Origin of the sequence: Candidatus Avelusimicrobium sp., from assembly GCF_051874775.1 — a bacterium.
Classification (GTDB): domain Bacteria; phylum Elusimicrobiota; class Elusimicrobia; order Elusimicrobiales; family Elusimicrobiaceae; genus Avelusimicrobium.
Window position 1 is genome coordinate 1 of the sequence record NZ_JBJEGE010000017.1, and the last position, 53,965, is coordinate 53,965.

At 49.1% G+C, this 53,965-nt stretch carries 61 protein-coding genes and 2 tRNA genes (1 of these 63 cut by a window edge); 30 read left to right on the forward strand and 33 right to left on the reverse strand.

Going from position 1 to position 53,965, the window contains the following annotated elements; genetic code table 11:
* Positions 1-26 precede the first annotated feature (26 nt).
* The 11 genes from ACI351_RS03335 to ACI351_RS03385 all read left to right on the forward strand — a co-directional run bounded on the left by ACI351_RS03335 (position 27) and on the right by ACI351_RS03385 (position 10,804).
* Positions 27-578, forward strand: coding sequence for a type IV pilin protein (locus ACI351_RS03335; protein ID WP_439733842.1), 552 nt, complete (start codon positions 27-29; stop codon positions 576-578).
* Positions 579-673: 95 nt separating this feature from the next.
* On the forward strand, positions 674-1,639 hold the full coding sequence (locus ACI351_RS03340; RefSeq protein ID WP_439733843.1) for an ABC transporter ATP-binding protein: 966 nt from the start codon (positions 674-676) through the stop codon (positions 1,637-1,639).
* A complete protein-coding gene (locus ACI351_RS03345) occupies positions 1,636-2,613 on the forward strand; it encodes an oligopeptide/dipeptide ABC transporter ATP-binding protein (protein ID WP_439733844.1) in 978 nt (325 codons plus the stop codon). Before ACI351_RS03340 ends, ACI351_RS03345 begins: the two co-directional genes overlap by 4 nt.
* Entirely contained in the window at positions 2,610-3,758 is a 1,149-nt protein-coding gene (locus ACI351_RS03350) for a M20/M25/M40 family metallo-hydrolase (RefSeq protein ID WP_439733845.1), read from the forward strand. Before ACI351_RS03345 ends, ACI351_RS03350 begins: the two co-directional genes overlap by 4 nt.
* Positions 3,759-3,767: 9 nt before the next feature.
* Positions 3,768-4,793 carry an ABC transporter permease gene (locus ACI351_RS03355; RefSeq protein WP_439733846.1) on the forward strand — a complete coding sequence of 342 codons (1,026 nt, stop codon included), beginning with the start codon at positions 3,768-3,770 and terminating at the stop codon, positions 4,791-4,793.
* A gap of 3 nt (positions 4,794-4,796) precedes the next feature.
* Positions 4,797-5,672, forward strand: coding sequence for an ABC transporter permease (locus tag ACI351_RS03360; protein ID WP_439733847.1), 876 nt, complete (start codon positions 4,797-4,799; stop codon positions 5,670-5,672).
* Between the two features lie 49 nt (positions 5,673-5,721).
* On the forward strand, positions 5,722-7,344 hold the full coding sequence (locus ACI351_RS03365) for a class I adenylate-forming enzyme family protein (protein WP_439733848.1): 1,623 nt from the start codon (positions 5,722-5,724) through the stop codon (positions 7,342-7,344).
* Positions 7,337-8,875, forward strand: coding sequence for an HDIG domain-containing metalloprotein (locus tag ACI351_RS03370; protein ID WP_439733849.1), 1,539 nt, complete (start codon positions 7,337-7,339; stop codon positions 8,873-8,875). Before ACI351_RS03365 ends, ACI351_RS03370 begins: the two co-directional genes overlap by 8 nt.
* 66 nt (positions 8,876-8,941) lie before the next feature.
* Positions 8,942-9,012, forward strand: a tRNA-Gly gene (locus tag ACI351_RS03375).
* A gap of 17 nt (positions 9,013-9,029) precedes the next feature.
* Complete coding sequence (locus tag ACI351_RS03380) at positions 9,030-9,719, forward strand: hypothetical protein (RefSeq protein WP_439733850.1); 690 nt, start codon at positions 9,030-9,032, stop codon at positions 9,717-9,719.
* Between the two features lie 599 nt (positions 9,720-10,318).
* Positions 10,319-10,804 (forward strand): type IV pilin protein, encoded by a 486-nt coding sequence (locus ACI351_RS03385; RefSeq protein ID WP_439733851.1) that lies wholly within the window; start codon positions 10,319-10,321, stop codon positions 10,802-10,804.
* Positions 10,805-10,843: 39 nt separating this feature from the next.
* On the opposite strand, the gene ACI351_RS03390 is transcribed toward ACI351_RS03385, so the two are convergent.
* A complete protein-coding gene (locus ACI351_RS03390) occupies positions 10,844-11,383 on the reverse strand; it encodes a methylated-DNA--[protein]-cysteine S-methyltransferase (protein WP_439733852.1) in 540 nt (179 codons plus the stop codon).
* Between the two features lie 106 nt (positions 11,384-11,489).
* Entirely contained in the window at positions 11,490-12,098 is a 609-nt protein-coding gene (locus ACI351_RS03395; RefSeq protein WP_439733853.1) for a LexA family protein, read from the reverse strand.
* A gap of 172 nt (positions 12,099-12,270) precedes the next feature.
* On the opposite strand from ACI351_RS03395, the gene ACI351_RS03400 reads away from it, so the two are divergent.
* Positions 12,271-12,753, forward strand: coding sequence for a type IV pilin protein (locus tag ACI351_RS03400; RefSeq protein ID WP_439733854.1), 483 nt, complete (start codon positions 12,271-12,273; stop codon positions 12,751-12,753).
* Positions 12,754-12,855: 102 nt separating this feature from the next.
* Here ACI351_RS03400 and galT read toward each other — a convergent pair whose 3' ends face one another.
* The 5 genes from galT to cdd all read right to left on the reverse strand — a co-directional run bounded on the left by galT (position 12,856) and on the right by cdd (position 18,275).
* Complete coding sequence (galT, locus tag ACI351_RS03405; RefSeq protein WP_439733855.1) at positions 12,856-14,361, reverse strand: UDP-glucose--hexose-1-phosphate uridylyltransferase; 1,506 nt, start codon at positions 14,359-14,361, stop codon at positions 12,856-12,858.
* An 8-nt stretch (positions 14,362-14,369) separates the two neighbouring features.
* Positions 14,370-15,344, reverse strand: coding sequence for a UDP-glucose 4-epimerase GalE (gene galE, locus ACI351_RS03410; protein ID WP_439733856.1), 975 nt, complete (start codon positions 15,342-15,344; stop codon positions 14,370-14,372).
* A 316-nt stretch (positions 15,345-15,660) separates the two neighbouring features.
* A complete protein-coding gene (locus ACI351_RS03415; RefSeq protein WP_439733857.1) occupies positions 15,661-16,833 on the reverse strand; it encodes a galactokinase in 1,173 nt (390 codons plus the stop codon).
* 35 nt (positions 16,834-16,868) lie between these two features.
* Entirely contained in the window at positions 16,869-17,807 is a 939-nt protein-coding gene (locus ACI351_RS03420) for a DUF5107 domain-containing protein (RefSeq protein ID WP_439733858.1), read from the reverse strand.
* 33 nt (positions 17,808-17,840) lie between these two features.
* Positions 17,841-18,275, reverse strand: coding sequence for a cytidine deaminase (gene cdd / locus ACI351_RS03425; protein ID WP_439733859.1), 435 nt, complete (start codon positions 18,273-18,275; stop codon positions 17,841-17,843).
* An 80-nt stretch (positions 18,276-18,355) separates the two neighbouring features.
* Between cdd and ACI351_RS03430 the strand changes: the two genes are divergently transcribed.
* Positions 18,356-18,958 carry a GDSL-type esterase/lipase family protein gene (locus ACI351_RS03430; RefSeq protein WP_439733860.1) on the forward strand — a complete coding sequence of 201 codons (603 nt, stop codon included), beginning with the start codon at positions 18,356-18,358 and terminating at the stop codon, positions 18,956-18,958.
* Between the two features lie 12 nt (positions 18,959-18,970).
* Here ACI351_RS03430 and ACI351_RS03435 read toward each other — a convergent pair whose 3' ends face one another.
* Together ACI351_RS03435 and ACI351_RS03440 are read right to left on the reverse strand one after the other, a co-directional pair.
* Positions 18,971-19,663, reverse strand: coding sequence for a hypothetical protein (locus ACI351_RS03435; protein ID WP_439733861.1), 693 nt, complete (start codon positions 19,661-19,663; stop codon positions 18,971-18,973).
* Positions 19,660-20,397, reverse strand: coding sequence for a sugar isomerase domain-containing protein (locus ACI351_RS03440; protein WP_439733862.1), 738 nt, complete (start codon positions 20,395-20,397; stop codon positions 19,660-19,662). Before ACI351_RS03440 ends, ACI351_RS03435 begins: the two co-directional genes overlap by 4 nt.
* A 101-nt stretch (positions 20,398-20,498) precedes the next feature.
* Between ACI351_RS03440 and ACI351_RS03445 the strand changes: the two genes are divergently transcribed.
* Positions 20,499-21,002 carry a type IV pilin protein gene (locus ACI351_RS03445; RefSeq protein WP_439733863.1) on the forward strand — a complete coding sequence of 168 codons (504 nt, stop codon included), beginning with the start codon at positions 20,499-20,501 and terminating at the stop codon, positions 21,000-21,002.
* A gap of 45 nt (positions 21,003-21,047) precedes the next feature.
* Here the strand turns inward: ACI351_RS03445 and rimO are convergent, their stop codons facing one another.
* The 6 genes from rimO to ACI351_RS03475 form a co-directional block, all read right to left on the reverse strand.
* On the reverse strand, positions 21,048-22,334 hold the full coding sequence (gene rimO / locus ACI351_RS03450; protein WP_439733864.1) for a 30S ribosomal protein S12 methylthiotransferase RimO: 1,287 nt from the start codon (positions 22,332-22,334) through the stop codon (positions 21,048-21,050).
* An 8-nt stretch (positions 22,335-22,342) separates the two neighbouring features.
* Positions 22,343-23,728: a TrkH family potassium uptake protein gene (locus tag ACI351_RS03455; RefSeq protein WP_439733865.1), complete on the reverse strand. Its 1,386-nt coding sequence runs from the start codon at positions 23,726-23,728 to the stop codon at positions 22,343-22,345.
* A 57-nt stretch (positions 23,729-23,785) separates the two neighbouring features.
* Positions 23,786-24,136, reverse strand: a complete 351-nt coding sequence (locus ACI351_RS03460) for a hypothetical protein (protein WP_439733866.1) — start codon at positions 24,134-24,136, stop codon at positions 23,786-23,788.
* Entirely contained in the window at positions 24,105-24,365 is a 261-nt protein-coding gene (locus ACI351_RS03465; RefSeq protein WP_439733867.1) for a sigma factor, read from the reverse strand. Before ACI351_RS03465 ends, ACI351_RS03460 begins: the two co-directional genes overlap by 32 nt.
* A gap of 120 nt (positions 24,366-24,485) precedes the next feature.
* The gene (locus ACI351_RS03470) at positions 24,486-24,884 is read right to left on the reverse strand and encodes an OsmC family protein (RefSeq protein WP_439733868.1); all 399 of its coding nucleotides are present in this window, start codon (positions 24,882-24,884) and stop codon (positions 24,486-24,488) included.
* Positions 24,885-24,976: 92 nt separating this feature from the next.
* Positions 24,977-25,945 carry a DnaJ C-terminal domain-containing protein gene (locus tag ACI351_RS03475; protein WP_439733869.1) on the reverse strand — a complete coding sequence of 323 codons (969 nt, stop codon included), beginning with the start codon at positions 25,943-25,945 and terminating at the stop codon, positions 24,977-24,979.
* A 51-nt stretch (positions 25,946-25,996) separates the two neighbouring features.
* On the opposite strand from ACI351_RS03475, the gene ACI351_RS03480 reads away from it, so the two are divergent.
* On the forward strand, positions 25,997-27,238 hold the full coding sequence (locus ACI351_RS03480; RefSeq protein ID WP_439733870.1) for an MFS transporter: 1,242 nt from the start codon (positions 25,997-25,999) through the stop codon (positions 27,236-27,238).
* Between the two features lie 57 nt (positions 27,239-27,295).
* Positions 27,296-27,370 (forward strand) — tRNA-Asn (locus ACI351_RS03485).
* Positions 27,371-27,846: 476 nt separating this feature from the next.
* Here ACI351_RS03485 and ACI351_RS03490 read toward each other — a convergent pair.
* Positions 27,847-27,975: a type IV pilin protein gene (locus tag ACI351_RS03490; protein WP_439733871.1), complete on the reverse strand. Its 129-nt coding sequence runs from the start codon at positions 27,973-27,975 to the stop codon at positions 27,847-27,849.
* A gap of 460 nt (positions 27,976-28,435) precedes the next feature.
* On the opposite strand from ACI351_RS03490, the gene ACI351_RS03495 reads away from it, so the two are divergent.
* From ACI351_RS03495 to ACI351_RS03505, 3 genes are all read left to right on the forward strand, one after another.
* Positions 28,436-29,476, forward strand: a complete 1,041-nt coding sequence (locus tag ACI351_RS03495; protein WP_439733872.1) for a hypothetical protein — start codon at positions 28,436-28,438, stop codon at positions 29,474-29,476.
* 76 nt (positions 29,477-29,552) lie between these two features.
* Positions 29,553-29,939 carry an OsmC family protein gene (locus ACI351_RS03500; RefSeq protein ID WP_439733873.1) on the forward strand — a complete coding sequence of 129 codons (387 nt, stop codon included), beginning with the start codon at positions 29,553-29,555 and terminating at the stop codon, positions 29,937-29,939.
* 502 nt (positions 29,940-30,441) lie between these two features.
* The gene (locus tag ACI351_RS03505; RefSeq protein ID WP_439733874.1) at positions 30,442-30,930 is read left to right on the forward strand and encodes a type IV pilin protein; all 489 of its coding nucleotides are present in this window, start codon (positions 30,442-30,444) and stop codon (positions 30,928-30,930) included.
* Between the two features lie 62 nt (positions 30,931-30,992).
* Here the strand turns inward: ACI351_RS03505 and ACI351_RS03510 are convergent, their stop codons facing one another.
* Genes ACI351_RS03510 through ACI351_RS03520 form a run of 3 tightly spaced genes read right to left on the reverse strand, consistent with a single transcriptional unit; the run spans position 30,993 to position 33,348 of the window.
* Positions 30,993-32,015: an SPFH domain-containing protein gene (locus ACI351_RS03510; protein WP_439733875.1), complete on the reverse strand. Its 1,023-nt coding sequence runs from the start codon at positions 32,013-32,015 to the stop codon at positions 30,993-30,995.
* 46 nt (positions 32,016-32,061) lie between these two features.
* Positions 32,062-32,490: an NfeD family protein gene (locus tag ACI351_RS03515; protein WP_439733876.1), complete on the reverse strand. Its 429-nt coding sequence runs from the start codon at positions 32,488-32,490 to the stop codon at positions 32,062-32,064.
* 12 nt (positions 32,491-32,502) lie between these two features.
* Positions 32,503-33,348 carry a transglutaminase family protein gene (locus tag ACI351_RS03520; RefSeq protein ID WP_439733877.1) on the reverse strand — a complete coding sequence of 282 codons (846 nt, stop codon included), beginning with the start codon at positions 33,346-33,348 and terminating at the stop codon, positions 32,503-32,505.
* Between the two features lie 338 nt (positions 33,349-33,686).
* Between ACI351_RS03520 and ACI351_RS03525 the strand changes: the two genes are divergently transcribed.
* Complete coding sequence (locus ACI351_RS03525) at positions 33,687-34,226, forward strand: type IV pilin protein (protein ID WP_439733878.1); 540 nt, start codon at positions 33,687-33,689, stop codon at positions 34,224-34,226.
* Between the two features lie 58 nt (positions 34,227-34,284).
* On the opposite strand, the gene ACI351_RS03530 is transcribed toward ACI351_RS03525, so the two are convergent.
* The 8 genes from ACI351_RS03530 to kdsA form a co-directional block, all read right to left on the reverse strand.
* Positions 34,285-34,920, reverse strand: coding sequence for an OmpA family protein (locus ACI351_RS03530; RefSeq protein WP_439733879.1), 636 nt, complete (start codon positions 34,918-34,920; stop codon positions 34,285-34,287).
* Between the two features lie 109 nt (positions 34,921-35,029).
* On the reverse strand, positions 35,030-35,854 hold the full coding sequence (gene epsC, locus ACI351_RS03535) for a serine O-acetyltransferase EpsC (protein ID WP_439733880.1): 825 nt from the start codon (positions 35,852-35,854) through the stop codon (positions 35,030-35,032).
* A gap of 2 nt (positions 35,855-35,856) precedes the next feature.
* Entirely contained in the window at positions 35,857-36,576 is a 720-nt protein-coding gene (gene lptB / locus ACI351_RS03540; RefSeq protein ID WP_439733881.1) for an LPS export ABC transporter ATP-binding protein, read from the reverse strand.
* Between the two features lie 10 nt (positions 36,577-36,586).
* Positions 36,587-37,486, reverse strand: coding sequence for an LptA/OstA family protein (locus ACI351_RS03545; protein ID WP_439733882.1), 900 nt, complete (start codon positions 37,484-37,486; stop codon positions 36,587-36,589).
* Positions 37,483-38,022, reverse strand: coding sequence for an LPS export ABC transporter periplasmic protein LptC (gene lptC / locus ACI351_RS03550; protein ID WP_439733883.1), 540 nt, complete (start codon positions 38,020-38,022; stop codon positions 37,483-37,485). The genes ACI351_RS03545 and lptC overlap by 4 nt, the downstream gene beginning before the upstream one ends.
* Positions 38,019-39,017 carry a KpsF/GutQ family sugar-phosphate isomerase gene (locus ACI351_RS03555; protein WP_439733884.1) on the reverse strand — a complete coding sequence of 333 codons (999 nt, stop codon included), beginning with the start codon at positions 39,015-39,017 and terminating at the stop codon, positions 38,019-38,021. Before ACI351_RS03555 ends, lptC begins: the two co-directional genes overlap by 4 nt.
* Before the next feature lie 5 nt (positions 39,018-39,022).
* On the reverse strand, positions 39,023-39,199 hold the full coding sequence (locus tag ACI351_RS03560; protein ID WP_439733885.1) for a hypothetical protein: 177 nt from the start codon (positions 39,197-39,199) through the stop codon (positions 39,023-39,025).
* Positions 39,200-39,201: 2 nt separating this feature from the next.
* Positions 39,202-40,029: a 3-deoxy-8-phosphooctulonate synthase gene (gene kdsA / locus ACI351_RS03565; RefSeq protein ID WP_439733886.1), complete on the reverse strand. Its 828-nt coding sequence runs from the start codon at positions 40,027-40,029 to the stop codon at positions 39,202-39,204.
* Positions 40,030-40,145: 116 nt separating this feature from the next.
* Here kdsA and ACI351_RS03570 point away from each other — a divergent pair, with 116 nt between their 5' ends.
* The gene (locus tag ACI351_RS03570) at positions 40,146-40,589 is read left to right on the forward strand and encodes a type IV pilin protein (protein WP_439733887.1); all 444 of its coding nucleotides are present in this window, start codon (positions 40,146-40,148) and stop codon (positions 40,587-40,589) included.
* A gap of 59 nt (positions 40,590-40,648) precedes the next feature.
* Here ACI351_RS03570 and dut read toward each other — a convergent pair whose 3' ends face one another.
* The 3 genes from dut to ACI351_RS03585 all read right to left on the reverse strand — a co-directional run bounded on the left by dut (position 40,649) and on the right by ACI351_RS03585 (position 42,396).
* Positions 40,649-41,080, reverse strand: coding sequence for a dUTP diphosphatase (gene dut, locus ACI351_RS03575; RefSeq protein ID WP_439733888.1), 432 nt, complete (start codon positions 41,078-41,080; stop codon positions 40,649-40,651).
* Positions 41,081-41,084: 4 nt separating this feature from the next.
* Positions 41,085-42,131 (reverse strand): hypothetical protein, encoded by a 1,047-nt coding sequence (locus tag ACI351_RS03580; RefSeq protein WP_439733889.1) that lies wholly within the window; start codon positions 42,129-42,131, stop codon positions 41,085-41,087.
* 100 nt (positions 42,132-42,231) lie between these two features.
* Entirely contained in the window at positions 42,232-42,396 is a 165-nt protein-coding gene (locus tag ACI351_RS03585; protein WP_439733890.1) for a hypothetical protein, read from the reverse strand.
* A 132-nt stretch (positions 42,397-42,528) separates the two neighbouring features.
* On the opposite strand from ACI351_RS03585, the gene ACI351_RS03590 reads away from it, so the two are divergent.
* From ACI351_RS03590 to ACI351_RS03605, 4 genes are all read left to right on the forward strand, one after another.
* Complete coding sequence (locus tag ACI351_RS03590) at positions 42,529-43,497, forward strand: hypothetical protein (protein ID WP_439733891.1); 969 nt, start codon at positions 42,529-42,531, stop codon at positions 43,495-43,497.
* A gap of 361 nt (positions 43,498-43,858) precedes the next feature.
* The gene (locus tag ACI351_RS03595; protein WP_439733892.1) at positions 43,859-44,389 is read left to right on the forward strand and encodes an OmpA family protein; all 531 of its coding nucleotides are present in this window, start codon (positions 43,859-43,861) and stop codon (positions 44,387-44,389) included.
* A gap of 92 nt (positions 44,390-44,481) precedes the next feature.
* Positions 44,482-45,333 (forward strand): RDD family protein, encoded by an 852-nt coding sequence (locus ACI351_RS03600; protein ID WP_439733893.1) that lies wholly within the window; start codon positions 44,482-44,484, stop codon positions 45,331-45,333.
* A gap of 345 nt (positions 45,334-45,678) precedes the next feature.
* A complete protein-coding gene (locus ACI351_RS03605; RefSeq protein ID WP_439733894.1) occupies positions 45,679-46,170 on the forward strand; it encodes a type IV pilin protein in 492 nt (163 codons plus the stop codon).
* Between the two features lie 147 nt (positions 46,171-46,317).
* Here the strand turns inward: ACI351_RS03605 and ACI351_RS03610 are convergent, their stop codons facing one another.
* Together ACI351_RS03610 and ybaK are read right to left on the reverse strand one after the other, a co-directional pair.
* Positions 46,318-47,160 (reverse strand): RDD family protein, encoded by an 843-nt coding sequence (locus ACI351_RS03610; protein WP_439733895.1) that lies wholly within the window; start codon positions 47,158-47,160, stop codon positions 46,318-46,320.
* 81 nt (positions 47,161-47,241) lie between these two features.
* Positions 47,242-47,724: a Cys-tRNA(Pro) deacylase gene (gene ybaK, locus ACI351_RS03615; RefSeq protein WP_439733896.1), complete on the reverse strand. Its 483-nt coding sequence runs from the start codon at positions 47,722-47,724 to the stop codon at positions 47,242-47,244.
* Positions 47,725-47,848: 124 nt separating this feature from the next.
* Here ybaK and ACI351_RS03620 point away from each other — a divergent pair, with 124 nt between their 5' ends.
* A complete protein-coding gene (locus ACI351_RS03620; protein WP_439733897.1) occupies positions 47,849-48,343 on the forward strand; it encodes a pilin in 495 nt (164 codons plus the stop codon).
* Positions 48,344-48,346: 3 nt separating this feature from the next.
* Here the strand turns inward: ACI351_RS03620 and uvrA are convergent, their stop codons facing one another.
* The gene (uvrA, locus tag ACI351_RS03625) at positions 48,347-51,301 is read right to left on the reverse strand and encodes an excinuclease ABC subunit UvrA (RefSeq protein WP_439733898.1); all 2,955 of its coding nucleotides are present in this window, start codon (positions 51,299-51,301) and stop codon (positions 48,347-48,349) included.
* 113 nt (positions 51,302-51,414) lie between these two features.
* Here uvrA and ACI351_RS03630 point away from each other — a divergent pair, with 113 nt between their 5' ends.
* The 4 genes in view from ACI351_RS03630 to ACI351_RS03645 are tightly spaced (at most 8 nt apart) and all read left to right on the forward strand, a layout consistent with a single transcriptional unit that may run on beyond the window.
* Positions 51,415-52,473: a lysylphosphatidylglycerol synthase transmembrane domain-containing protein gene (locus ACI351_RS03630; protein WP_439733899.1), complete on the forward strand. Its 1,059-nt coding sequence runs from the start codon at positions 51,415-51,417 to the stop codon at positions 52,471-52,473.
* The gene (locus ACI351_RS03635) at positions 52,457-52,972 is read left to right on the forward strand and encodes a gamma carbonic anhydrase family protein (RefSeq protein WP_439733900.1); all 516 of its coding nucleotides are present in this window, start codon (positions 52,457-52,459) and stop codon (positions 52,970-52,972) included. The genes ACI351_RS03630 and ACI351_RS03635 overlap by 17 nt, the downstream gene beginning before the upstream one ends.
* A 1-nt stretch (position 52,973) precedes the next feature.
* Positions 52,974-53,339, forward strand: coding sequence for a response regulator transcription factor (locus ACI351_RS03640; protein ID WP_439733901.1), 366 nt, complete (start codon positions 52,974-52,976; stop codon positions 53,337-53,339).
* Positions 53,340-53,347: 8 nt separating this feature from the next.
* Positions 53,348-53,965: the 5' portion of a tetratricopeptide repeat protein gene (locus tag ACI351_RS03645; protein ID WP_439733902.1), read on the forward strand. The gene runs 480 nt beyond the window's last position; 618 of the gene's 1,098 nt are visible here — the first part of the coding sequence; it begins with the start codon at positions 53,348-53,350; the stop codon falls past the right edge of the window.

Genomic DNA, 53,965 nt, shown 5'->3' on the forward strand with positions numbered 1-53,965 from the left:
AGAAAACTAGTAGGAAGGAGAGAAAAATGATTAAGAATAATAACAAAGGGTTCACATTGATTGAGCTCTTAGTTGTGGTGCTCATCATCGGTATTTTGGCCGCGATGGCAATGCCGGCGTACTTCAAAGCGGTAGAACGCAGCCGTGTTGCAGAGGCGGAGACGCTAATTGGATCGGTGGTTAATGCCCAACAGCGTTATAAAATGAAAACCGGTAGATACACCACTTCTTGGAGTGCCTTGGATGTGGCTCCTGCAAATGCAGATAGCACGGATACGTACCATACCAAAGGTACCGGTGGAAATGGTTTTGCCATTACCTTAGTTGGTACTGCAACTAATACGGATAATACGTCTGGTGTACGTGCCGTGCGTGAAGGGTCTGGCCAGTATAAGTATACCATCTATAGAAAGTATGATAGCCCTGGCCGTGCAATGTGTAAACCCGCTGCTGAAGGTGCTAGCACAGACGATGATGAGGCGTTGTGTGCGGACTTCGGCGGACAAGATACGTATACTGATTATACTGACGCTACTAAAAATCCGGAATATTATGCAGATGATATTGCGGGCGCATAGTGCAGTTGTATAGAAATCTCACCCCGCTCCCCGTCTTTTTGGGGGGCGGTTTTTTGTTACGGGCGGGCATCGTCCGTAATTGCTATAATAATAATATGACCGCTCCCGTATTGGCCGTCCGCGATTTGCGGGTGGAGTTTACCGTAGACAAGCGCACCGCTGCTGTGTTGCGCGGGCTTTCGTACTCTCTTGAAAAAGGCCGCGTACTGGCGGTGGTGGGGGAGTCGGGCAGCGGCAAAACGTTACACGCTTTATCCCTTTTACAACTCTTGCCGCCGACGGCGCACATCAGCGGTGGAGAAATCCTTTTTAACGGACAGAATTTGCTTTCCCTTTCTCCTTCCGCCCTCAGAGCGGTGCGCGGCAATAAAATTTCAATGATTTTTCAGGACCCTTCCGCCAGCTTAAACCCTGTGCTTTCTATCGGGGAACAGCTGACGGAAACGCTTCGCGCCCACCGTAAAATTTCCCGTCCGTCCGCGCGGCGGGAAGCAGTCAGCCTGCTTTCGCGCGTGGGAATTGCGGACGCGGAAAAACGGCTGGACGAATATCCCTTTCAATTTTCGGGCGGTATGTGCCAGCGCGTGATGATTGCAATGGCGCTTGCGCTTTCGCCGGAGGTGCTGATTGCGGACGAACCCACCACTGCGTTGGACGTTACCACTCAGGCGCAGATTTTGGGGCTTGTTAAAAAACTTCAGCGCGCGGCGGGAACAGCGGTTGTTTTTATTACGCACAATTTGGCGCTCGCCGCGCAAATCGCCGACGACGTGCTGGTCCTTTACGGCGGCCTGTGTATGGAAAAAGCCCCCGCTGCCGAGTTATTTGCACGCCCCTTGCACCCGTATACGCAGGGGTTGTTGGCGTCTTTGGCTTCGTTAAATGAAACGCGCGAAGAATTGCCCGCCATTGCCGGCAACCCTCCTGTAGCGGGAGAATGCGGCGCGGGCTGTCCGTTTGCGCCGCGCTGCCCAAAAGCGTTTGATAAATGCCGCGCAAGTTTGCCGCCGCTGTTTGAAAAGGACGGCCGTCAGGTGCGCTGTTGGCTGGAGGAAAAATGAGCGCGTGCGTGGAAATCAAACATCTTTATAAAACGTATTTCCGGCGCAAGTGGCTGTTCGGAAAGGGGGAGAAGTTTCCCGTCTTAAAGGACGTCAGTTTATCCGTGCCCGCTGGCGGCGTGCTGGGACTTGTCGGCGAGTCCGGCTGCGGAAAAACAACGCTTTGCAAAGTGCTTTTGGGCATTGAGAAGCCGACGTCCGGCGTTGTACTGGCGGACGGAAAAAACACGGCGGAACTTTCTAAAGCAGAGTGGAAAGACGTGCGGCGCGTAATGCAGGTGGTGTATCAGGATCCGTACGCCAGTTTGGACCCGCGTATGAGCATATGCCAAATTTTAAGCGAACCGCTTGATATCCACGGCCTAAAAAAAGACCGCGCCGAACGCAACGCGTTTTTAAAAAATTTATTATCGTCCGTCGGATTGTCCGAGACGTTTTTGGAACGCTATCCGCACGAGTTTTCCGGCGGCCAGCGCCAGCGCATTTGCATTGCGCGGGCGCTTGCACTGAACCCTAAAATTTTGGTGGCGGACGAACCGGTCTCGGCGCTGGACGTGTCCGTGCAGGCGCAGATTTTGAATTTGCTTAAAAAAATCCGGCGGGAGCGGAAAATTGCTATGCTGTTTGTAACGCACGATTTCGCCGTTGCCCGCTTTTTGTGCGATGAAATCGCCGTAATGTATAAAGGGCGCATTGTGGAACGCGCCGCGGCGGCGGAGCTGTTTGCAAACCCGCTTCATCCCTACACCCGCGCATTGTTGGCGGCGGTACCCCGTATCGGAGGAACTCCTTTTGACGCTTCGGAAACCGCTTCCGTCTGCGCGGAACGGGTGCATTGGGCGTGTCCGTTCGCGCCGCGTTGCGTGCAATCGTGCGCTGCTTGTGAAACGAAGCCTTTTGATCTTAGGGAAGTTTGTCCGCACCATTGGTGTGCGTGCGGAGTAGTCTCCGCTGGAAAACAGGAGGATTTATGATTAAATTAAATGAAAAAAGACTAATTGAGACGTTTGTAAAACTCGCGCAAACGGATAGTGAATCGTATGATGAAGGCGCGATGCAGGAATTGGTTGCGCGGGAACTGAAAGAAATCGGCTGCCGCGTTACGGTGGACAACGCCGGAAAAAAATATAAAACGACCGCCAAGGGCAACGTGATTGGATTCTTGGCCGGAACGGTTAAAAGCGCGCCGTTCGTGCTTTGCGCGCACTTAGATACGGTAACCCCGGGAAAGGGCGTAAAAGCCGTGGTAAAAAAAGACCGCATTACCTCCGACGGCACCACCGTCTTAGGTGCGGACGACAAGGCGGGCGTGGCGATTATTTTGGAAATTTTACGCACCTTAAAAGAGCAGAAACTTCCTCATCCGCCCGTGGAAGCTGTTTTTACGCTTTCCGAAGAAGTGGGAATGTTCGGTTCGAAAAATTTGGATTGCACAAAAATCAAAGGCCGGGAAGGCGTGATTTTAGACGGCGAAGAAATAGAGTCCGTTCTGGTGCAGGGGCCGGCCGTCAACACGATTGAAGTGTGGATTAAAGGGCTTGCCACGCACGCGGGCGTTTCTCCCGAAAAGGGCATTTCGGCCGTAGAAGTGGCCGCGTATGCGCTGACGCAGATGAAACTGGGCCGCATTGATAAAGACACCGTGGCCAACTTTGGCATTATCCAAGGCGGGCAGGCGACCAACGTCGTGATGCCGGAAGTGTATTTGAAAGGCGAAGCGCGCAGCTTGGTGAACGAAAAACTGGCCAAGCAAACCGCAAGTATGAAAGCCGCTTTCGAAAAAGCCGTCAAACGCTTTACGAAAAAAATCGACGGAAAAATCTGCAAACCCGAATTGAAATTCGTGGCCGAAGAACGCTACCCCGCAGTGCGTATTGCCAAAACGCATCCGGTGGTAAAGGGCGCAGTGGCCGCAGCTAAACAAATCGGCATTTCGTTAAAACCCATTGCGTGCGGCGGCGGGTGCGACGCCAATGTGTTGGCCGGTAAAGGTTTCACTCTGCCTAATTTGGGTACGGGCGTGCGCGGTTATCACACGACGAAAGAATACCTGCTGCTGAAGGAATTTTTCGCCGCGTTTCACATTACGCTTGGCACCTTGCTGGCTTATAAAAAGTAAAAGGAATTTATGCTCCGCTACATTACCCGCAGGCTTCTTCTCTTGCCGCTCGTGATTTTGGGCGTTACGTTTTTGCTCTTTTTTCTCACGCAGCGGTTAAGCCCCGAAATGCGCGCCTCGTTGTACGTCAAAGACCCGCGCCAAATGGGGTCGCTTGAAGAAGTCATCCGCCGGTACGGCTTGCGCGACAGTGTGTTTAAGCAATACGGCCGCTGGCTGGGTAATGTAGTGCGCGGCGATTTGGGCTACAGCCCAAGCGCCAATATGCCCGTCGCCCGCGCAATTAAAGAGTATCTGCCCGCCACTATTCAGCTGGCGTTTGTAACCATTCTGCTTGTCGTGTTTTTCGGCGTATGGTTCGGCAGCACGTCCGCCGTACATAAAGACGGTTGGCAGGATATTGCGGCGCGTATGGTCAGCGTGGGCGGGTTTTCGCTCCCTATTTTTGTGCTGGGGCTGCTTCTGTTAATGGTGTTTTACGGCAAACTCGGTTGGTTTTCCACCGGTGGGTATTCCTTTCATACGGATATGGTTATCCACGGCGGGTCGTTTAAAACGTATACCGGACTTTTGCTGCTGGACGCCATACTAAACGGCGACTGGCGCGTGTTCGGCGATGTGCTGTCCCACCTGGTGCTGCCGTCGGTAACCCTGTGTATCGGTTCGTTTGCGCTGATGGTGCGCGTAATGCGATCGAGTATGCTTGAGGAATTAAATAAAGATTACGTCCGCACCGCGCGCGCAAAAGGCTTGCAGGAAACGCTCGTCGTTTATAAACACGCGGGTAAAAACGCGGTTATCCCTGTCATTACGCTGGCCAGTATTCAGTTTATCCGTCTCTTGGGCGGAACGGTAATTGTGGAAACTATTTTTGATTACCCCGGAATCGGCCGCTTCGGCGTGCTGGCCGCACAGCAGCTCGACATTGCGGGCATTTTGGGGTTTTCGCTGATGGTGGCGGTGCTGTTTGTCATCGGCAATTTGCTGTCGGATATTTTATATACGGCGGTGGATCCGCGCATACGGCTGGACTAAATTATGCTGAAAAACCGTATTTTTAAACGTATTTTTACGAATAAAACTTCGCTCGTCGGGTTTTCTCTCGTGCTGTTTTTTGCGTTAGTTGCGCTGTTTGCGCCGCTGTTGGCTCCCGTTTACAATCAAAATAATCCGTATCAGATGCCGCAGAAAAGTTATCAAATCGCTCCACAGCCGCCGTCTGCTCAGAACTGGCTTGGCACCACCGAACAGCAGTACGACTTGTATTATGGTGTGGTATGGGGCACGCGTCTTGCATTTAAAGTGGGCGTAACGGTTACGTTTTTCGCATTTTTAATTGGTTTGTTCGTAGGAGGGACGGCGGCGTATTTCGGCGGAAAAACGGATGAAACGCTGATGCGTCTGACGGATATTGTCTTTGCCGTACCGTCTTTGGTGCTGGCAATGGTAATTGCCGCTATGCTGGGGCCGGATATTAAAAATATGATGATTGCCCTTACCGCTGTGGCGTGGCCGTCTTACGCGCGTTTGATTCGCGGAGACATTTTGTCCGTCAAACAGCGCGGATACGTAACCGCCGCACGGACGCTTGGCGCACGCGGGCCGCGTATTTTACTCAGGCATATTCTGCCTAATTCTATTTATCCGTCCGTCGTGGTAGCCAGTTTGGATATCGGCTACGTGGTGCTGACGGCGGCTTCTCTGTCATTTTTGGGCTTAGGCGCGCAGGCCGGTACCGCGGATTGGGGGCAACTGATTGCGATGGCGCGCAACTGGGTACTCGGGACGGCACAAAATCCGTTTGCATATTGGTATACTGTTGTGGCACCGGGCGGAGCAATTTTTTTATTTGTTCTCGGTTGGAACCTGCTGGGGGACGCTTTCCGCGATATTTTGGACCCCAGACAGGCTTGATAATATACTAAAATAAAGGAAAGATTTACTAATTAAATAAGAGGTGCTTATGATTCGCCGTAAAGATTTGTATACCGCATTATCCGACAGTGCGTTCCGCTTTCCGGACAAAACCGCACTGGTGGAAGCGGGAACGGGAAAGGAAGTCTCTTATCACGAACTTTTAATGCAGGTGGACCGCGCCGCCGATATGTTTTTTGAACACGGCATCCGCAAAGGGGACCGCGTAGCTATTGTCCATCGCAACGCAATTGATACAGTGGTGGCAAATTTCGGTCTTTATAAATTGGGTGCGGTCAGTATTCCCGTTAATTTTATGGTTACCAAGCAGGAAGAAATCCAATATATTTTAAATAATTCGGGCGCTAAAGCCGTGGTTACGCAGGGCGAGTTTATCCGCCATTATGTAAAGGTGCTGCCGAGTACGCCTGAAGTAAAATATATTTTTACGACGGACGAGATTCCTTCCTCTGCGGCGGATACTCCGTGCGTGCAAAAGTTCTGGGAGGAAATTGAAAAATCCGTCCCGCACGATGAAACCGCCTCCGCGCAGGCGGAGCTGGACGATTTGGCTTTTATCCTTTATACCTCCGGTACGACGGGCCTTCCAAAAGGGGCGATGCTGACGCACGGGAATTTGGCGTCTAATGTTATTTCCTGCGCGCAGATTTTTAAGGTGACGGACGAGGACTGCTTTTTGTGTTTACTGCCGATGTTTCATTCGTTTGCGTGGACGGCGTGCGTGGTCATTCCGCTGTATCTGAATTTGAAAGTGGTGATTGTAGCCAACGTAATGCCTGCCAGTAAATGGCTGGGGGCAATGGGCTCGGAAAAAGTGACCATTATTTTAGCCGTACCTCAAATTTACGCCGTACTTTCCAAAGAAGCCAAAGGCTTAAAACGGTTGTATTTGCGTTTTTGGCCGTTTAAAAACGTACGCTTTGCCGTATCCGGCGCGGCGCCGTTGACGCAGGAAATTAAAGACCGGTTTGAAGAAAAAATCGGTATTCCGATACTGGAAGGCTACGGGTTGACTGAAACAAGCCCCGTCGTAAGCGTAAATACGGAAGAGCTCCAAAAAATTAAATCCGTGGGACCGGCGATTCCGGCAGTCAGTACGCTGGTCCTAGACGATAACGGTAACGAAGTCCCCCGCAATACAGAGGGCGAATTATGCGTTAAAGGCCCCAACGTATTTAAGGGATATTGGGGAAATGAAACTGCCACGCACGACGCGTTTACTGAAGGCGGATGGTTTAAAACGGGCGACATCGTGGAGATTGATGACGACGGATTTATTTTTATCAAAGACCGTAAAAAAGATATGATCATCATCAAGGGCTTGAAAGTTTTCTCCGCGCAGGTGGAAGCCGTCATTTGTGAACACCCCGCCATTGAAGAATGTGCCGTTATCGGCGTGCCGGACGGCCGCGGCGGCGAATTTGTAAAACTTTATGCCGTCAAAAAAGAAGGTGCGGAAATAGATCCTGCCGAATTTCGGAAATTTTTAAAAACACATCTGGATAACTACAAACGTCCGCGCGATTTTGAGTTTGTGGACGCTCTTCCCAAAAACGCCTTGCGCAAAGTGCTCAAACGCGAACTGCGTAAAGATGCCGTGGCCAAATTAGCCGCGCGCGGCGGTGCGGCACCGGAGGAAACCCTTGGCTGATTTGGCGTGTGTTTTGGCTGATGTTGTGCCGTCCGCCCACTACGTGGGGGGGATCGTGCGCGGCAGTTTGATGCGTAAGGATTCGTCGGACATCGATCTTGCCCTCCCGCCGCAGGACGTAAAGCCCGCCGCCCTGGCGCTTGCCAAAAAGCTAAACGCCGCCGCGTTTGAAATGGATGCGGAGTTCGGCGTGTGGCGGCTTGTTACGCATAAGGATAAAGTCCAAATTGATTTAACTTCTTATCAAGGCAAAGATTTGAAGGCGGACCTTTTGCGGCGTGATTTTGCATTTAATTCGCTGGCATATCCCGTTTCGGCGCGGCCGGAAATCCAAATCAAAAAACAGAAAGGCGGGTGTGCCAAAATCCGGCTTACCAAACTTAAAAAAGATTTAATTGTTGATTTGTCCGGCGGGTTGCAAGATGTGTCCAATAAAATTATCCGCATGAACAACCCGCGCGTGTTTAAGGACGATCCGCTGCGTATGCTGCGTGCGTTTCGGTCGGCGGCGGAACTCGGTTTTAAAATAGACGAGAGAACGCTGAAACAAATTAAGAAGGACTCCTCGCTGATTTCCCAACCTGCGGGTGAACGCGTGCAAGAAGAATTATTACGGCTATTTTCTACGTCTAAGGCATACGAAAATTTAGTGTTGATGGATAAGTACGGCCTGCTGACTGCGCTTTTTCCGGAATTGGAAGCCCAGCGTACCTGCGCCGAAGTGTATTACGGCAAAGGAGGCGTGTTAAAACATACGCTGGACGTCTTCCGCCGTATGGAATATCTTTTAGACAATTTGCCCAAGGCGTTTAGCAAATACGCCAAAAAACTGGAGATTGTGGCCGCCAACAAGCCGCTTTTTAAAATGGCCGCCCTGTTGCACGACGTAGCCAAGCCCGCCACCGCCAAAGTAAAAGGCGACCGGCTACGGTTTTTTTATCACGAGGAAAAAGGCGCCAAAATGGCGAAAGTCATTTTGGAGCGCCTGCACTATTCCCGCGCCGATATGCGTTTGATTTGTGCAATGATCGGCGAACATTTACGCCCCAGCAATTTGGCCAGCAACGATGTGATTACCGACCGCGGTGCATTCCATTTTTTCCGCGATTTGGGCGAAGCCGCCGTGCCGATGCTTCTTTTGTGCTGGGCCGATTACGCCAGTTACGTAACCGACGCACAGTTAAAACGCATTATGCCCAAAAGCGCAGAGCCGATGATGACAATTTCCCAAGCGCAAAAAACGGCCAATATCGGCAAGACGCTGCGTCATATCCAAGTGCTGAATCTGCTTTTTAAGAAATTTTTTGACCAACCGAAAAAAGTCCGTCCCGCGCGGATAATTACGGGGCGGGACGTAATGGACGTTTTATCCCTGCCGCCAAGCCCCAAAATCGGCGAGATTTTAGATGCGGTGGCCGACGCGCAGGTAGACGGAATGGTGACGGACCGCGAAAGCGCGCTTGCGTTTTTAAAAACGCTGGACGTGCGCGGCCAGCACATTGCTCCCGTTAAAAAAACGGTTCGGAAATAGCGGCGCATAAAATAGTTGTGCCGGACGGGAAACTTTGCTAAAATAAAAGTGCAGCAGATGTTTATTGCGGGCGTGGTTCAATGGTAGAATGGAAGCTTCCCAAGCTTTAGACGAGGGTTCGATTCCCTTCGCCCGCTTTCTTTCAGGGAAAACTATGGAAAACGAAAATCTGGATTTAGACGTAAAACCCACCGGAAACAAAGACCTTTGGCTTTTCCTCATTATCGTGGACATTATTTTTATGTGCGTGTTCGGGTTTTTCCTGTACAAGCATTTTTCCGTCAGTCTGTTTAACGAGGCGCAGGTGCGCGCGGAACAACCGGCCGACATTTCCAATGTGTCCGGTGAAGAACAGCTGCCCGTTGTGGACGTGGAAACCGTAGCTCCGATTGAAACCACTTCCGTGGCCGCCGTTCCCGCGGAACCTAAATCCGAAAAAGTGCAGCCTGCCGCGCCGAAAGAAAAGCCCGCAGCCGCGCCTGTGGAAGTGCCGATGACGGCGCTTATTCCCGCGGAGCCCGCAAAGGCGGACGAGCCGAAAGCTGCGACCGAAGAAAAACCCGCCGCTGAAACCAAAAAGAGCATTATTGTGGCCGTAAATCCCAAAAGCTCCAAATACCGCCGCGTGACGTTCCGCTGGTTTGGCGAAGGCGATAAAGTTTCTATTGTCAGCGGGTTTACCATGTCCAAACCGCAGGCGCTTAAGAAGAAAAACGGTTATTGGGAAACAACGCTTTCCATCGCCCCCGGGACATATAAGTTTTTATACATTGTCGACGGCGTGAATACACGGGATCCGTACGCTGAAGAAAAAGACGGCCGCTCGGTGTTGATTGTGGAATAACTGTTTTATAGCTTTGAGTAAAAAGCCCCCGCAAGTAAATTGCGGGGGTTTTTTGTGTATTGAGGTTTTCTATCAGGCGGTGTTTTTTTTGATATTGACAAACTCCCGTATTACGAACCTGCGGGCTACACTCGCTGTAGACTGCCCCCATGGGCCACACCCTGCGTGCAGCTGTGGAGATGATATTTAATTGGCTTTTTATGTAAAAAGTCATCTCGAAAAGTTTAGCGGCCCGCAGGGTTTCGGGATATCCTGTTTTTTTGTCGTCGTCCAGGTATTCGAAGCATAACTAAAATAGTGTGGCTCCAGTAGTCAAAAGAGAGCAGACAATCGTGGGCCCAGCCTCTGGGGTCTTGCAGACAGGCGGATACCCCCTATGTTGTTCCCTTCTAACTAAAAGCTACCGTCTATTACGAAACTCCGGCCAGGCCGGAATGCCTGCCCCTGCAAGTGGGTTGACCTGTTTTTTTTTTTTGATACGATAGGGTTATCCGCAGAGGTTTCTGCGAGGGTTCTCCCAATTAGGGGTTGTCGCCTAAAAATCGGCAGATCCTGACCAGAAGCCTCTCGGGATGACTTTTTTAATAGGGAAAATTAAAATGAAAGGTTTTACGTTAATAGAGCTGTTAGTGGTTGTTTTAATTATCGGTATTTTATCGGCGGTGGCGTTGCCGCAATACCAAAAAGCGGTGATGAAAGCCCGCTTAAGTAATGATCTTCAGCTGCTTGTCAGCGTGCTTAATGCACAGGAGATTGTTAAAATGGCCACTGGAACATATGCACTTCGGTTTGATGAACTGGATATTACCTTGCCGTGTGCGTCCGTAGCTTCTTACCCTGATGGAGACTACTGTATATGGCGGGGGGGAGATCTGAAAATTTTTAACCGTCTGGGGGCTTATATTAGAAGAGATGGGCAATATATATTGGAATGGCAATCGTTTCGTCCCGAGCAAGGAGTGATATGTTACCCCTATAAAGCGAATCAGGCGGCGGAAAGCGTATGCCGTTCATTGGGAAAATCAGGGAATTATCAATATCCGGATTCCCATTATGGCGAAGGATATACAATGTGGGTCCGTTGATCAGCGCGGATACGGTTTAAGGTGTGAGTCGGCGGATTGTTATCGCGCCGTGCCTTGTCGGGGAATAAAGAAATTATCCATAGTTATGCCTTCATGCGCGAGCAGGCGGATTTTTAAGTGTATTCCGCCCGCGTAGCCCGTCAAATTCCCGTTCGCACCGACCACGCGGTGGCAGGGAATAATAACCGAAATCGGGTTATGCCCCACTGCTTGCCCGACGGCTTGTGCGGACATTTTGGCAAGCCCTTTTTCTCGGGCAATTTGTTTGGCAATCTCCCCGTACGTAATTACTTGACCGTAAGGAATTTCCCGCAGAATTTTCCATACGGCTTGCCGGAACGCTCCTCCCGCAGGGGCAAGCGGAAGTTCCGCAATCGCCGGCCGCGCACCGCGGAAATAACGCTCCAACCAGTTTTTGGTTTGCTTGAAAATTGCCAAATCGCTTTTTTCTTCTATACGTCTGCCAAGGGTGCTTTCAGCATGCTTTTGACCGTCAATCCACAGACCGGTCAGATTCTGTCCGTCGCTGGCGAGCGTCATTTTTCCGAGCGGGGAGTGATAAGTTGTTTTATAGTGCATATTCTGCCGGAGAAATTTAATTTTTTGCAAGGGCCGTTCCAGCAAGAACGGCCCTTGTGAGGTTACGACTAATCGCCCCAGGTTTCGGCGCCCGGGACGGCAGGATCTAGCAATTAAAACTGCGTTTAATGATGCTTCGCACAATCCCTTCCACGTGGAAAGACGTTTTGTCCGCCACAATGGGGGTATAGGCGGGGTTTTCGGATTGCAAAATGACGTTTTCGCCGTCCTGCGTAAACCGTTTAACCATTACTTCGCCGTTGTTGACGCATACTACCACGTCTTTATTTTTCGGCTGGCGGCTTTGTTCCACAATCAGCCAGTCATGCGGCGCGATTAAGCGTTCCATAGAATCGCCCTTGGCTTCCACCATAAACCCTTTGCACGCGGGAAAATACACCATACTCGGGTCCACCGGTACGATGCGTGTAGGTTCTCCGTCTAAAATCGTTCCTTCCGGCCCGCATTTGGCCATACCGTACATTTTAAGATAAATGACGTTGCGCTCCGGATCTTTCAAAATAATATAATCGCGCGGATTGGCGGGGTTGCGTTTTAGGTAGCCTTTCTTTTCCAACTGTTTGATGTGGTGGAACACCACGCTTTTGCCGCTTACGTTTAAGCGGTCGGCCAGTTCTTCCATTGTCAGCGGGTCCGAGATGTTCGTTTTTAAAATTTCCAACAATTCTTCTTGTTTGGGGTGAAGGGCTTTCATACCGCGCTCCTTTAAACTTTTTATATAGTTCTATATTTTGTTCTATAATTTTTTGAGAAAAATGTAAAGGGGTTGACCCGTTTTTTTTTTTTGATACTATGGGCTAAGTGGGTCAGTTCGTGGGTAAACGAGTATGAATAACCTTTTAGGATTACTCGTTTAGGAGAATTTGATGAAAAAAGGTTTTACGTTAATAGAGCTGTTAGTTGTGGTGTTAATCATCGGTATATTGGCTTCCGTTGCGCTGCCGCAGTATCAGGTGGCGGTGGAAAAAGCACGGGTGGCGCGGATGCTGCCTCTTTTTAAAAATATTCAACTCGCGCGGGAGGCTTATCAACTGGCTAACGGAACGCTTCCTGCGGATTTGGATTTATTGGACATAGAAGTGAATTATAAGTCAAAAACTGAATCTGCAAGCAGTATAAAATATACGGTGGATGGAGGAATAATTCAATTCTATCCTTCTTCTATTACCCTCGTTTTTTCCTCTTCAAGGGGATATATTATCGATTATTATGGTCCCTTGTCCACCTCGAGATCCAGCGGTCTTTGTTATCCTAAAACGTCCGGCGGGGTGGCGGAACGCGTTTGCCAGTCTATGGGGGAAAAAAGGGACATACCAAGCTCTCTCAATACTAACGTCTATGTTTTTTAATTAACTGTCCCGCATATGGGTATAGAATAAATATTTCCCTACGTAGCAGGGGATGGTCTTTACATTAAAAACAGCCCCCAAATATTTTCGAGGGCTGTTTCACTACAACTTTTTAATAAACCTTCCAAACGCTTCTTTGCCTTCGGGCGTGCGTTTGTAAACGCCCGCGTATTCCAATACTTTGGCGAATACTTTGCCCACCTCCGCACGCAAGATTCCGTCGGCGTTATCCTTGGTAAACGTATGCTTGTTAAGCAGTTCCTCAGCCCAGTCGGCGTGTTTTTTAAGCGTTTCGCTCTTACGTATGGCCGCCATATCTTTTTTAATAAGCAGCGGTGCGAGGTCCGCCAGTTCCTTGGCAAGCCGCGCGGGTAAAACGGCAAGTCCCATCACTTCAATAAGCCCGATGTTTTCCTTTTTAATATGGTGCACTTCTGCGTGCGGGTGGAAAATGCCGAGCGGAAATTCTTCCGTCGTGCGGTTGTTGCGGAGCACCAAGTCTAGCTCGAACGCTTTGCCGCGCCGCCGGGCAATCGGCGTTACCGTGTTGTGCGGTGTATCGTTTGTTTTGGCTAAAATATCCGCTTTCGGGTCGCTGTAAGCGCGCCATTTTTTAAGGATATAATCTGCGGCTTCTATCAAATCTTTTTTGCTGCCGTTTAAGCGGATGACGCTCATCGGCCATTTGACAAGGCCGGCTTTCACGCGCGGGAATTTCGCCATTTTGAATGCGGTTTCCACAGGGGCTTTTTCCATAGCGAACACATAGCGGCCGCCTTGGAAATGGTCGTGCGTTAAAATGGAACCGCCCACGATGGGCAGATCGGCGTTGGAGCCGATAAAATAATGCGGCAGAAAATCCACAAAGTTGAGTAGCCGCGCAAAACTCTTTTTGGTAAGTTTCATCGGCTCGTGCTTGCCGGAAAGGAAAATGCAGTGCTCGTTGTAATACACATAGGGGGAATACTGCAAATACCACGGTTCGCCGTCTTTTAACAAATCAAGCGGCACGAGGCGCAGGTTTTGGCGCGCGGGGTGGTTAATGCGTCCGGCGTAGCCTTCGTTTTCTTTGCATAAAAGGCACGACGGGTAAGATGATGCTTTGACGCTGAGCGCGGCGGCGATATCTTTCGGGTCTTTTTCCGGTTTGGACATATTGATCGTGATGTCCAGATTGCCGTACGGGGTGCGGGCTTTCCAAGCCAAGTTTTTGGCGACGCGTTCCGTGCGGATGTAGTCGAGGGCGCGCGCGTCGTGATAAAATTTGTCTGTGGCCGTTTTTGGGGATTGTTTATGGAGGCGGAAAAATTCGCCTGTTACTTCGGACGGGCGCGGTGCAAATACGCCCATAAGTTTGGTATCAAATAAATCCCGCTGGGTGACGGTGTCGGGCGAAATAAGACCTTGTTTGGCGGCCCAGTCGCAGATGTTTTTTAAAATTTCGCACGGATACGCGGGCGTTTTGCCTTTAAATCCACTGGGGGTATAGTCGGACAAGTGCAAAATTTCCAGCAGGCGGTTGACGGCCCAAGCACGGTCGCGCGCGGGCAGGAGTTTTTCGTTTACGGCGTAAGAAACCAACTGGTCAATCAGTAGATTAATATCCATATTTTCTCCTAAAATTTGCGGTGTTGTTCCCAATTCCACGCCGTTTCAATAATACGCGTGAGGTTGTATTCCGGCTTCCAACCCAATACGTTTTGCGCTTTAGTGCTGTCCGCCACCAGTACGGCAGGGTCTCCCGCGCGGCGCGGGGCGGTTTCCACTTTAAAATCAATTCCCGTAATTTTTTTGGCTTCGTTAACGAGTTCGGCCACGGAAAAGCCGTTTCCGCTGCCCAGGTTAAAGCGTTCGCTTACGTTATCTTTAAACATTTTTTCTAAAGCCAAGATATGCGCGCGCGCCAAATCGTTGACGTGCACGTAATCGCGCACGCAGGTACCGTCGGGGGTAGGGTAGTCGTCGCCGAACATTTTTATGGACGGGCGTTTTCCGGCGGCCGCTTGCAGAACGATAGGAATTAAGTGCGTTTCCGGCGTGTGCGATTCGCCAATATCGCCCGAATCGTCCGCGCCGCTGGCGTTAAAATATCTAAGGGCGGTGGATTTTAAGCCATAGGCCGTATCAAAATCTTCCAGCATTTTTTCCACCATCAGCTTGGTGTTTCCGTACGGATTAATGGGCAGCTGGGGGTGGGTTTCGTCAATTTTTTCTTTGACGGGTTCGCCGAATGTGGCGGCCGTGGAGGAAAACACAAAGTATTTGACGTTGTTTTCCACCATTGCGTCTAACAGGTTGAGCACTTTGGCGACGTTGTTATGGTAGTATTTGGACGGCTCTTTGACGCTTTCTCCCACCTCAATAAACGCGGCAAAGTGCATTACGGCTTCAATGTGATGTTTTTTGAAAACTTCGGCAAGGCGCGCTTTGTCGCCCAAATCGCCCAGTTCAAAGGGATAGTTTTTTACGGCTTCGCGGTGGCCTTTGGAAAGGTTGTCAAACACGACGGGATTGTAGCCCTTTTCGGCCAGCATTTTGACGGTGTGGGAGCCGATGTAGCCGGCTCCGCCTATTACTAAAATATTCTTCATTTTGTAAAACTCCTGTTCTTATCTTCTATAAAATCCGATAAACAATTTTCCATATTTGGGGATTTTTTCACCGACTTTGGCCTTACGTAACTGCCATTACGCCGCGGCCAAACTTGCGGTGGAAAAATCCCTCAAATCTGAAAAATCATATTACGTCCTATTGTGGTATTCTGTGTTCCAAATTTGAAAGAAATATTAGTTTACTTCGTATATTATTTACAGTAAATCATATTACGTCCTATTGTGGCATTCTGTGTTCCAAATTTGAAAGAAATATTAGTTTACTTCGTAAAAATTCGGGCAACTTAACCGTGAATTAATACCGCTTTTCCATTTGGCGCGCAGGGCCGCCCGCAGACGCAATATAAAAATCCGCCTTGAGTCCCGTTTTCTGTGGATAAATGCGGTTCACTGCGTCCATTAACGGTTTGACGGCTTCATCCTTTACTAAGGCCACCGCACAGCCGCCGAATCCGCCGCCCGTAATGCGCGCACCCAATACGCCCTCTACGTTCCAAGCTGTTTCGGCAATAAGATCCAGTTCCGGTGCGCTCGTTTCGTAATCGTCGCGCAGGGAAACATGGGACTGGTTCATCAGTTTGCCAAACGTCGCCAAATCGCCTTTTTTAAGCGCGGCGGCTGCTTGCAGCGTGCGTTGGTTTTCATACACGGCGTGTTTGGCGCGGCGTTGTTCCACTTTGCTTGTAATCAGGTGTTTATTTTGTTCAAATTGTTCGATCGTAAGTTCACCCAAAGCTTTAATGGGGAGTTTTTGTTGCAGTTCTTTTAAGGCGTGTTCACATTCTTTGCGCCGTGTGTTATATTCGGATGTAACAAGCGCGTGTTTTTTGTTGCTGTTGATGATGACGATAGACACTCCGCGCAGGTTCAGCGGTACGTACTCATAATCCAACGTGTTGCAGTCGAGCAGGATGGCGTGGTCCTCTTTACCCATACCGCTGGCGAACTGGTCCATAATCCCGCAGTTCATGCCGACGAATTTATTTTCGTCTTCCTGCGCCATTTTGACGAGTTCCACCTGCGGAATATGCAAGTTAAACGCTTTGTTCATCGCCACTGCCGTAGCAAGCTCAATAGAGGCCGAGGACGAAAGCCCCGCACCGTTGGGAATATCGCCCCAAAATAACAGTTCAAAGCCGTGATCCAGCTTGTAGCCGTGGTTTTGGATAGTTTTAATCATACCGAGGGGATAGTTCGCCCAGTCCTGTTCTTTTTTGTATTCAATATGGTTTAAATCGGCTTCGATAATGCCTTTTTCCGGCAGGTTTAAGGAGTGCAGGCGGATTTTGTCGTCGTCGCGTTTACAGAACACGCAATGTGTGCCGAAAGAAAGCGCGCACGGGAAAACGTGTCCGCCGTTATAGTCTGTATGTTCGCCGATAAGATTTACGCGGCCCGGAGCAAAAAAATATAGTTTTTCTTTTTGAAAGACTTCATTAAATTTACTGCGTAAGGCTTGTTGGTTCATAAAGGATCTCCTTCCGGTTTTATCCGGTGCAAAAATCAGCGGACGGTCATTTTCAGCGTCCAAGTATATTTGCCGTGCGGGGGAATGGCAGACGCGCGGCGGATTTTATGCGCAACGTATATGTCGTCATACACACCAGTACACGGTTCCAAGGCAATATTGTAATCCCCACGGTATCCGCCCTGCGTTTTCCATACGCCCAAGTACGGTACTTTGTCGGCGGGATATTCGTAGATTAATTGTTCGCCCGTGTCGGCGTGTTCTATGCCGCACCAGCCGGCGGTGTTGGGGGCGGTAAAGTAAAATTTTTCGCAGTTTTGGGCGGAAACGGGTTCCGTGGCGGAAAGGTCCAAGGGGCGGCCGTTTACGTCGGTCGTCAGCGGATAACGGTGCGGCGTACCCCACGGCCCCAGCCGTTTGGTGGAGTGTTCCACCGTCATCACTTGGGTTAATCCGTCGGGGATTAAAAGTCGCGTATCGGGTGAACAAGCCAGCAGACAATGCGGCGTCCAAATAAATTCAAATGGTTCGTCCGCCGTGTTTTCGGCTTCGTATTCAAACAAAATTTCATTATTTTCAAGCGTTGCTTTGCGGGATAAAACATACGGGAAGCGTTCGCTTTTGACAACGGATTTTACGCTTTTTCCGTCTGCCGAAAATGTACTTCCCCACTGCATCGCCCATACCTCGCCGTGATCCGGTACGGGGAGGTTTTTCCACGGGCCGTACGGATACGGGGCTTGGTCGATGGAGGGAAACACTTCGTCAAATCCGCTGGAATCGTAAGAGGAAAAGGGCGCGCCGTAGGGCGGTATTTCCAAGGTTTCTTTGGCGGATTGGAATAAAAATTCCCGTCCGGTTTTTTTAGAAAGCAAACTGGCCAGTTTGCAGCCGTAATCGGGCAGGAAGGTAAGTTTTAACAAATCGTTTTCCAAAATTTTTGCGGCAAGTCCTTTGTACTGCGCGTTTGACATACAGGGTCTCCCTTTCCCGCGCGGCGCGGGATATTATTTTTCCGAAAATTTATCAAACGGAAACGGCATTATTTCCGCCAAGCGTTTGCAAAAAACGGTGCGGCGGGTTCCGTCCAGCACCGCCATATAAATAGGCGCATCGGGCGCAAGAAATTCGCTCATCACTTGGCGGCACGCGCCGCAAGGGGAGTTGAAATCCAGCTCCGGCAGTTTTTGGGTAACAAGCGCCAAGGCGCGTAATTTGCGTCTGCCCGCGCCCACGGCAGAAAAAATGGCGTTTCGTTCGGCGCAGACGGTTAATCCGTACGAGGCGTTTTCAATATTGGTGCCGGAGAAAATGTCCCCGTTTTCCGTCAGTACGGCGGCCCCCACTTTAAACTTAGAGTAGGGGGAATAGGAATTTTCGCGCGCCCGTTGGGCCGCGTCCAATAATTGTTCCTGCTCTTTGGGTGTTAGTGGCGTGTTCATACTTTTATTCTATAATAAAAGCGTAAAAAGTCAACCCCGTTCCGTTCGCGCGCGTACGGATTGTTTTGTTATAATAAATTATGAAAAAATGGATTTTACCCGCTGCGCTGATTGTTTGCGCGTGGTACTTTATGAAGAGTTCCCCCGAAATAAAAAACCTGCACAATCCCTATACCGCCGTCGTGGCGTTCGGGGACAGTTTAACCGCCGGTTACGGCGCGCCGAAAGGCGCTTCGTATCCGGACGTATTGGCGAAGAAATTGGGACGGCCCGTTATAAATTTAGGTTTATCCGGCGATACGGCGGTCAATGCTCCAACCCGCCTGCCGGATGTGTTGGCATACCGTCCGCATATCGTGCTGATTGAATTTGGTGCGAATGATTATATGCGCGGAATGTCTTGCGAAGAAGCCGTGCGCGCCGTAGCGCAAATGGTGGAAGCGGTGCAAAATGCGGGCGCGGTGGCCGTTATCGTGGATACGGGCGGCCCCGGAATGGGGGAATATACCAAGGCGTATCAAAGGTTGGCTGAAGAAAAGGGAGCCGTTTTTGTGCCCGCGATTTTGAAAGGGATTTTCCACGACCGGCGGTATAAATCCGATATGGTTCACCCCAATGCCGCCGGATACGAAAAAGTGGCGGAAAAAGTGTATAAGGCAATCAAACCCTACGTGAAACAATAACGGGCGGAAAATTTAATATTCCCGATGTGTATTGAGCAGCATTTCCTCGTTATGCGTCCAATAATACCACAGCGAATAAATTGCTATTACTAAACAGAATGCCGCAAGGGCATAAAAAATTTGTCCGATGATCAGGTCGTAATCCAACAGTCCGATGGGTTGTAAAATATAATGCCAATCTCCTTTAACCGTACCCGGGGCATAGTTTGTCATCATATCGGAAGAGGTCAGCGGCAATTTGCTGGCGCGCGCGTCGGACACATAGCGCGCCGCGTCGTACCAAGTGGTGCCGCACCAATACAACAGCGGGGGCAGTAGCAAACGCCCTCCTTGCAGCTGCAGAAAAAACAATATGCAGAGGGTCGGTACCAGCGTTTCCACTCCGTTTCCGGCCAGCGTGGTCAGCCAACTGGCAACGGGATAACATTCCCGCGCGGCGCCCGCGCAGGAGCCGGAAAGCATATAGGCGCCCATAAACGCAATTCTGCCGACGATATTGTGCGCAAATTCGTGAATCAGGTAATTGGGAAAATAAATAAAAATATTATCCTGCAAAGTTTTAATAAATCCCCCGCCCTGCCATTGAAATACGCACCAAACGGCCGCCAGCGCGCACAGCACCCGCCAAAAATTCCATTTGAAAAACAGAAAACTTTGGCGGTGCGGATCCAACCGGAATAAAATTTCGCGTAATGTGGAAATCATTTTAAGTGCTTAATCCTCTCCCGATACTTTTCTTCCAGGCGGGCATTGTGTGCGTCCCCTCCTGCGTTGCTGCTTTTGTAGACGGGCAGTTCCGCTCCTTTTTCCGCCAACAACTCTGCAGCGCGTACGAGCACCGCGTGAAACAAGCACGAAGCCGCGACGGTAGAAACGGGCCCCGTTTGAACACCGGCTGTTTCTAAAGCGGTTTCGTTGGAGGAGCAGCAGTTGTCTAGCGTTAAATCGGCTGCATCTTTTAATAAAAGTCCGCTTGAATGGCGGGAAGAACTGTTTGCGTGTGCACCCGCTGCTGTAACGGCAATGGTTTTTACGCCTGCTTTCTTGGCGTATAACGCGGCGTCTATGCCCGCAGGGTTGCGGCCGGAATTGGAAAAAATAAAAAGGATATCGTGCGGCTGAAACGTATGACGTCTAAGAACGGTATCCGCATATCCTTCCATTCTTTCCAGTGCGGTGGCGCAGGCGGCCCCGTTGTGGAACATTAATCCAATATCCAAAATAGCGTCTACGGCGGCGAAACAGCCGCTGCGGTGGAAAGGTTCCACGGCTGCGCTGGCGCTGTGTCCGCAGCCAAACGTATGAATAATGCCGTCGTTTGCCAAAGCGTCGGCCGTCAAGCGCGCCGCTTCTTCCAATGCAGGCATTTGGGTCCGTTCGATTTTGGCCAAAACGTCTGAAACGGCGGAAAAATAAGTATTTTTGAAAGCGTAGGTCATATTTCTATCATACCATAATCTAAACGAAAGCGTTTTTTGGTAGAAATGGGTTAAGCATTATGAGGGCTTGACCCGTTTTTTTTTTTTGATACATTTTACATATGAACAAAATTAATCAAAATTCTCCTTACGGGGATAAGAATGCCGGATTTACGCTTATAGAGTTGCTGGTTGTTGTTTTAATTATCGGCGTTTTGTCCGCAGTTGCGTTACCTCAATATACTAGAGCGGTGGCAAAATCTAGAGCGGTACAAGGAATAATGGGATTAAAGGCCATTACGGAGGCGCAGGAACGTTACTATATGGCCAATGGATATTATACGGCGCAATTGGATGAACTGGATATAACGGTGCCTAATACCCGTAATCAAGGGGGATATGGGTATTTCTGCGTCGACGGCAGAGGAAGCAGTGTAGCGACTACTTGTTATGGCAGCAGTCCAAAAGGGCCCTATTTAGAATTTTATTTATTAAGAGGTTCACAGCAACTGGCCGGAAAACGGTGGTGTGTTGCTTTTACCGAACAAGAACATTCTATCTGCCGTTCTTTCGGAGAATTGGATATGGGAAGCAGTATCGGAAAAGGATATTATTTAATGAATTAGCCGGAAATCAAAAAGTTCCAAGATTAGCAGAACTTTTGTGCATTATTAATCTGCCAGCGGTTCCAGTTCGCGTTCGTAACCTTCCGCCGCCACCACGCGGGCTTTAAAAATACGCCCCGTTTCCACCGGTTTTGTAAACGTTACTTTGCCGTCGATGTCCGGCGCGTCTTTATAGGTGCGCCCGAAGTCCGGCCCGTCGGCAATCGCTTCTAACGTGGTGCCGAGCAAGCGTTTGTTAATGCGGTCTATCACGCGGCTTTGCGTTTCCACCAGCGCGGCGGAGCGTTCCGCTTTTATTTCCTGCGGGATTTGTTCCATATCGTAAGCGGCGGTGCCTTGTTCGCGGAAATACTCAAACACGCCCATATTGTCAAACTCGTATTCTTGGACGAAGTGTTGGAGTTCGTTAAAATCTTTTTCCGTTTCCTGCGGAAATCCTACAATAAAATTCGTACGCAGCGAGATATCCGGCACTTCGGTTTTGAGCATATCCAGGGTGGCGCGGATTTGCGCGGCGTTACAATGGCGGTTCATCCGCTTTAACACGGGGTCGGCGATGTGTTGGAGGGGAATGTCAAGATAATGGAAAATTTTGTCCGTTCCCGCCATTAAACGCGCGAGTTCTTTCGTAACGCGGTGCGGATAGCCGTACATAATACGAAGCCGTCCCAGTCCGTTAATGTTTAATAATTTTTCCAACAGTTCCACTAACTGCGGCTTGCCGTATAAATCGGTTCCGTACGAGGTGGTGTCCTGTGCAATAAGTGAAATTTCTTTTACGCCGTTTTGCGTCATTAGTTCGGCCTCGCGCAGTATGTCCTCCATCGGTTTTGAACGGTACGCGCCGCGGATAAACGGAATGGTGCAATAGGCGCAGCGGTTGTTGCAGCCGTCGGCCACTTTTAAATAGGCAGTGTGCGGGGCTGTTAAACTCATTTTGTATTCTGGCAGATACAGGGATTTTGAAAGAGGTTCCAAAATAACACCTTGTTTTGTAAGCGTTTCTTCCACGGTTTCCTGTGCGGAAATGGAAAACAGCGTGTCAATCTCCGGAAATTCTTTCGCCACAGTTTCCTTAAACCGTTCTACCAAGCACCCCGTAACGGCCACTTTTTTGACGACGCCCGCTTTTTTTTGCGCTAACGCCCAGCGGATTTCTCCCTTGGCTTCCTGCACGGCGGAATCAATAAATCCGCAGGTATTGATGATAATTTCGTCCGCTTCTTCGGGGGTAAAAACCATTTCGTGCCCTTTAGCCAAGAGACGGGCGGAAAATTCCTCGCTGTTGGTTAAATTTTTGGGGCAGCCCAAGCTGATTAAATAAAATTTCATACGCTCCTCTATACCGCCACGTCCTCGGTTTTGACGGGCTTATTCTCCTCTTCTTCTTCGTCCTTATCGTGGCCCAAAAGCGCCATCCCGAAGGTAACTACGCCGATACGTCCCACAATCATCGTGGCGATGATGATTAGTTTGCCAAGCGCGGATAATTGGGAGGTAATCCCCGTAGACAGCCCCGCCGTACCCAGCGCGGCGGAAGATTCAAACACAAGGCCGATAAACGGCAAGTCTTCCGTCCAGGTCAGCAAAAACACGCTGACAAACAAAAAGAACGCATATACCAAAAACATAGAGGTGGCCGCATACAAACGCAGCAGCGGAAACCTTCGGCCCAAGAACTCCACGCGCGTATTCAACCGCAAGCGGTTATACATAATGGCGAGCATACTGCAAAATGTGGTGGTTTTCATTCCGCCCGCCGTACCGGAGGGGGATCCGCCGATGTTCATTAAAAGGATTAAAATAAGCAGCGCACACGAGGATAATCCGCCCACGCTCACGGTGTTAAATCCTGCGGTGGTCATCGCGTTGGCGGACTGAAAAAAGGCTTCCAACAGCGTCATCCCGGGGGTGGTAACGAACAGCGTAAAAGTGCCGAAAGCCACCATACACACCGTGGTAATGACGATAATTTTGGTGGTAAACGAAATTTGCTTGGATTTGCGGCGGATGAAATTAAATACGTCCGTCACCACAATAAAACCCATTGCGCCGGAAAGCGCCAAGCAGGAAATGACGATATTCATCGTCTTGCTGTCGGCAAAGTTTTCCAAACTGTTATTCCAGAGCGAGAAGCCCGCCGTACAAAACGCCGATACGCTGTGAAAAACGCTGTACCACGCGGCGTCAAAAATGCCGTAATTGTTATGACGGAAATAATTAAACAAAAATACCGCGCCGATCATTTCCGCCACGGCTGTAAATACCATAGCGGCCCATAAAAAATCGGACAGTTTTAACGTCTTGGGCAGCGAAACTTCGGCGGATATATTTTCCTGCTGGTATTTACGCAGGCGGTGCCGCTCGGAAAAAGATAAATACACAAACGAGGAAAACGTCATATATCCCACCCCGCCGATTTGGATGAGGATTAACACCACCAGTTTGCCTAAAAATGTATAGGAATCTGCAAAATTGACGCTGTTGAGTCCCGTTGTGGAAACGGCGGAGGCGGAGGTAAACAGATTGTCCAAAAACGACACGTCCGTCGTGTTCATAAACGGCAGAGAAAGGATAATCCCGCCTAAAATGGTATAGGAAAGAACCGTTTGCGCAATATTTTGGTGCGGCGTCAAATGCACCAAAAACAGCGTGTATTTTTTGAAGGAAACCTGAATAAATTCTTTTGTTTTGGCGTATACTTCGCGCCAGTTGATTTTTGCCATATACCCTTATTATATAAATTTGCCCGCACGCAGCAAACAACGTGCGGGCAAAAAGGCTTATTGGGCACGTTCTAACACGTAGTAGGCGGGTTTTTCACCGCGAAAGAGGTAATCTCCGCTCTTCCATTCAAAAAACAGATATTCTTTTCCGTTGATTTTTTTGATTTCGTACGCAGAAGCCGTTTTATCTCCGTGGTGCAGTACAAAACCTTTCGTCCACGTAATGGCGGGCGACATCGGCGTTTTGCCTTTAGGAAGGAAGGTAAGCGTTTTTAAATATAAATCTCCGCGCCAGTATTTTTGTTCGGGCGTAAAGTCCTCCGGTTTAAACACAAAATCCACTGCGCGCCATTTGCCCACTACTTTTTTATCGTTTTTAAACGGCAGGTTGACGTTGTCTGTGCGCAAGTCGGCGGATTTTTTTGCGTCTGAAATAGTCCGCCGCCGCGCTGCCGGCCAGCATAAACGTCCATACTTCCAACGTCGCTTTTTGCGGATTATACTCTTCAAAGCGTTGGTACAATTTTTCAAAGATGCACGAGGTTAAATCTTCGGCCTCCTGCGGGCCGGAAGAACGGTACCGTGCATAGTTGTACACGCGCGTAAAGAAGGTATTATAATAATCCTCAAAATTCATAAGCGTTCCTGTTTGGAGCCGTCATCTATTAATACGCAGGAATTTCTAAAATATTACAAATAACGGTAAAGCCATAAAAATCCCCGACTTGGGCCGTCGGGGATTTGTCGCACAGAGCGGTTATTTGACGTTGACCGTCACTTTTACGTCCGGATGGAGCGTTTGGTGGACGGGGCACGTGTTGACGGCGGAAAGATACAGTTTCTTCTGTTCGTCGGTAAAGTGGGCGGGAAACGTAATGTCCAATACAAATTCGGCTACGCGGCGCGGTTTGTCAGCCATCACTTTATCAATAGAGATGTGGGTTCCCGCAAAATTTTCTTTGCGTACGGCGGCCATTTTGCCCATAATCGTCAGTATGCATGAAGCAAAAGCCGAGGCCAGTAAATCCGTGGGAGAAAAACGGCGCCCTTTACCGCCGTTGTCGGGCGGAAGGTCGGTTTCCAGAACGGAGCCGGTCGGGCCGTGGACGAGTTTGGTTTCTCCGTCGCCCGTATATGTGCAAGTAATGGTAGTCATATTAAATTCTCCTTGTTAAAACGTATTCATATTATACTTTTTACGGTTGTATAAAAACGCAGCCGTTTGGCCGCGTTTTTTAGTCTCCGCGTTTAAGCGGTTTGTGCCAAGCGTGTGAACAGCTCTTTTTGTTCCCGCGTCAGCGTGCGGGGGACGTCTATCGTCAGCGTAACGTACAGGCTGCCTTTTGCGCTGAGCCCCTTGCCGCTTAGTTTGAGCTTTTTGCCGTTGTGCGTGCCGGCCGGAATTTTCACTTTAACTGGGCCGTCCAAAGTAGGCACGAAAATCGTACCGCCCAAGGCCGCCGTCCACGGCATAATGGTCACGGGAACGTGTAAATTCTCTCCTTCCAGGCGGAACATCGCGTGCGGGCGGATTTTGATGATTAAATACAAGTCTCCGTTGCCGCGCCGCGTGGGATTGCCCATTCCTTTGAGTTTGATTTTTTTGCCTTCGCTTACGCCGGCCGGAAATTTAACCGTTACGGCGCGTCCGCTGGGCAGCGTCAGCTGCATATTGCCGCCGCGGTGGGCGTCCTCCAAATTAAGCGCCAGTTCCGCTTCCACGTCTCCCGCCGCTTGGCCTGAGGCTGCGCTGCGGCCGAAATTCTGCCCGAATCCGGCAAACCCGCCGCCGCCCATTCCGCCGAAAATGCTTTGGAAAAAATCACTGAAGTCCGCTCCGCCTCCGCCGGAGGAGAAGCCCTGCGCTCCGCCAAAACCGCCAAAGTCCTGCCCGCCGCCGTACGAATACTGTTGGTATTGTTGGTACGGATTGGCTCCGCCGGCGCGCGTGCGGGACGATGTGCCCCCGCCGCGGGCGTAATCCTGATAGCCTTGCTCGCCGACCTGGTCGTAGATGGTGCGTTTTTGTTTGTCGGACAGCACGGTATAGGCTTCGTTGATGTCCTTAAATTTTTCGGTCATTTTGGCTTTTTCCGATTCCGGATGCATATCCGGATGGTATTTGCGCGCCATACTTTTAAACGCTTTTTTGATTTCTGCGTCCGAGGCGTTTTTATTTACGCCCAAAATTTTATAATAGTCTTTATACTCTGCCATAAAATCCCCCTTTACAGTTATCATTTTATATAATTTTTTCTAGGATGCAATATGCTAAATAGCACTAAAAATTCCGTAAAAACGCCGCTTCGGCTGATTTTGGCGACGAATGCGCTGTCGTCACTGACGAACCAGTTTATGCAGCTTTTGCTGCCGTGGTATGTGTTGTTCTCCACCGGCAACGTGCTGTGGACGGGATTTGTGGGGTTCTGTTCGCTCCTGCCCAATATCTTTTCAGCCGTTTTCGGCGCGCGGTTTATTGAAAAAATCGGCCGTTCTAAAGCCATGCTTTCGTGTGAAGCGGTCCAGTTTTTGCTCCTGTCTTCCATTCCCGTATTGATTTTTTTCGGCAAGGATTATCCTTGGTTGGTGGGGGGAATTGTTTTTATCAGCTCCGTGTTTGATGCTCCGGCGGAATTGGCGCGTACGGCGTTGTCGCCCACGTTTTCGCGCTATGCGGGCGTACCGCTGTCCAAAACAGCAGGGCTGGTGGAGGCGTTTGACGGGTTTATGTCCGTGTTGGGGCCGGTGCTGTGCGGCGCGGTAATTGCCTTGTACGGGCTGCTGGCCGCTTGGGTGTGGTGCGCCGTATTCTGCGCGCTCATCGTGACGCTGTGCCTTGTGATGTTTTCGCACCGTAAACCGCGTCAGCTGCGCGCGTCGCCGTCGTACGGGGAAGTGTGGCGGGCCGTCCGCGCCGACCGTGTGCTGTGGCTGCCCATTCTGTTTACCGTGCCGACGTTTATTTTGGGGCAGTCTTGGGAGTTAGTTTTATTGCCTACCTATATTTATGAACGCGGATTTTCGTCGGTTTATTTGGGGCTGCTCGGGGCATCGTTTGGTCTCGGCGCGTTTCTGGGCGCGTTCGTATTTGCCGCCCGCGCGGAAAGATTTACTTTTTTCAAATTGCTGACGTTTAATTATTTGGGATATTTTTTATCGGTGGCGGTGTTATATTTTCCGCTTCCCGCTTGGGTGGTGCTGGGGGCGACATCGTTATGCGGGCTGCCGTTCGGCGCGTTTTTGGCGATGATAAAGAGCGTTATTTTGCTGCGGACTTCGCCTGAACGAAGAAGCAAAACGTTGGGATTGTTTGCGGCGCTGACGTATGCGGTGGAAAGCGTGTGTGTATTGGGCTTGGCCGCGTGGATACACGCGGGCGGACTTACGCAGATGCTGGAAGGGCTTTTGTTTTTATTCGGCGCGCTTGTTTTTGTGAGCGTTTTGGCGCGGCAGAAAGAAGATTTTTGGGAGGTTTTATCGTCGGAGCAAAAGAAATTGTTTACAAAATAAAAATTATTTCATACAATATCTATGTAGTAAGAATGAGCCGCACAAAAAACAAATTTTTCCCCGATAGCTCAATGGTGGAGCGACCGGCTGTTAACCGGTAGGTTGTAGGTTCGAGTCCTACTCGGGGAGCCATTTAAAAAAGCACCCAAATGGGTGCTTTTTTATTGGCTTGGGACCCCGAGAGCGGCATAAACTGCTTTATGCCGCGTTAGGACGAGAAAGGCGGAGCGATGTTTTTGTTTGAGGCGCGTGGTTGCGCCGAAAGGCAAAAACCGCGAGCCCGGGCTGCAGGAAAATTCCGTCAGGAATTTTACCGGAAGCCGAGTCAGGGGAGCCATTTAAAAAAGCACCCAAATGGGTGCTTTTTTATTGGCTTGGACCCCCGAGAGCGGCATAAACTGCTTTATGCCGCGTTAGGACGAGAAAGGCGGAGCGATGTTTTTGTTTGAGGCGCGTGGTTGCGCCGAAAGGCAAAAACCGCGAGCCCGGGCTGCAGGAAAATTCCGTCAGGAATTTTACCGGAAGCCGAGTCAGGGGAGCCATTTAAAAAAGCACCCAAATGGGTGCTTTTTTATTGGCTTGGACCCCCGAGAGCGGCATAAACTGCTTTATGCCGCGTTAGGACGAGAAAGGCGGAGCGATGTTTTTGTTTGAGGCGCGAACGCCACCGCCGCCAAAATACCAATAATTAACACCACCACCAATAATTCAATTAAGGTAAAGCCCGACTGCTTCATTTTTTTCTCCTTATTCTGTTTTCGGGCAAACAAAAACGGCTGTTATGTTTGAGCCATTTTCCCTAACCCAAATCATAACAGCCGCGGCCCCCGCCATATAAAAATATGGCGGGAAGCACTCGACACAGTATACCCAAGGGATCCGCTCGGATATACTGTGTCTGAATCGGCTGTTTTTGGAGGGAAAATGTGCCGCCGCTGTCCCGTCAGCGCACCGTATTTTGCATACGGTTCCAAAAACAGAATTAAATTTTTTGTAAGCCGCGTTTAAGGCTTATCGTGTATTTACTATACTCCTTATACTAAATATAATTTATAACAATAATTTTGGCGTTCTTTGGCCAGCATTTTTTTGAAACTTTACAAAACAGGCCGAATGTAAACCTAGGATCTAAGGTCCTAGCGGCGAATAGGACTTTTGACTCTGGTACGTTGGACAAAAATCTGTCACAATAGCTATATGAAGATTTTTCAATGTTTATTTTTACTGTTGTTTTGTTATCTTGCGTGTGGTTCATTATATGCGCAGGGCGGTTTGGCGCGCGGAGTGAAGAGTATTGTGTCGGTTCGGAGTGTTCAATTGGCGCGGCAGGCCTTTACGCAAAGGAAATTAATAAGCCAAGTTTCCCGCGGATTGGTGCAAATTTCCCGCCCCGGTGCGTCGGAAGTGTTGGGGACGGGGTTTATCGTTAGTTCTCATCGGCGTTTATGGGTGGCGATGCCGTATCATATCGGTGGAGTTGCCGGTTCGCGGCGTTTAATCCGTTTCATGGGGGAAAACCAGCAGCCGGTAGAACGTGAAATCAGTATAGTTGCAAACGGCAACGCAGGGTGGCATTCGCTGGATATTTCTTTGGCGGAGTTTCCGCAGGAGGAAGCGCCGTTTGTGCAGCCGCTTTCTATCGGAGCGCCGATGTTAAATAAAGAGGCGTATTCGTTTGGATACGTTTATGGACGCGTTTCTGGTCTGGAAGAAATTTTGCCGATGGAACGTTATCTATTTAATGCGGAAGGTTTTGGGCTGACGGCGGACCGCCGTATCTTTGGGGAAGATGTAAAAAATCCGTTTAATATCAGCGGTTACTGCGGATCGCCCGTCGTTCAGCAGATAGATGGCCAATGGAATGTTGTGGGAATGCATGTCGGCAGCTGTGAAGCAGCAGAGGGACTACCGCGGAGTTTTGCCGTCAATGTGTCTAAGGGGTTACCGCTTTTGCTCAACCGCTATTTAGAAAATGGCTACAACTTTTCGCGCGATTTATCGTTTAGAGGTTGGTCAATCGGCAAGTTGCTTCCGTCTGAAAGAGTGTATGCCGTATCGGTTCTTCGCGACGGGGAAATCGTTTTTGTCCAAGAACTGCGTAATTATCCCCATCCATATTCCGATGATCATTGCGAACTGGCGTTTGGAGATTTTGAATTGCTGTTAGGGGATGAGCTCCACTTTTCCATCCGCAACAACCAACGGGAAATGCGGCATATTACATACAAATTACCGTAACCGTCTAATATAAAAAAATTGTTACCATAGAATAAACACATTCTTATTCTAATAGTATCTTGAAGGAGGAATAAATATGGCAATTATCAAAACGACATTAGGCAAAAATTTAGAAACGACGGGAATTTTAGTGGATTCCGCTGCGCACGTAAAAACCGCCTTTATTGATCCGCGCAGTGAGATGAACCCAGGGGAATTGTTATGTGCTGCATTAGGGGCGTGTATGATGACAAAAATGGGATTTGTTGCGTCCAAACGCGGGGAGGATGTTAGCGGAGCGGAAGTAACATTAGAACCAGTATTTGACGATAAACATACCCGCATAACTGCGATAAAAGTGAAATTTTCATTTCCTGAATGGCTTAAAAATGATTATAAAACCTTTTATGCACAGGCGGCGCAGGAGTGTCCGGTGCACAACAGTTTACGGGAGGACATTGCCTTTAACGTAAGTGTTAAATAGCGGCTAGTGTTAACTGCGTAATTTGTAGAACGGGCGAAAAAATGTTTTCCGCCCGTTCTTGCTATTTTGGCCGCTGACACCGTGATATCGTTTTTGAGGGGGAATTGGCTCGCAGGGAGCGGATCACAGGGTGCAGTCCGCAGGGTTTCGGGGCTCTGTCGTGCGCATCTTCGTCATTCCCGAAGGGCAGGCGGCCCGCAGGGTTCGAGAAGCTGTTGTTTTTTAATAGTCATCCCGTGATGTTTCTGCACGGGATCTCCCGCTTATTTATTGTCGTTCATTCGTTCGCGCCATTTCTACAATAGTGTGGCTCCAGTAGTCAGATGCGCGCGGTGGAAAAGGGGACCCAGCTGCTGGGCCTTGATCCGTTTTTTTTTTTTGATACACTGTGGTATCCCGAAAGTTTCTGTTTGGGATATTTCGATTGGGGTTTATTTCGTTAAAATCGGTAGTTTCTGAACAGACGCATTGTAGGATAATTTTTTTGATGGGAGAATGTAATATGAAAGGTTTTACGCTGATTGAATTATTAGTGGTGGTGCTTATTATCGGCATTTTGTCATCGGTGGCGTTGCCACAGTACCAAAAAGCGGTGCTGAAAAGCCGCACTGCGGAGGCGTGGGCGAATTTAAAAACGCTCAATATGGCCGCCAATGCATATTGTTTGGAAAATCCGAGCGGATCGGGGGCATATGTGAACAATGCTTTTAGGGAAGCGCTATCGGTTACAGTAAACGATTCTAAATATTGGCATTATTGGGGTTCTGTTAATTGCGCTTCATCTACTCCCATCGCTTTTGGCGCTTATAGCTTTAACGCAAGCTCCAACTCTCTTTTATTGTGGCTTAACGCCAAAACCGGCCGTCGTTCGTGTAGCGGCGCAGGGGCAAATGATTGCGCCAAGATAGGGTTTACTAACACTTCATCAGACTCCAGTATTTGTACTTGCGGATCCGGTTGCGGCGCGTCATCCTGCTACTACGCGGATTAGTTTGTTGTTGCAATAAAAGGCCCTCTCTTGGAATAAGAGAGGGCCTTTGTGACGGCTAAAACTTATTTGCCGGTGACTGCTGCGGCTCCGCCCGTCAAATCCTTAATGGCGGCGACGGCGCCCAACACGTTGCTGGCTTCGTAGGGCATATAGACAACTTTGTTATCTTTGCCTTCCGTCATTTTCGTCAGCGCTTCAATGTATTTAAGCGAAATCATATAGCTGGCCGGATTGGATGACTGTGCCACCGTGCCCGCCACAATTTTGACGGATTCCGCTTCGGCGTTAGCCACTTTAATTTTGGCTTCCGCCACACCTTCGGCCTGTAAAATAGCGGCCTGTTTCATACCTTCGGCTTTTTTAATTTCAGATTCGCGCACGGCTTCCGCTTTTAAAATTTGGGCCGTTTTGGTACCTTCGGCTTCCGTGACCATAGCGCGGCGGTCGCGTTCGGCTTTCATCTGTTTTTCCATTGCCTCGCGAATAGCGGCGGGGGGAATGATATCCTGCAATTCTACGCGGTTTACTTTTACGCCCCATTTGTTGGAAGCGTCGTCCAAAATCACCTGTAATTTCCCGTTGATGATTTCGCGTGACGTAAGCGTTTGGTCTAAATCCATTTCACCGATGATATTTCTGAGTGTGGTCTGCGTTAGTTTTTCAATGGCGGTCGGCAGTGATTCCACCTGATAGGCCGCTTTCAACGGATCCGTGATTTGAAAGTACAGAAGAGCGTTGATTTCAATACCTACGTTATCTTTGGTAATTACGCTTTGGCGCGGAAAATCGTATACCGTTTCGCGCATATCAATTGTGTCGCGCATTTCCATACACGGCACGGAACGCGTGCGGCCGGAGCCGTCCACATATTCGCGGCTGTTGCGCCATTCCATCAAGTGCGGTTTATCCATAATCGGGATAATCCAGTTGATACCCGGGTTTAATACTTCCAAGTATTTGCCGAAGCGTTCAATAATCATCACTTGCGCCTGTTTAACGACGATAATACCTTTGGCGATAATGACGATAACGAAAAATACGAACGCGGCTAAAAAAACAAGTCCCATTTCTCCTAATCCTTCCATATCTTTTCTCCTTTTATAATTTACGCGCCTTGGCGCGGTTTGCAAATCAGTTTTTGGGGGTTACCGTAAGCGTTACGCCGTCCAGTTTTTCCACTATGCATACGGTTCCCACGGGCAGCGGTTGTTTGGCGGTGGCTTTCCAACTTTCACCGTTTACTTTTACGCGGCCAGTTTCCTGTACCGGATCAATGGACGTTTCCACTACGCCTTCCTGTCCGATGACGGCTTCCGCCGGAGTTTTGACAGGGGTGGATTTGTCGTATAAATGTTTCCGTGCAAATGGACGGATTCCCAGCCAGCAGACAGCGGCTACTAACGCAAATGCGCCCACCTGCGGCCAAACGCCCAAGCCAAACCACGATGCGGCGGCTGCTCCCAGCGCACCGATTCCCAAGCACGCCAGCGAAAATTCCATTGTAAACATCTCGCCCACAAAACACGCCACGGCGAGTATTAAATAGACGTAATAATTCATACCGCCTCCCACTTAATTTTTAATAATTTCCAAATATTCCCGCAGATATTTTAAACGCCGTTCGTCACGCAGTTTATTCAGGACGTAAATCATATTGGCAATGAAACGCCTCACGATTAAGCGTGAGGAAAGCGGTAATAAAAATTCATCGTTCCATTCGATTTGTCTGGTACGGATGTAGGTGCGGCAGTCCTCTTGCGAAAGGAGTTTTCCTGCGTCCAGCGGGTCAATAAACCAAGATTCTCGTGCGGACAAACCGCGCAAATGCACCAAAATCCGTCCGGCCAAATCCACAAGGTTTACATCCAAGCCATAGCGTTGGCCGATTGTTACGTAAAGGCACGCGGCGCACAGACTGGAGCCGCGTTTTTTGCGCAGAAAACGCGCGAAAGAAATGTCTTTAATGTCCAGATTGGCCGGCAGGGTTTGAAAACCTTTTACGTGAAAAAAATAATGACTTAAAATAGTGGCAATTTCCGTGTGGTTTTTAGCATTTAAAAGTGCGCCGCGCAATTCGCGTGCCATATCGTCAAGCGGGCTGGAAATCTCTTTGCTAGGCAGGGCGGGGCTGGTAAATTTGGAAAGGAGCGCCAGGCCTTCTTCTAAGTCCGGATTGATTTTAGCGGCAAAACGCGCTAAGGCGGTGGCTAAATCTTCCCAACAGATTTCTTCCAATGTGTGAACCACGGGAAGCGGCGCGGAGGTTTTAAATTCTTCTAGAATGGCACTCTGCACGCGGGCCGGATCGGCCTTGATGGCGGCGGCAAGTTCGCGCTTGAGCATCGGACCGTATGCGTCCGACTCGGTTTGCAGTAATCTGATTAGCGCTTTTACGCGGTCGTTGCCCTGTGTTTCCATATAGTAAGATTAGCATATTAACAGGGGAATTTCCACCGTTTTTTTACGACGGAAAACGTGAAATATTTTCCGGCCGTGTTTGCGGGGGAAAAACCGGCTGCGGCAAGAGGACCAATTGGAGGGCGCCGGTCCTTTGCCGGAAGGGGGTTGTTTTGTTTTTTTTTTTTGATAAACTGGGGATAATCCGATATTTGGCGGCTTACTTTACTATCGTCATTCCCGAATGTTTTTATCGGGAATCTGTAGTTTCGCAACGACGAGATTCCGTACTAAAACATTACGGAATGACGCAACAGAACGATAACGCCGCCAAACCTAATACAGAAGGAGGAAATACAATGAAAGGTTTATTTGCCGTCATTCTGAATTTATTTCAGAATCCAGTTGTTAATAAATCCCATAACAAGGGGTTTACCTTAATCGAACTATTGGTTGTGGTATTAATTATTGGTATTTTGTCGTCGGTAGCGTTGCCGCAGTACCAAAAGGCCGTGAACAAATCCCGTATGTCAGAAGCGTGGACGACGCTTAAGTCAATGAACGATGCCGTAGCTGCCGCTGCGTTGGAATTGGGCCGTATGCCGACTTCCTTGGACGAGTTGCCTGTTTCTTTTGGGGATGGAACTGGAAGCGGACGCAGCTTTTCCACCAAGTATTATACATACTACATAGATGATCGGCAAATCGACGGGCAGGGCGGCGGATTTGCGGTGGATAAAAATCAGAAATATATTTTATCTATTGCTTACGGGCAGCGGCATTGTTATTCTTATCAATATCCAGAAGAATGTAAAAAAATAGGTTTTAGCAAAAATGGCGGGGGATGTACGTCCAGCGCTGGACCGTATGTATCAGACTCAGGGTGTTTTGTGGAGTAATTTTTCTGCCGCTAAAAAACCCGCTCTTTTGGAGCGGGTTTTTTAGCGCAAACAAATGTTATTTAATGTCTTTTTCGTTGGCGGTAATGGAGAGCACCACGCGGCGGTTTTGCGCGCGTCCGGCGGCTGTGGCGTTGGACGCAATCGGGTTAGAAGAGCCATAGCCCACATAGGTAATGCTCAAGGTTTTCAGGCCGCTTCCCAATAAGAAATCGTACACGGCTTTGGCGCGCTGCGTAGAGAGTTTATTGTTGATGGCGTCGGAACCGGTAGAGTCGGTATACCCTTGTACCACAATGCGGTTTTTGGGATATTTGTTCAGCACTCTGTTGAGGTCCGTCAGCGTTTGCATCGCATCGGCGGAAAGTTCGGAGCTGCCGGTAGCAAATAAAATATCGTTTTTCAGATAAACCTGAATGCCGTTGTCGGATTTGACTACCTCGGCAATAGCGGCCAGTTCTTTGGCTTGTTTGTCGTAATAATTGCCCAAGGCTCCGCCCACGACTAAACCGGCCAACGCGCCGTAAACGGCCCCTTGTCCGCTTTTCCCGCCCGTGTTGTTGGCGATAATGGCTCCGGCGGCCGCACCCACGGCGGCTCCTCCGGCGGCGCCCCAAGCAGTGCGCTTGCCCGGGGTGGTGCAGGCCGTCACCAATAGGGCGCAGGCCGTGCAAACTAAAATGGTTTTTTTCATGGTGAATTTTTCTCCTTTTACAAATTGGGATAAATATATTGTACTTTATTTACGGCGGAGCAATATAAGAAAAATGATAGGTTGGGCGTGGACAAGCCGGCAGGGTGTCTCACCCCACCTTTGTGTTGGGGGGAACATCGTAGGTTACCCATTTATTGGCGCCAATGACGCTGTTTTCGCCGATAGTAACATTGCCTAGCACGGTGGCTTCGGCATAGATGATGACGTTGTCTTGCAAATTGGGGTGGCGTTTAATTCCTTTAACGGGGTTGCCGTTTTCATCCAGCGGAAAACTTTTTGCTCCCAGCGTGACTCCTTGGTAGAGTTTTACATTAGCTCCGATAACACACGTCTCTCCGATCACGATACCCGTGCCGTGGTCAATAAAAAACGCGGGACCGATTTTCGCGCCAGGGTGTATGTCGATTCCCGTTACGCTGTGGGCGTACTCGGTAACGATGCGCGGAATTAACCGTACGCCGCGGGCATATAAAAAATGCGCCATACGCTGAAAGGTTATGGCGGTAATCCCCGGGTAGCAAAGCAGCGGTTCTATAGGGCTGACGGCGGCGGGATCGCCTTCGTAGGCGGCGTTGACGTCGCTGACGAGCAGCTTTTGCAGTGTAGGTAAGTGTGCAATAAAATCAAGCGTAATTTGACGGGCTTTATCGTCGCAGGCGGCGCAGTCGCCTTTTTCCGCACACAAAAAACAGAGTGAATTTTTGATTTGCTTGGTAAGGCGTTCTGCCAAAATGTTTAGCGGCGCGTCACAGGTGTTTTCGTGGCATACGAGCGGATATTGGTATAAAAAATCTTTCAGCGTACGAAAAATTTCCACCGTTTCATTGGCCGATGGAATATATTTCGCCCGTTCGTAAAAATTATGGCCGAAGGTGTTTTTTAATTCTTGGGAAACCGTTTTAAAAATATTCATAATTACATTTTAAAATCTTCGCCTAAATATAAACGGCGGGCGTTGGTATCGTTTAAAAGTGTATTTTGGTCGCCTTCCACTAAAATTTTACCGTCATAAATCAGATAAGCGCGTTCGGTCAGCGGCAGGGTCTCGCGGACGTTGTGGTCGGTAATTAGTACACCAATGCCTTTGTCTTTGAGTTTAAAAATCATCTGCCGCAGATCGGAAACGGTAATCGGGTCAATGCCAACGAACGGCTCATCCAAAAGGATAATTTTCGGGTTGCTGATCATACAACGCGCAATTTCCATACGGCGTTTTTCGCCGCCGGAAAGCGTCCACGCTTTTTGTTTAGACAGTTTCGTAAGACCAAATTCATTCAACAACTCGTCTACGCGGCGTTTTTGTTCCCTTTTATCGTCTAAAATGCGTTCCAGTATGGCCAGCAGGTTTTCTTCTACGGTAAGCCCTTTGAAAATAGTGGGTTCCTGCGCTAAATAACCCAGTCCGTGGCGGGCGCGTTCGTACATCGGCAGATTAGTAACGTCGTTGCCGTCTATAAATACGCGGCCGCGGGTCGGGCGGATAAAGCCCACCAACATATAAAACGAAGTGGTTTTGCCCGCACCGTTGGGGCCCAAAAGGCCGACGATTTCGCCGGATTTGACGTGAATATCCACGCCTTTGACAACCATACGGTCTTTATATACTTTTACGATTTGTTCGCTGCGAAGTTGCATAATAAAACCTCTAAAATTTGGAGTTTACGTCCGCATCATTTAACTGCGGGGAAACAATCCAGCCTTGTACTTTCCCGTCAAGCGATACGGTATTTGCCGCGTTATCGGAGGAAACCTTGTCGGCAATGACGGCAAATGTACCCTGCTCCGTTTTCCCGTATACGATCGGCCGCGCACCATACGCGTAAGAAGCATTTTTATTTCCGTCATAAACAATGGTTTCGGCTTCCAGCGTGCGCGCCCCGTCGGTCGCTTGTGCTCCGCCTTCCAATATGGCGTAATTTTCGGCCTGTTTATACGTGGCTTTTTGGGCGGTAAGAATTTCGGTGCCTGCCGGCGTGGAGCGTTCCACGCGCACTGTATCTTGCAAAATAAAAATCTTTTGGTTTAAATCAAACGATGCGTGTTTTGCGGTGGCGGTAACGGTTTGTTTTTTTGCGTCCGAATAGATGAGCTTGACTGTTTTATCCGCATTTGCCGTCAAAACGCCTTTTTGTGTTTTATAGTTGTAGCGGGCGTTGTCCGCATATGCTTCGTAAAATGATCCGTCCGGCTCATTTTGGCGCAAATAGACGCGTCCGCGGGCGGAAAAACGGTTTATCGCGCGCTCGGAAAGCGCATAATCCGCGCGGAAAACGTATGAGCCGTTGTCATAGGATACGTTACCCGTAAATTCTTCCTGTTGTTTGTCTTTATAAATCACCCAGCTGTCGCTTTGCACTACGCCGCCCAGTACAGGGGGAATTTCGGCCGCAGCTTTGCGTTTATTTTTTAAATTGTTTTTTGCTTCGTCTACCCGCGGTTTGGCGGCGGGCACGGGAATTTGGGGGCCGTCGGCGCGAATCGTTTTACAGCCGTTTAAAAAAACGGACAGCACAAGCAGCGAAGAAAAGAAAACTGTTTTTTTCATAATTTTTTCCGCTGCAGTTCTGTTGCGTTTTTCGGCAGACGCGTGGACTGCTTTTTGAGTTCAATTTTGGTTAATTTGGAATTTGTTTCCACTCCGCCGCGCGCTGTAACTTTGGCGCCGCCGCGGATGACGGTGGTTTTCTCGTCGGACCAGATACGGTCTTTGTTGATGTCGTAAAATACGCGGTTTGTGGCAATGACGACGTCCTCCGTAAAGGAAGCGATTTTAGCGTTTCCGTTGATTGTAACAAGTTTTTGAGTGTAATCAAAGGTGCCCGAGTCACCCGATACGCGTGCGCTGTCCTGTCCGTTTTCTTTCAGCAGCAGTTCTGGTTTTCTGAGTGTAGCGCTCTGCAGGTCGGCAAAGTCGACGTTTTCGGCGGTAAGCAGCCATTTTTTTTGGCTGTCTTTGGACTCAAAAATAGAAACTTTTGACGCAATCTGAATTCCGGCGTCATCTTCGGGGGCAAACGAGTCTTTGCCGCCGCAGCCGGCCAGCGTTAAAAGAAGGAAAGGAAAAAAGACAATCTTTTTCATTTTTTATCCAGTAACGCCAAAAATTCAATTAAATCTTTTTCGTCGATAATTCCCACTACTTTGCCCGTTTTATCCAGTACCGGCAGGTTATCTACGTGTGTAGCGTGAATCTTTTTGGCGGCTTCGATGGCAGGCATTTCGTCGGTTAAATGGTGCGGTTTTTTTGTCATCACTTCCGTGATATTTTTGCCCAATACGTCTGCTCCCTGTTGGAGCAGGCGGCGCAGGTCCCCGTCGGTAAAATAGCCGGCCAGTTTGCCGTTTTTGTCCACCACGCTGGTTGCGCCTACGCCGCCGGTTTTGGTCATCACAAACAGTGTGTCCTGCACGGTGGCCGTAAGCGGTACGATGGGATTGTTCTTGCCGGTACGCATTAAATCTTTTACTTGCTGGGTGAGTAGTTTACCCAACGAACCGCCCGGGTGGAAGGTGGCAAAATCGCGTTTTTCAAAATGTTTGACTTTCATCAGACACAGCGCTAATGCGTCGCCTATCGCCAAGGTAGCAGTAGTAGAGGCCGTCGGCGCAAGATTATAGGGGCAGGCTTCGCGCTCAATGTAAACGGGAATATGAATATCTGACATCAGCGCAAGTTTGGAGGCTTTATGCCCCGTCATTGAGATAATTGTTAATTTGCGGCGTTCCAGCGCGGGTAAAATGCGGTTGATTTCTTCCGTCTGCCCCGAAAACGAGATGGCCAAAATAACGTCTCCCGCCGTAATCATTCCCAAATCTCCGTGCAAGGCTTCCACCGGATGGACGAAAAAAGACGGCGTTCCGGTAGAGGCAAGCGTGGCGGCTATTTTCCGCCCAATAAGTCCGCTTTTGCCGATACCGAGTATGACGACGCGCCCCTTAGTCTTGGCGATAACGTCCACCGCTTTTAAGAATTCCGCACCAATGCTTTTGCGGCTCAGTTCCAACGCTTTATGTTCCACGTCCAACACTTCTAAAGCCAATTTTTTTACGGCGGAGGGGGAGTATTTTGGAATCATAATTTTTACCTATTCAGCCACGGTGTGGTTTGTGCCGCGGGCTGGTGTTTTTGGTACGGCGCGGGCAATTTTGCCGTTGCATACACCAACACGAAATACGCTGCCAGACAGCACGCAAGCAGTACGCCAAAAATTTTGGCGTGCCATAAAAGCGTGGGTTTCCAAGCGGAGTTTTCGTTCATCGTTATTTAAATTTTTTGACGACTTGGTCAATCGCGCACAGTTCGCGCGTCATTTTGGCGCTCAGCGTCAGATCAAGCGAATTGGGCCCGTCTGATAACGCGTGGTCCGGATCCGGATGCGCTTCAAAAAATACGCCCGCGATGCCTAGCGCCACTGCCGCTTTGGCGAGCACAGGGGCCATCTGGCGGTTGCCGCCCGTGCAGGAACCCAATGCCCCGGGTTTTTGCACGGAGTGGGTGGCGTCAAAAATAACGGGATAGCCAAACTGTTTCATTATTTCCAGCGAGCGCATATCCACCACCAAATCGCCGTAGCCGAAGCTGGCGCCGCGTTCGGTAAGCAGAATGTTCTTGTTCCCGCGGGATTCAATTTTTTTAATGATTTGTTCCATTGCCGACGGGGCCAGAAACTGGCCTTTTTTGACGTTGACCGCCTTGCCCGTGTCCGCACAGGCCAGTACGAGGTCCGTCTGGCGGCACAAAAAAGCCGGAATTTGCAGAATATCAGCCACTTGGGCGGCTTCTTCGGCCTGCCAAGGTTCGTGTACATCTACCAACACCGGCAGCTTGGTAAGCGCTTTTGCTTTGGCTAAAATTTCTAACCCTTTGGCAAGCCCGGGGCCGCGGTAGGCGTCTACCGCGGTTCGGTTGGCTTTATCAAAAGAAGCTTTTAAAATAAAGGGGTGTTTGGTTTTTGCGATTAGTGTTTTGAGTTTTTGAGCAAAATCCAAATACTGTTTTTCGCTTTCAATCACACAGGTGCCTGCCATAAACGATAAAGGCAGGCGGTTGGAAATTTTTAAATTGTTTATTTTGATAATTTTCTGCATATATTAATGATAGCAAATTTTCCGCGAGTTTCTATAGTAAAAACAAATGAAAAAAACTTGTATTTTGTCTCCGCGTGTTTTATACTGTAATCAATACTTATTCTTTTGGAGGATCTATGAAACAAGGTTTTACGCTGATTGAACTGTTGGTTGTCGTATTAATTGTCGGAATTTTATCAGCCATTGCTTTGCCGCAGTACAGCAAAGCGATAGAGCGTTCCCGCTCCGCCGAAGCGTTTGCCAACGGACGAACAATGTTGGAAGCGGCTAACCGCGCGTTGGATTTACAGCCCAACAAAACGCCCGTCCGTACAGATTTGGACGTACATATTTCCGGCGGAGAATGGGTAAGCGACAGCGTTTATAAAACGCCCGATTTTACGTATACGCTGGAAAATGGCTGGGTGCAAATTGACCGTGATTTAGATGGCGACGGTTATACGCTTAAACTCTATACCAATGCCCATGCCAGAGACGGCCAGCGCACTTGTACAGGGAACGGGGACGAAGGTAGAGAACTGTGTAGTTCTTTTGTTTCTTCCGGTTACACAGTAGAATAATTTTAAGAATGAAAAAGAGGGCCTTCTGAATTGGAAGGCCCTCTTTTTGCGCGTAAAGATTAGTTGCTTCCTGTGCTGCCGAATCCGCCCCCGCCGCGGGCGGTTTGGCTCAGCTCCTGTGCTTCTTCAAACGATGGATACAGCGTGGGAATGATCACCAACTGTGCTACTTTTTGGCCAGCGTCAAATACAAATTCCGTATCATTTAAATTGTACATACACACAATCAACTCCCCGCGGTACGGCGCATCTACCAATCCCGCCATCGCTTTGATACCTTTGCTTTCCACAGAGCTTTTGCCCCAAATAATGCCCGAGGTATTTTCCGGCAGTTCCACGCATACGCCCGTATGTACGTTTGTGACGGCGTGCGGCGCGAGTACCGTGCGTTGCAGTGCAAATAAATCCGCGCCTGAATCAGTTTCGTGCGCACGGTGGGGCAATTTGGCGTGCGGTGCCAGTTTTTTTACTTTTAAAACGGGTTGATTCATTATTTTACTCCATTAGTTTTTCGATTTGTCGTAAAGCGTTTTCAGCATATATTTTTTCATCACCGGACGCGTTGTTTGCCCGCAGGTTTAGTGTGGGAATAAGACTTTTTAACAAGCTGATGTCAAAAGCGCGGTCAGACGTATAGGCGAATGCGTCCGGATTGGATAACACTCCCGCCATATAGGCAGCGGCCCGTGCGGAATTGGCGCGGACGTTTGCGTTTTTATCTTCTAACCCTTTACGTATGGCCTCTGTAGCATTGCCCGTCATAAAACCAAGCGCAAGCGCATAGGTGGCTGACTGTTCCGACTGCGGACTGCGGCGTAATTCTTTGACAATGGATTGCATCGTCAAATTGCGGTTTTTAGCCAGCCCTGTGGCAATTTGCGCGGAAACTTGGGAGTCCTTTTCCGTTTTTGCCATTTTTAATAAGAGTTTGGCCCCTTCCTGTGTATGAAGCGCTCCCAACCACGCGGCTGCCGCCGCACGGATTTGGGCATCTGTGGATCCGGAAGCTTCCTTTAAAATTTTGGTTTGCGCTTGGGCGTCTTGGGCCGTTTGGTTCATTGCGCGCAGGGCAAACGCGGGATCAAAAATATACAGCCGTACGATTTCTGCGGAGTGGGCAGTCTCTTGCGGGCGGATAAACGCATACGCACCGGCTGCGTATGCACGCAAGACAGGATCTTGACCGGTAAGGGCTTGCTCTAAAATGGGCAATAATTCTTCGTGTGTTTGGCCCATTGCCGTAATAATAACCGCGGCAAAGGTTTGTTTCAGCGGATCGGTCGGCCGGATGACCAAGTTAAACAACGCGGGCTCCTGCGCTTTAGCGGGCGGCGTTTTAACGAGGCTGGCTCCGGCGGCAAAGACAGTGTCCGGATCTTTGGCAGTACGGAAAATGGTCAGCACTTGTTGGTTTTCCGCTGCTGTTCGGCGGTGCTTTTGCAAAAGCGGAAGCGTCTTTTGCAGGGAGCCGGCGGCGCAGACGGGCATTGCCGCAGACATTACCAAAAAGGTTAATAAGAACAGGTTCTTGTTTTGAAACATAATGGTCCTCTTATTCCCATTATAACTTATTATGTATGCGTTACGCGGACAAAAAGCTCCGCCGCGTGTCAAGCGGCGGAGTAAATGGAAAAGACGGCGGTTACTGAACGGACAGCGCTTCTGAAATCCGCTCGGCAGCTACTGCGTGTTTTTTATGGGTGGAATCTTGTCTTGCATATACTTGCAGTCTTTCTTGTTCATTAAGTACCACTACCTTAGTATTTCCCAAAGCAAGTAAAAAACGCAAAGATGTTTTTTTCGTCATAAACAGGCTCCCTCAATACTGAGTCTTATATTTCAAATCTACTTGTTTTAATGGATAAAAACAAGGGCCTTTGGACCCACCAACCTCTAGGTCTATGGCTTGTTGCGTGTGGGATATGCTAGAATCCTATATATGAAAAAACTTATTTTTTTCACTGTATTTTTGTTGCTGGGCGCGCATATACTTTTTGCCCAAAACGAAGAAATTATGATTATCAAACCCGGACGGGAAACTTTCGCGCATTTTCCGTCTGCCATCATTGGTAACAGTCATACGCTGACTGTCTTTCTGCCCGAGCCGTTTGTGCCGTTAAAGGGAACGTATCCGCTGGCGGTATTGTTGGGGGCCGGCCCCAAACAGGCAGCGGAAGCGGAAGCGTTTATGAAGCAAAACAAAATGATCGTGGCCGCTGTAGATTTTCAGGACGGCGACTATGCGGACGAACAAACCATTACCCGTTTTGTCACGCGCGAACTGTTGCCTTATCTGGAGACGAATTACCCCGTGCTGTCGGGCGCGGAGAACCGCGTAATTGCGGCCCGCGGCGAAGCGGGGGCAAAAATGGCTTTAACTTTGTTAAACGCGCCGGAAGCGTTTGGCGGCGTTGCGCTGGCGTCGCCGGAAAATGTTTGGGAGACAATACCGCTGCCCAAAAAACCGTTTCGCGCGTTTGTTACGGGAACGCAGGAAGAATTGGCTCGGGCGCAGCAGGCGTTGGAAGCGGCGGGGCTTAATTACGGAACCGGTTTTGCGCTAGAGTATGCGCGCGCGGAATCCGCTTGGTTTGGCGCGCTCCCCGCGGGATACTTTTTTGTGCCGCAAAACGAAGTGGCGTTAACGCGTTTTTCCGTTCAAACCAGCGAAAAAGAACTGTCTTTAGATGCCGGCGAAGAGGCTTTTGTCCGTATTTTGGCACATTTAAAAAACGGTTTAACATATGATTATGTGCCGTCCGCGCTGCGCGTAAGCCCCGTTTATTTATATTGGAATGCACCGCGCGGGGCGTTAACCGTATTGTCCGGCGCGGAGGCGGGAACGGTAAAAATCCGGCCGGTTGTGGATAAACCGTCTTTTACCTTTAAAATTAAGCTTAAAAAATAGCCAAAACGCTGAAAAAACGCGTTTTTATGCAAAAAAAAAGCAGACTTGTCAACAGCTTTTTAAAAATTCAGCATACGGTAGAAAAACGGATCGATGGGAGTCTCCCCGTCGATAAAAAGAGAGAAATGCGGGCTATTTCCTATACAAATGGAAAGTTATCCACAGAAAATACGTTTTAATCCACAATTCTCTTTGAGTTTTTGCCAAAAGGCGGCGAAAAAAAGCAGTTTTTTGTGAACAACTGTAGAGTGCGGGAAAAGTTATCCACAGGTTGTCCACAGTATGTGGATATCTTTTAAAATAGGATTTTTTACTGTTTTTCCCGTTCTTTTGCTATAATGGTGACAGGAGGTTTTTTGATATGCAAATAAGAACCGTTTTGTTATTGATTTCCTTAGCCGCGCTGAGTGCGTGCGCCTCATCCCAAAAACAGGATGAGGATATTCCTGTTCCCGTTAAACAAGATCCGGTCATTGAAGAACAAGCCCGTATTAACCAAAAACTTTATAACCAGAGCGAAGCTCGTATGGCCAAAACGCTGAAGTTGCCGGCCATTACGTATGAATTTGATTCCATCCGTCCGCCGGATTATGCGTACCCTTTTTTGGATAAAGTGGCCAACATTATGCATTCCCACCCTTCCTTGCATCTAATTGTAGAAGGCCATACGGACGTGCTGGGATCTAAAGAGTACAATTATTGGCTGGGGTCGTCCCGTGCCGCTGCAATGAAGGCTTATTTGGTAAGTCGCGGCGTAAATGCGGAACGAATCCGTATTCATTCGCACGGTAAAGACCGCCCGCTGACGTTGGATAATTCCAGCGAAGGCCGCCGCACAAACCGCCGCGTAGAGTTCTCGTTTACTACGCGCAAGTGGAACTCCATTTACTAGCCCGTTTTTTCTGCTCCGGTGTTGGACAACCGGAGCAGTAAATTCTTAAGTTGGTTTGAAAAACTTGTAATGAAAGAAGAGGTTGTCCTTTTATGACAGAACATCGCATTAATATTATGGAACCGGAGGTATCCGCAGCCGCCCCCCAAGAGCAATCGAAAGTGGTGTATTCGGCGGTAAGTGAGCGCTTTGTCGCGTTGCTGATTGATTACGGAGCGGTGTTTATTCCTACGCAGCTTATTGCCGCGTTGATTATGAAATGGTGGGGACCGGATATGGAGCTTTGGGGCCTGATTGCCATATTGGGCGGCATTAACGGCGTGTTTATTTTGTACGAAACGATTTTATCAAGCGGCGACCGCGTAACCTTGGGCAAAAGTTTGGTGGGAATTGCCGTTGTAAAAAAGGATTTAAGCGGTCCGCTTTCGCTGTTCCAAGCGTTTAAACGCGCCATTGGATACTACATCAGTGCGGCGCTTTTTATGTGTGGTTTTTTAGTGGCTTTTTTTGATGACAGGCATCGCGCGCTTCAGGATTTTTTAAGCGGAAGCGTGGTAGTGCAAATCCGTCAAAAATCGTGGATAGAACAGATAATGGTGCGGTTATTGGGGACGGTCTTGTTGGCCTCTTTTGCGTGGATTGCTTATTCCCAGTTCTTTGGCGGCGGGGCAATAATAGACAAATATTATGTGGACCGCGCGCGCAAACATTTGGTCAACATTGCACTCTTGGAAGAAGCCCACTATACGCGTTATGGCCGGTATACGAATGATTTATTGCGTTTGTCTTTACTCTCCGGCGATCCGGTGCAATTCCAGCGCGATACACAGAAAGTACTTTCGCCGAAAGGATTTAAAATCGGCGTGAACGGAAACCGTTATAAGCTTAGCGCTGTTGCGCGAGACGCAAAGAAAACGCCCGTTTATTACTCCCCCGGCGAATAACGGAAAATAATTTTTAAACCGCTCCGGCGCAGTTTGTCGGGGCGGTTTTTTGCGGCGCAATTTGCAACGGACTCGCCCGTTGGGAGTGAGCCGCAGGTGGCTGCCTCTGGATAGTTGTTTCTTTAGGAGCTTCATTTCTAAAACAGTGTGGCTGCATTAATCAAAAGAGTGGGGTAAGCGGGAAACCCCGCTGTTAGGCTTGACTCGTTTTTTTTTTTTGATACGATAGGATTATTCCGTAGTGTTTCTGCGTGGGCACTTCCGATTGTGGTTTATTTGCTTAAAATTGGTAGTCTTTGCGGCAGAAACCAGCAGGATGACTTTTTAAAAATGGAGAAAACGAATATGAAAGGTTTTACGCTTTGCCGTCATCCTGAATTTATTTCAGGATCCAATAAACAAGGTTTTACGCTTATCGAATTGTTGGTAGTTGTGTTGATTATCGGCATATTATCGTCGGTGGCCTTGCCGCAGTACACGAAAGCGGTGGAAAAGAGCCGTATGGCCGGTGTGTGGAGCAAACTGGCGACAATGAACCAAGCGTGTCAGGTAAACGACTTGGAGGGCATTGGGTGCGAGTTTGACGAAATGTCTGTGGATTTTGATAACTGTTCCGGTGGAAGCGTTTGTAGTGTTCCGTGTCCTTCCAGTGCGTGGAGTAGTTGTGCTTATTCTACCTTTGCTAATAGCCCCAATATCTACACATTGTTTATTTTTACCAAAGGGGGGAATGAACATTATGTATTGCTAAAAAAAGACGGATCTCGCTGTTGTAAAGGACCCAATTGTGCGATTTTTGTCAAGCCGGATGAAATACAAAGCGTCAGCTGTTTTTAGAAAAGTCGGCATCAGCGCGTATTTATTTTTGAAGCAACTTCCCCGATAGAATAATCGGGGGAGTTTTGCTATGTGATAAAAATCTCCAGACGCTCTGCGCCGCACCTTGCAGGCTTCCCGCCGCCTGCCGGCAGAGACAAGTGCTTTTTATTTCGGCGCGTCCGTCAGTGTGGAACATAATTCTCTTCCGACGGCTGTGTCGGAGTGGCACATTACCGGTCCGCCGTCAAACGAATAATACAAGGAATACAAAATATCCATTCCTTTCGAACGTGCCAACGCCGTTACGCCGCCTGCGTCCAGCACCAGTTCATACCCTTTACAGATTAGTTTCTGCGGATTGATTTTTTTACAGCCGTTGTATTCCCCTTGCCATTCGCGCGGGTCTGTTCCTAAATGGGAGGCATCTTTTTGCTGTTCCCGCGCGGCTTGTTCCAATCCAGTCAGTACGCGCGAAAGCTGAATATGACGTTCCGTGCGTTGGTATTGCGGCAGTGCCACAAGTCCCAAAAGCATTATCACAAACGTCAGTGCCAAGAGAATGGACACTACTGTAATCAGCGTCAGAGACTCTTCTTCCGTTTCTTCTTCCTCTCCGGCATATGGGTCAAAATCGGTATTCTTGACGATAACCGCGCTATGGCTGACACGGTCGTGCAGCGTTCGTTTCTTTTTATCAAATGCGGCAATAAAAAAGCCGAAATAAAACGTAAGGTTGGTAATCAGTTTGGATAGCATACGCTCCGTAGCCTGCCAAAACGTCAGCCTTCGTCCGCGGCGGTCCACCACTTTGATGTTCATAATGATTTTGCCCACACTGGCTTGAATCGGCGAACTTTCAAGTAGTGCATAATACAGCCAAATGATAACCAACAGCACAAGCGGCACGGTGGCCCCGCTTAACATTTGGGATAAAATCCAGTATATGACGGCGAAAACCGCCGCGTCAATTAAAAACGCAACAAAACGCTTCCATACGCTTGCGTACATAATATACCCCCGTTTATCGTTATATTTATAGTATACGGGCGGGAGAAAAATCGGCAAGGGCAAAAATAGAGTAGATTTGGTTCAGCGGCAGAGGTCGGCGGTTTGGGCTCCGGCGGCTTTTAAGAGGTCGTCCGGATTAATTTTTATTTGCAGGCCGCGTATTCCCGCACTGATATAGATGTGATCCCATAAAATACAGTCTTCGTGGATAAAGGTGGGAAAGTGTTTTTTCATTCCCAGCGGGGAACATCCGCCGCGAATATATCCCGTCAGCATAAAAAGTTCTTTCACGTGCACCATTTCGCACGATTTGTTGCCGCTGGCGCGTGCGGCGGCTTTTAAATCCAGTTCCGCGCCGCCGGAAATTACGCAGACAAACGGCCCCGTTTTATCCCCGCGCAAGACGAGGGTTTTATATACTTGGTCTATATTTTCGCCCAAACCGGCGGCTACGTGCGCGGCGCTTAAATCTTCCTCGTTTACTTTGTACGGGATGAGCTCATACGGAATATTGAGTTCGTCCAGCTGGCGTGCGGCGTTTGTTTTGTGGATTTTTTCTTTCATAATTAAATTATAGAATTTTTGGCCGTACGTCGGCAGCGGGTTGTTTTGTTTTTTTGATATTATAGGGTAACTTTTAGGCGGTATTAACCATAAAGCCTTTAAATTAACTTGTTAAGGAGGTTTTATGAGCAAAGGTTTTACGTTGATTGAACTGTTGGTGGTTGTATTAATTATCGGTATTTTGTCTTCGGTTGCGCTGCCGCAGTATACGAGGGCGGTGGAAAAATCCCGCGCGACGGAGGCGTTACAAATGTTGAAAACGCTGCGGGAGCAACAGGCTTTGTGTTTTTTATCCCACGGTGAAGTACCCGAGTGTATGCAGGGGAATGAAGATGGAGATAATTTGTTTTCGATGGCAGATATCACTTTGCACGGGGAAACGGATTCGGATTGTGTCGATCCGGTTTGCGGTCCTGCCAGCAAAAATTTTGTCTATGCTTTGGACGGGCAATATATTTATGCCAGGCGTCGCGGAGATAAATACTTTTTAGAAACGACGGCCCAGTCTGGTTCGGGTAGTTTTAACAAGATTAGTTGTCGTAATATAGATGATTCTACAAATTGGTGCAAAATCATCGGTTTTACCAAACAAGAAGGTTATTTGTATCTACAGCCTTAGTTTTTATTTTTTTGCGGGCTTTTTAGCGTTTGTTTTTTTAACTCTCGTTCCGGTTAGTTTCGGTTTTTCTTCCTGCCGTTCCGCCAGTGTAATGCCTTGCGCTTTCATAAACGCGTCCATTTCGTCCAGTTCCTTTTTAAGGTACTTGCCCGTATACGAGCCGGCGCACGCGGCCACCTCGCGCGGTGTTCCTTCGCAAACAATTTGCCCGCCTTTGTCGCCGCCTTCGGGGCCGAGGTCAATCAGCCAGTCGGCCGTTTTGATGACGTCCAAATTATGCTCAATAATAAGCACCGTATTGCCTTTATCCGCAAGGCCGTGAAGCACCTGCAAGAGCTTATCAATATCGGCAAAGTGGAGGCCTGTGGTGGGTTCGTCCAAAATATAGAGAGTTTTGCCTGTTCCTTTGCGGGAAAGTTCGTCGGCCAGTTTGACGCGCTGTGCTTCGCCGCCCGAAAGTGTGGTGGCGGATTGGCCCAGTTTAATGTACCCGAGGCCCACGTCGTTAAGCGTTTTTAAATAGCGTTTGATTTTGGGAATCGCGTCAAAAAATTCCAGTGCCTGCGATACGCTCATATCCAACACTTCGGCAATATTTTTGCCTTTGAATTTTACCTGTAACGTGTCCTCGTTAAAGCGGTGTCCGTGGCATTCTTCGCATTTGACGTAAATGTCGGGCAGGAACTGCATTTGGATTTTTAAAATTCCGTCTCCTTGGCATTTCTCGCAGCGTCCTCCTTTTACGTTAAACGAAAACCGGCCCGCCTTATACCCGCGCCGCTTGGCTTCGGGCATTTCAGCAAATAAATCGCGGATGTGCGAAAACACGCCCGTATAGGTGGCAGGGTTGCTGCGCGGTGTTTTGCCGATGGGACTCTGGTCGACGATAATCACTTTGTCGATATTATCGAGGCCCGTGATGATTTTATGTTCTCCCGGGGCATCTTTGGCATTGTAAAATTTGCGCGCCAGCGCGCGGTACAAGATTTGGTGGATAAGCGTACTTTTGCCGGAGCCGGATACGCCCGTTACGCACACGAATTTTCCGAGCGGAATTTTAACGTTGATGTTTTTTAAATTAAACTGTTTGGCTCCTTGTATTTTCAAGAATTTGCCGTTGCCTTTGCGCGGGGCTGCGGGGGGGAGAATCATCTTCCGTCCGTTTAGGTATGAGGCCGTCAGCGACTTTTTGTCTTTCAAAAAGTCCGCCGTGTTTTCCGCCGCCACAATGTTTCCCCCGTGTTCGCCCGCCGCGGGACCGAGTTCCACCACATAGTCGGCCGCTAAAATGGTGTCTTTGTCGTGTTCGACGATAATAAGCGTATTGTCCAAATCCCGCAGGTTTTTAAGCGTTTCAATCAGACGGTCATTGTCGCGCGAATGGAGGCCGATGGTTGGCTCGTCCAGCACGTACAGCACACCCGTTAAGCCAGATCCGATTTGCGTAGCCAAGTGGATACGCTGGGCTTCGCCGCCGGATAAGGTTTGGCTCATACGGTTAAGAGTTAAGTAGCTAAGACCTACGCTGTTTAAAAAGCCCAGGCGCGCGTTGATTTCTTTTAATACGTCTTTGGCAATGATTTTTTCGCGGTCGGTTAACTGTAATTGTTTGAAAAATTCCACCGCCGCCGAAACCTGCATGGCCGTAATTTCATTGATGTTTTTACCCGCTACGCGTACGGCCAAGGCTTCGGGTTTTAAACGCGCACCGCGGCAGACGGGGCAGGTGACTTCGTGCATAAAGCGGTTGTAGACTTCTTCTTTTACAAAATCGCTTTCGCTTTCGCTATGGCGCCTTTGTAAGTTGGTAATTACGCCTTCAAACTCCTGTTCTCCGCCGGAAATAAGCGAGGTATAACTTGCGCCGCCCGTGCCGTAGAGCAGTAAGTCGCGCTGCGCTTTGGGCAGTTCCCGCCACGGCGTGTTCATATTGATTTTGTTGCGGCGGCAGACTTGGCGCAGAATATCGTAATAGTATTCGCTCCACGAGTTTTTCCAGCGGTGGGTTCTGGTGGTAACCGGATTATCCCACGCGGCAATAGCACCTTCGTTAATGGAAATTGTCGGGTTCGGAACCACCAGATTTTCCGCCACTTCGATTTTGACTCCCAGTCCGTTACATTCCGGACACGCGCCGTACGGCGAATTAAAAGAAAATAACCGCGGTTCCAGTTCACTAAACCCAATCCCGCAATGCGCGCAGGCGTTGCTTTCGCTGTAGGTAAAATCCACGGAATTTTTTCCGTCTGTTTCTAAAATATGCACAAGGCCCCGTGCGTATTTTAATGCGGTTTCCAAACTTTCAACTAAGCGTTCGCGGTCAAATTCGTCCACATAAAATTCGTCCACCACCAGTTCAATGGTGTGTTTTTTATAGCGTTCTAACGTAGGCGTGTGGTCTAAAGAGATAATTTCGCCGTTTACGCGCGCTTTGACGTACCCCTCTTTTTTAAACTTAGCGAATAGTTCCTCGTATGTGCCCGCGCGGCCACGTATGACGGGTGCCAAAATATAAAGCGTTTTATCCGCAAATTTTTTCAAAATGTCTTGCGCGATACCCTGCACGCTCCACGCTTCCACTTCGCGCCCGCACTGGGGACAGTGGCGGTGACCGATACGCGCAAATAACAGGCGCAGGTAATCGTAAATTTCCGTAACAGTGGCCACGGTGGAACGCGGATTTTTGGAGGGATTACGCTGTTCAATGGAAATGGCGGGGGATAAGCCCTCAATGTGTTCCACGTCCGGTTTTTCCATTAAATCTAAAAATTGGCGCGCATAGGCGGACATACTTTCCACATATCTGCGTTGTCCTTCGGCGTAAATGGTGTCAAATGCCAAAGAACTCTTGCCGGAGCCGGAAAGCCCCGTTACTACTACCATTTTGTCTTTGGGAAGTTCTACGGTAATATTTTTTAAATTGTGGCCCTTGGCCCCAATGACTTTAATGCTTTTCATAAATTTAACCTTTCTGGGGAAACAAACACCCACGCGGGTATGGCTGTGGCGCGGGTGTTTTTTATACAAATAAATTATATAATTTATTTAACTTATTTTCTCGGAGTGTGCGCGTGAAGAAGCCGCTTAAATTTTTATGCTATTCGCTGGGAGTGGTGCTGTCTATAGGCCTGATTGCCTTTATGATTTACCAAGCCAAGGACAGTTTTGTAAAAATTTGGCAAAGTGTACAGATAAGCTTCTTGTTCCTTTCCATTCTTTCTTCCGTGCTGATTTACGTAGCAATGGGGCTTAGTCTGTATGAAGTGCTGCGCGTAATGGGACGCAAAATCAGCAAGAGTGCGGCTATCGGTATTGCTCTCGTTTCAACGACGGTAAATTATGTGGTGTCCTCGTTTGGCGCGAGCGGGTTTGCCTTGCGTGCGCATTTACTGAATCGCCGGCGGGTGCCGTTCGGCACGTGCGTAACGGCCAGTATCGTGATTACCGTGCTGCTGTATTTCGTGCTGGCGGTTATCATTTTGCAAGGCTCGGTACTAATGCTTTTTAATGCGTCGGCCACGACGGCGCAGATCTTGAAAAATTTTTCGCTTATTTTAGTTATGTGCGCCGTGTGCGTGGTGGTAACCGCGTTCTTGTTTAATGATGAATGGCGCTCCAAATGGCTGCGCAAAACCTTCCGCTTGATGAACAAGGTGCTCTACCGCGTGTTCCGTGCGCTGATTCCCAAAGGCAAGTATGACGATTTTATGGACCAGCTGGACGAGGGAATTGATTTGATCCATAAAAAGAAAAACAAAATGACGGGTGCGATTGTATACGTTTGCGCCGACTGGTTGTTTACGATTATGGTTTTGTACTTTGCGTTTCGCGCCGTGGGCGTGCATATTTCCGCGGGGGTATTGGTGGCCGGTTTTGCCGTCGGTATGGTAACGACGCTTATCCCGCTGCTGCCCGGGGGGCTCGGCGCGATGGAACTAGCGATGACAGCCGTTTATTCCCAAATGGGCATTGACTGGGACGCCGCTTTAATGGCTACGCTCATTTACCGCGTGGTGTATTATGTTTTGCCTGGCATTGTGAGCATTTTTATTTACTGGGGTTTGCAGCTTTCGTCCTCTCCCGTGAAACCAAAACACCCGAAAGGAGCTTTGTATGAAAGAAAGAATTAACGAACTGGTGCCTAAAAACAGCCCATCTTGTTTTATCCATAAAACAGCCGTTATCATCGGCGATGTAACTATTGGGGACAATGTGTCCGTCTGGCCCTGTGCCGTGTTGCGCGGGGATATTGCGTCCATTTCCGTGGGGGAAAACTCCAACATTCAGGAAAACGCGTGTGTGCACGTCAATTACGGCTGCCCCGCTGTAATCGGAAAAGGCGTCAGTGTCGGGCACGGAGCGGTGGTGCACGGCAGCAAAATCGGCGACAACTGCTTAATCGGTATGAACGCCGTGGTAATGGAAAGCGAAATCGGCCCCAACTGCATTATCGGTGCGGGGGCGGTAGTTCCGGCGGGGAAAAATATCCCTGCGGGATCGCTGGTGATGGGAGTTCCCGCCAAAGTGGTGCGCCGCTTGGAAGAGGACGAAGTAAACGGTATTATCAAAAATGCGCGCGAATACGCGGCCGCCGTGCGCCTGTACAAAGACCATTGCGAAGAAATTTAATATGAAAAAAGTGGTTTTAATTGAAGATTCAAAAGTGCTTGGACAAGCTCTTTCCGGCGCGTTGAAAGTGGAGGGCGTGGAAGTGTTTTGGGCAGAAAACGGCGTAGCGGGGGTGAGCCTTGCCAAACAGGTTAAGCCGGATCTGATTCTGCTTGATTTAATGCTCCCTAAACTCAGCGGGTTTGAAGTCTGCAAATTGTTAAAAACCGATAACGGTACGTGGCGGATTCCGATTGTGATTATGTCTACACTTTCGGACCCGCAGTCGCGCGACCGCGCGCAGGAAGCCGGAGCCGACTATTTTATTCCCAAACCGTACGATTTGACCTCTACAATGGCCGAAATTAAAAAGCATTTAAAATTATAGGAGAGTCTATGCCCGTAGCTGCCAAAAACAAGACGAAAAAAACTGCCGCCAAACCGGATTTGGCGGATATTGAAGCTTTGTTGGAAAATAATAAACCTTCGGATGCTTTACAGAAATTATCCGCCGTGCGCACAAAAGACGCTTCCGGTTGGTTTTTAACAGGTGAAGCCCAGCGTCAGCTCGGATCGTTTGAGGATGCACTCAAAAGTTATGCTAAGGCGTTAGGCGTGGCGGACGAAGCCGAAACGCGTATGGATGTGCTTTTGGCAATGGCAGCCTGCTATCGTACCTTGGGGCATTCTTCCGCCGCATACGAACTGGCAGAGGACGCGTTAAAAATGGCGCAGGAATTGGAATATGACGAATTTATCGTGCGCGCCATGCAGGAAATGGGGATGGCGCTGCGCGCATGGGGCCGCCTGGAAGAAGCCCTCGATTTGTTGGATGCCGTTTTGTCTGCCTACACCCAACAGAAAGATTACACCGGTATGAGCTTTATTTGCTGGGCGAAAGGCGGAATTTTCCGGCTTCAAGGTCATTTTGAGGAAGGAATTGCCCAATTTAAAAAAGCCATTACGCTTGCCAAAAAAGCAGGCGACGACATCAGCGTGGCCTACGGGCATTGC

Excerpts from the sequence above, each read along its gene's own strand:
- dut (WP_439733888.1), bottom strand. The coding sequence starts at position 41,080 with ATGAATCAACCCGTTTTAAAAGTAAAAAAACTGGCACCGCACGCCAAA.
- ACI351_RS03455 (WP_439733865.1), bottom strand. The coding sequence starts at position 23,728 with ATGGCAAAAATCAACTGGCGCGAAGTATACGCCAAAACAAAAGAATTT.
- ACI351_RS03590 (WP_439733891.1), top strand. The coding sequence starts at position 42,529 with ATGAAAAAACTTATTTTTTTCACTGTATTTTTGTTGCTGGGCGCGCAT.
- ACI351_RS03415 (WP_439733857.1), bottom strand. The coding sequence starts at position 16,833 with ATGAACCAACAAGCCTTACGCAGTAAATTTAATGAAGTCTTTCAAAAA.
- galT (WP_439733855.1), bottom strand. The coding sequence starts at position 14,361 with ATGGATATTAATCTACTGATTGACCAGTTGGTTTCTTACGCCGTAAAC.
- lptB (WP_439733881.1), bottom strand. The coding sequence starts at position 36,576 with ATGCAACTTCGCAGCGAACAAATCGTAAAAGTATATAAAGACCGTATG.
- ACI351_RS03360 (WP_439733847.1), top strand. The coding sequence starts at position 4,797 with ATGCTGAAAAACCGTATTTTTAAACGTATTTTTACGAATAAAACTTCG.
- lptC (WP_439733883.1), bottom strand. The coding sequence starts at position 38,022 with ATGAAAAAGATTGTCTTTTTTCCTTTCCTTCTTTTAACGCTGGCCGGC.
- ACI351_RS03580 (WP_439733889.1), bottom strand. The coding sequence starts at position 42,131 with ATGTTTCAAAACAAGAACCTGTTCTTATTAACCTTTTTGGTAATGTCT.
- ACI351_RS03560 (WP_439733885.1), bottom strand. The coding sequence starts at position 39,199 with ATGAACGAAAACTCCGCTTGGAAACCCACGCTTTTATGGCACGCCAAA.
- galE (WP_439733856.1), bottom strand. The coding sequence starts at position 15,344 with ATGAAGAATATTTTAGTAATAGGCGGAGCCGGCTACATCGGCTCCCAC.
- ACI351_RS03515 (WP_439733876.1), bottom strand. The coding sequence starts at position 32,490 with ATGAATTATTACGTCTATTTAATACTCGCCGTGGCGTGTTTTGTGGGC.
- ACI351_RS03465 (WP_439733867.1), bottom strand. The coding sequence starts at position 24,365 with ATGAATTTTGAGGATTATTATAATACCTTCTTTACGCGCGTGTACAAC.
- ACI351_RS03480 (WP_439733870.1), top strand. The coding sequence starts at position 25,997 with ATGCTAAATAGCACTAAAAATTCCGTAAAAACGCCGCTTCGGCTGATT.
- ACI351_RS03545 (WP_439733882.1), bottom strand. The coding sequence starts at position 37,486 with ATGAAAAAAACAGTTTTCTTTTCTTCGCTGCTTGTGCTGTCCGTTTTT.
- ACI351_RS03440 (WP_439733862.1), bottom strand. The coding sequence starts at position 20,397 with ATGACCTACGCTTTCAAAAATACTTATTTTTCCGCCGTTTCAGACGTT.
- ACI351_RS03435 (WP_439733861.1), bottom strand. The coding sequence starts at position 19,663 with ATGATTTCCACATTACGCGAAATTTTATTCCGGTTGGATCCGCACCGC.
- ACI351_RS03585 (WP_439733890.1), bottom strand. The coding sequence starts at position 42,396 with ATGACGAAAAAAACATCTTTGCGTTTTTTACTTGCTTTGGGAAATACT.
- ACI351_RS03595 (WP_439733892.1), top strand. The coding sequence starts at position 43,859 with ATGCAAATAAGAACCGTTTTGTTATTGATTTCCTTAGCCGCGCTGAGT.
- ACI351_RS03620 (WP_439733897.1), top strand. The coding sequence starts at position 47,849 with ATGAGCAAAGGTTTTACGTTGATTGAACTGTTGGTGGTTGTATTAATT.
- ACI351_RS03335 (WP_439733842.1), top strand. The coding sequence starts at position 27 with ATGATTAAGAATAATAACAAAGGGTTCACATTGATTGAGCTCTTAGTT.
- ACI351_RS03505 (WP_439733874.1), top strand. The coding sequence starts at position 30,442 with ATGAAAGGTTTTACGCTGATTGAATTATTAGTGGTGGTGCTTATTATC.
- ACI351_RS03610 (WP_439733895.1), bottom strand. The coding sequence starts at position 47,160 with ATGTACGCAAGCGTATGGAAGCGTTTTGTTGCGTTTTTAATTGACGCG.
- ACI351_RS03400 (WP_439733854.1), top strand. The coding sequence starts at position 12,271 with ATGAAAAAAGGTTTTACGTTAATAGAGCTGTTAGTTGTGGTGTTAATC.
- ACI351_RS03340 (WP_439733843.1), top strand. The coding sequence starts at position 674 with ATGACCGCTCCCGTATTGGCCGTCCGCGATTTGCGGGTGGAGTTTACC.
- ACI351_RS03345 (WP_439733844.1), top strand. The coding sequence starts at position 1,636 with ATGAGCGCGTGCGTGGAAATCAAACATCTTTATAAAACGTATTTCCGG.
- ybaK (WP_439733896.1), bottom strand. The coding sequence starts at position 47,724 with ATGAAAGAAAAAATCCACAAAACAAACGCCGCACGCCAGCTGGACGAA.
- ACI351_RS03470 (WP_439733868.1), bottom strand. The coding sequence starts at position 24,884 with ATGACTACCATTACTTGCACATATACGGGCGACGGAGAAACCAAACTC.
- ACI351_RS03495 (WP_439733872.1), top strand. The coding sequence starts at position 28,436 with ATGAAGATTTTTCAATGTTTATTTTTACTGTTGTTTTGTTATCTTGCG.
- ACI351_RS03380 (WP_439733850.1), top strand. The coding sequence starts at position 9,030 with ATGGAAAACGAAAATCTGGATTTAGACGTAAAACCCACCGGAAACAAA.
- ACI351_RS03430 (WP_439733860.1), top strand. The coding sequence starts at position 18,356 with ATGAAAAAATGGATTTTACCCGCTGCGCTGATTGTTTGCGCGTGGTAC.
- rimO (WP_439733864.1), bottom strand. The coding sequence starts at position 22,334 with ATGAAATTTTATTTAATCAGCTTGGGCTGCCCCAAAAATTTAACCAAC.
- ACI351_RS03555 (WP_439733884.1), bottom strand. The coding sequence starts at position 39,017 with ATGATTCCAAAATACTCCCCCTCCGCCGTAAAAAAATTGGCTTTAGAA.
- ACI351_RS03510 (WP_439733875.1), bottom strand. The coding sequence starts at position 32,015 with ATGGAAGGATTAGGAGAAATGGGACTTGTTTTTTTAGCCGCGTTCGTA.
- ACI351_RS03490 (WP_439733871.1), bottom strand. The coding sequence starts at position 27,975 with ATGAAGCAGTCGGGCTTTACCTTAATTGAATTATTGGTGGTGGTGTTA.
- ACI351_RS03525 (WP_439733878.1), top strand. The coding sequence starts at position 33,687 with ATGAAAGGTTTATTTGCCGTCATTCTGAATTTATTTCAGAATCCAGTT.
- ACI351_RS03520 (WP_439733877.1), bottom strand. The coding sequence starts at position 33,348 with ATGGAAACACAGGGCAACGACCGCGTAAAAGCGCTAATCAGATTACTG.
- uvrA (WP_439733898.1), bottom strand. The coding sequence starts at position 51,301 with ATGAAAAGCATTAAAGTCATTGGGGCCAAGGGCCACAATTTAAAAAAT.
- ACI351_RS03500 (WP_439733873.1), top strand. The coding sequence starts at position 29,553 with ATGGCAATTATCAAAACGACATTAGGCAAAAATTTAGAAACGACGGGA.
- ACI351_RS03605 (WP_439733894.1), top strand. The coding sequence starts at position 45,679 with ATGAAAGGTTTTACGCTTTGCCGTCATCCTGAATTTATTTCAGGATCC.
- ACI351_RS03570 (WP_439733887.1), top strand. The coding sequence starts at position 40,146 with ATGAAACAAGGTTTTACGCTGATTGAACTGTTGGTTGTCGTATTAATT.
- ACI351_RS03365 (WP_439733848.1), top strand. The coding sequence starts at position 5,722 with ATGATTCGCCGTAAAGATTTGTATACCGCATTATCCGACAGTGCGTTC.
- ACI351_RS03350 (WP_439733845.1), top strand. The coding sequence starts at position 2,610 with ATGATTAAATTAAATGAAAAAAGACTAATTGAGACGTTTGTAAAACTC.
- ACI351_RS03475 (WP_439733869.1), bottom strand. The coding sequence starts at position 25,945 with ATGGCAGAGTATAAAGACTATTATAAAATTTTGGGCGTAAATAAAAAC.
- ACI351_RS03420 (WP_439733858.1), bottom strand. The coding sequence starts at position 17,807 with ATGTCAAACGCGCAGTACAAAGGACTTGCCGCAAAAATTTTGGAAAAC.
- ACI351_RS03600 (WP_439733893.1), top strand. The coding sequence starts at position 44,482 with ATGACAGAACATCGCATTAATATTATGGAACCGGAGGTATCCGCAGCC.
- ACI351_RS03395 (WP_439733853.1), bottom strand. The coding sequence starts at position 12,098 with ATGAAAGCCCTTCACCCCAAACAAGAAGAATTGTTGGAAATTTTAAAA.
- ACI351_RS03635 (WP_439733900.1), top strand. The coding sequence starts at position 52,457 with ATGAAAGAAAGAATTAACGAACTGGTGCCTAAAAACAGCCCATCTTGT.
- ACI351_RS03530 (WP_439733879.1), bottom strand. The coding sequence starts at position 34,920 with ATGAAAAAAACCATTTTAGTTTGCACGGCCTGCGCCCTATTGGTGACG.
- cdd (WP_439733859.1), bottom strand. The coding sequence starts at position 18,275 with ATGAACACGCCACTAACACCCAAAGAGCAGGAACAATTATTGGACGCG.
- epsC (WP_439733880.1), bottom strand. The coding sequence starts at position 35,854 with ATGAATATTTTTAAAACGGTTTCCCAAGAATTAAAAAACACCTTCGGC.
- ACI351_RS03355 (WP_439733846.1), top strand. The coding sequence starts at position 3,768 with ATGCTCCGCTACATTACCCGCAGGCTTCTTCTCTTGCCGCTCGTGATT.
- ACI351_RS03390 (WP_439733852.1), bottom strand. The coding sequence starts at position 11,383 with ATGCACTATAAAACAACTTATCACTCCCCGCTCGGAAAAATGACGCTC.
- ACI351_RS03640 (WP_439733901.1), top strand. The coding sequence starts at position 52,974 with ATGAAAAAAGTGGTTTTAATTGAAGATTCAAAAGTGCTTGGACAAGCT.
- kdsA (WP_439733886.1), bottom strand. The coding sequence starts at position 40,029 with ATGCAGAAAATTATCAAAATAAACAATTTAAAAATTTCCAACCGCCTG.
- ACI351_RS03445 (WP_439733863.1), top strand. The coding sequence starts at position 20,499 with ATGAACAAAATTAATCAAAATTCTCCTTACGGGGATAAGAATGCCGGA.
- ACI351_RS03385 (WP_439733851.1), top strand. The coding sequence starts at position 10,319 with ATGAAAGGTTTTACGTTAATAGAGCTGTTAGTGGTTGTTTTAATTATC.